General features: G+C 50.8%; 39 protein-coding genes and 1 tRNA gene (2 of these 40 running past the window's edge). 14 read left to right on the forward strand and 26 right to left on the reverse strand.

Annotated elements, in window-relative coordinates:
* The 6 genes from AC6I7T_RS12040 to AC6I7T_RS12065 all read right to left on the reverse strand — a co-directional run.
* A protein-coding gene (locus AC6I7T_RS12040) for a sulfatase (RefSeq protein ID WP_497793689.1) crosses the window boundary here: on the reverse strand, positions 1-647 show its 5' end (the start). 916 nt of this gene lie to the left of the window's left edge; the window shows 647 of its 1,563 coding nt (coding positions 1-647); the start codon lies at positions 645-647; its stop codon lies beyond the left edge, outside the window.
* A gap of 157 nt (positions 648-804) precedes the next feature.
* Positions 805-2,295 (reverse strand): sulfatase family protein, encoded by a 1,491-nt coding sequence (locus AC6I7T_RS12045; RefSeq protein ID WP_497793690.1) that lies wholly within the window; start codon positions 2,293-2,295, stop codon positions 805-807.
* 241 nt (positions 2,296-2,536) lie between these two features.
* Positions 2,537-5,932: an outer membrane beta-barrel protein gene (locus AC6I7T_RS12050; protein WP_497793691.1), complete on the reverse strand. Its 3,396-nt coding sequence runs from the start codon at positions 5,930-5,932 to the stop codon at positions 2,537-2,539.
* A 404-nt stretch (positions 5,933-6,336) separates the two neighbouring features.
* On the reverse strand, positions 6,337-7,578 hold the full coding sequence (locus AC6I7T_RS12055; RefSeq protein WP_497793692.1) for a hypothetical protein: 1,242 nt from the start codon (positions 7,576-7,578) through the stop codon (positions 6,337-6,339).
* 341 nt (positions 7,579-7,919) lie between these two features.
* Positions 7,920-9,230 (reverse strand): anaerobic sulfatase-maturation protein, encoded by a 1,311-nt coding sequence (locus tag AC6I7T_RS12060; protein ID WP_497793693.1) that lies wholly within the window; start codon positions 9,228-9,230, stop codon positions 7,920-7,922.
* A gap of 90 nt (positions 9,231-9,320) precedes the next feature.
* The gene (locus AC6I7T_RS12065; RefSeq protein WP_497793694.1) at positions 9,321-11,033 is read right to left on the reverse strand and encodes a HAMP domain-containing methyl-accepting chemotaxis protein; all 1,713 of its coding nucleotides are present in this window, start codon (positions 11,031-11,033) and stop codon (positions 9,321-9,323) included.
* Between the two features lie 447 nt (positions 11,034-11,480).
* On the opposite strand from AC6I7T_RS12065, the gene AC6I7T_RS12070 reads away from it, so the two are divergent.
* Positions 11,481-11,750, forward strand: a complete 270-nt coding sequence (locus AC6I7T_RS12070; RefSeq protein WP_497794597.1) for an NAD(P)-dependent oxidoreductase — start codon at positions 11,481-11,483, stop codon at positions 11,748-11,750.
* A gap of 104 nt (positions 11,751-11,854) precedes the next feature.
* Here AC6I7T_RS12070 and AC6I7T_RS12075 read toward each other — a convergent pair whose 3' ends face one another.
* The 3 genes from AC6I7T_RS12075 to AC6I7T_RS12085 are packed head-to-tail and all read right to left on the reverse strand — an operon-like array spanning position 11,855 to position 14,155.
* The gene (locus AC6I7T_RS12075) at positions 11,855-12,100 is read right to left on the reverse strand and encodes a non-oxidative hydroxyarylic acid decarboxylases subunit D (RefSeq protein ID WP_497793695.1); all 246 of its coding nucleotides are present in this window, start codon (positions 12,098-12,100) and stop codon (positions 11,855-11,857) included.
* Entirely contained in the window at positions 12,090-13,520 is a 1,431-nt protein-coding gene (locus tag AC6I7T_RS12080) for a non-oxidative hydroxyarylic acid decarboxylases subunit C (RefSeq protein WP_497793696.1), read from the reverse strand. The genes AC6I7T_RS12075 and AC6I7T_RS12080 overlap by 11 nt, the downstream gene beginning before the upstream one ends.
* A gap of 20 nt (positions 13,521-13,540) precedes the next feature.
* Entirely contained in the window at positions 13,541-14,155 is a 615-nt protein-coding gene (locus tag AC6I7T_RS12085; protein WP_497793697.1) for a UbiX family flavin prenyltransferase, read from the reverse strand.
* Positions 14,156-14,216: 61 nt separating this feature from the next.
* Here AC6I7T_RS12085 and AC6I7T_RS12090 point away from each other — a divergent pair, with 61 nt between their 5' ends.
* A complete protein-coding gene (locus tag AC6I7T_RS12090) occupies positions 14,217-15,104 on the forward strand; it encodes a LysR family transcriptional regulator (RefSeq protein ID WP_497793698.1) in 888 nt (295 codons plus the stop codon).
* A gap of 105 nt (positions 15,105-15,209) precedes the next feature.
* Here AC6I7T_RS12090 and AC6I7T_RS12095 read toward each other — a convergent pair.
* The 6 genes from AC6I7T_RS12095 to AC6I7T_RS12120 all read right to left on the reverse strand — a co-directional run bounded on the left by AC6I7T_RS12095 (position 15,210) and on the right by AC6I7T_RS12120 (position 21,870).
* Positions 15,210-15,287, reverse strand: a tRNA-Glu gene (locus AC6I7T_RS12095).
* Positions 15,288-15,368: 81 nt separating this feature from the next.
* Positions 15,369-16,301, reverse strand: coding sequence for a DUF72 domain-containing protein (locus AC6I7T_RS12100; protein ID WP_497793699.1), 933 nt, complete (start codon positions 16,299-16,301; stop codon positions 15,369-15,371).
* A gap of 213 nt (positions 16,302-16,514) precedes the next feature.
* On the reverse strand, positions 16,515-17,939 hold the full coding sequence (locus tag AC6I7T_RS12105; protein WP_497793700.1) for a NapC/NirT family cytochrome c: 1,425 nt from the start codon (positions 17,937-17,939) through the stop codon (positions 16,515-16,517).
* A gap of 105 nt (positions 17,940-18,044) precedes the next feature.
* Positions 18,045-18,371, reverse strand: a complete 327-nt coding sequence (locus tag AC6I7T_RS12110; RefSeq protein WP_497793701.1) for a c-type cytochrome — start codon at positions 18,369-18,371, stop codon at positions 18,045-18,047.
* A gap of 167 nt (positions 18,372-18,538) precedes the next feature.
* Positions 18,539-20,857 (reverse strand): hypothetical protein, encoded by a 2,319-nt coding sequence (locus tag AC6I7T_RS12115; RefSeq protein WP_497793703.1) that lies wholly within the window; start codon positions 20,855-20,857, stop codon positions 18,539-18,541.
* A gap of 17 nt (positions 20,858-20,874) precedes the next feature.
* Positions 20,875-21,870, reverse strand: a complete 996-nt coding sequence (locus AC6I7T_RS12120) for a DmsE family decaheme c-type cytochrome (protein ID WP_497793704.1) — start codon at positions 21,868-21,870, stop codon at positions 20,875-20,877.
* 522 nt (positions 21,871-22,392) lie between these two features.
* Here AC6I7T_RS12120 and AC6I7T_RS12125 point away from each other — a divergent pair.
* Positions 22,393-23,016 (forward strand): Crp/Fnr family transcriptional regulator, encoded by a 624-nt coding sequence (locus AC6I7T_RS12125; RefSeq protein WP_497794598.1) that lies wholly within the window; start codon positions 22,393-22,395, stop codon positions 23,014-23,016.
* A 226-nt stretch (positions 23,017-23,242) separates the two neighbouring features.
* Here the strand turns inward: AC6I7T_RS12125 and AC6I7T_RS12130 are convergent, their stop codons facing one another.
* The 3 genes from AC6I7T_RS12130 to AC6I7T_RS12140 form a co-directional block, all read right to left on the reverse strand.
* Entirely contained in the window at positions 23,243-24,196 is a 954-nt protein-coding gene (locus AC6I7T_RS12130; protein WP_497793705.1) for a universal stress protein, read from the reverse strand.
* Positions 24,197-24,500: 304 nt separating this feature from the next.
* A complete protein-coding gene (gene cydB, locus AC6I7T_RS12135) occupies positions 24,501-25,547 on the reverse strand; it encodes a cytochrome d ubiquinol oxidase subunit II (RefSeq protein WP_497793706.1) in 1,047 nt (348 codons plus the stop codon).
* A gap of 17 nt (positions 25,548-25,564) precedes the next feature.
* Entirely contained in the window at positions 25,565-26,920 is a 1,356-nt protein-coding gene (locus AC6I7T_RS12140) for a cytochrome ubiquinol oxidase subunit I (protein ID WP_497793707.1), read from the reverse strand.
* Positions 26,921-27,212: 292 nt separating this feature from the next.
* Here AC6I7T_RS12140 and AC6I7T_RS12145 point away from each other — a divergent pair, with 292 nt between their 5' ends.
* The 8 genes from AC6I7T_RS12145 (at position 27,213) to AC6I7T_RS12180 (ending at position 40,410) form a co-directional block, all read left to right on the forward strand.
* Entirely contained in the window at positions 27,213-27,983 is a 771-nt protein-coding gene (locus tag AC6I7T_RS12145; protein ID WP_497793708.1) for a glucose 1-dehydrogenase, read from the forward strand.
* Between the two features lie 74 nt (positions 27,984-28,057).
* Complete coding sequence (gene treZ, locus AC6I7T_RS12150; protein ID WP_497793709.1) at positions 28,058-29,803, forward strand: malto-oligosyltrehalose trehalohydrolase; 1,746 nt, start codon at positions 28,058-28,060, stop codon at positions 29,801-29,803.
* Between the two features lie 200 nt (positions 29,804-30,003).
* Positions 30,004-30,603, forward strand: a complete 600-nt coding sequence (locus AC6I7T_RS12155; RefSeq protein ID WP_497793710.1) for an RNA polymerase sigma factor — start codon at positions 30,004-30,006, stop codon at positions 30,601-30,603.
* Entirely contained in the window at positions 30,600-33,017 is a 2,418-nt protein-coding gene (locus tag AC6I7T_RS12160; RefSeq protein ID WP_497793711.1) for a serine/threonine-protein kinase, read from the forward strand. The genes AC6I7T_RS12155 and AC6I7T_RS12160 overlap by 4 nt, the downstream gene beginning before the upstream one ends.
* Before the next feature lie 152 nt (positions 33,018-33,169).
* Positions 33,170-33,721, forward strand: a complete 552-nt coding sequence (locus tag AC6I7T_RS12165) for a hypothetical protein (RefSeq protein ID WP_497793713.1) — start codon at positions 33,170-33,172, stop codon at positions 33,719-33,721.
* 351 nt (positions 33,722-34,072) lie between these two features.
* Positions 34,073-35,200, forward strand: coding sequence for a TIGR04053 family radical SAM/SPASM domain-containing protein (locus AC6I7T_RS12170; protein WP_497793714.1), 1,128 nt, complete (start codon positions 34,073-34,075; stop codon positions 35,198-35,200).
* Between the two features lie 23 nt (positions 35,201-35,223).
* The gene (gene hemG / locus AC6I7T_RS12175) at positions 35,224-36,684 is read left to right on the forward strand and encodes a protoporphyrinogen oxidase (protein WP_497793715.1); all 1,461 of its coding nucleotides are present in this window, start codon (positions 35,224-35,226) and stop codon (positions 36,682-36,684) included.
* A 147-nt stretch (positions 36,685-36,831) separates the two neighbouring features.
* Complete coding sequence (locus AC6I7T_RS12180; RefSeq protein WP_497793716.1) at positions 36,832-40,410, forward strand: TonB-dependent receptor; 3,579 nt, start codon at positions 36,832-36,834, stop codon at positions 40,408-40,410.
* 152 nt (positions 40,411-40,562) lie between these two features.
* Here the strand turns inward: AC6I7T_RS12180 and AC6I7T_RS12185 are convergent, their stop codons facing one another.
* Entirely contained in the window at positions 40,563-41,864 is a 1,302-nt protein-coding gene (locus AC6I7T_RS12185) for a sugar MFS transporter (RefSeq protein WP_497793717.1), read from the reverse strand.
* A 377-nt stretch (positions 41,865-42,241) separates the two neighbouring features.
* Between AC6I7T_RS12185 and AC6I7T_RS12190 the strand changes: the two genes are divergently transcribed.
* A complete protein-coding gene (locus tag AC6I7T_RS12190; RefSeq protein WP_497793718.1) occupies positions 42,242-45,376 on the forward strand; it encodes a putative bifunctional diguanylate cyclase/phosphodiesterase in 3,135 nt (1,044 codons plus the stop codon).
* Positions 45,377-45,486: 110 nt separating this feature from the next.
* Complete coding sequence (locus AC6I7T_RS12195) at positions 45,487-47,343, forward strand: carbon starvation CstA family protein (RefSeq protein ID WP_497793719.1); 1,857 nt, start codon at positions 45,487-45,489, stop codon at positions 47,341-47,343.
* 227 nt (positions 47,344-47,570) lie between these two features.
* Here AC6I7T_RS12195 and AC6I7T_RS12200 read toward each other — a convergent pair whose 3' ends face one another.
* From AC6I7T_RS12200 to AC6I7T_RS12220, 5 genes are all read right to left on the reverse strand, one after another.
* Positions 47,571-48,551 (reverse strand): flagellar motor protein MotB, encoded by a 981-nt coding sequence (locus AC6I7T_RS12200; RefSeq protein ID WP_497793720.1) that lies wholly within the window; start codon positions 48,549-48,551, stop codon positions 47,571-47,573.
* Between the two features lie 40 nt (positions 48,552-48,591).
* Complete coding sequence (motA, locus tag AC6I7T_RS12205) at positions 48,592-49,497, reverse strand: flagellar motor stator protein MotA (protein WP_497793721.1); 906 nt, start codon at positions 49,495-49,497, stop codon at positions 48,592-48,594.
* The gene (locus AC6I7T_RS12210) at positions 49,473-50,390 is read right to left on the reverse strand and encodes a sensor domain-containing diguanylate cyclase (RefSeq protein ID WP_497793722.1); all 918 of its coding nucleotides are present in this window, start codon (positions 50,388-50,390) and stop codon (positions 49,473-49,475) included. Before AC6I7T_RS12210 ends, motA begins: the two co-directional genes overlap by 25 nt.
* Positions 50,391-51,211: 821 nt before the next feature.
* Positions 51,212-52,651: an ATP-binding protein gene (locus AC6I7T_RS12215; protein WP_497793723.1), complete on the reverse strand. Its 1,440-nt coding sequence runs from the start codon at positions 52,649-52,651 to the stop codon at positions 51,212-51,214.
* 154 nt (positions 52,652-52,805) lie between these two features.
* Entirely contained in the window at positions 52,806-54,458 is a 1,653-nt protein-coding gene (locus AC6I7T_RS12220) for an NAD(P)/FAD-dependent oxidoreductase (RefSeq protein ID WP_497793724.1), read from the reverse strand.
* A 336-nt stretch (positions 54,459-54,794) separates the two neighbouring features.
* On the opposite strand from AC6I7T_RS12220, the gene AC6I7T_RS12225 reads away from it, so the two are divergent.
* Positions 54,795-55,451 (forward strand): response regulator transcription factor, encoded by a 657-nt coding sequence (locus tag AC6I7T_RS12225; RefSeq protein ID WP_497793725.1) that lies wholly within the window; start codon positions 54,795-54,797, stop codon positions 55,449-55,451.
* A gap of 164 nt (positions 55,452-55,615) precedes the next feature.
* Here AC6I7T_RS12225 and AC6I7T_RS12230 read toward each other — a convergent pair whose 3' ends face one another.
* Positions 55,616-56,017 (reverse strand): response regulator, encoded by a 402-nt coding sequence (locus tag AC6I7T_RS12230; RefSeq protein ID WP_497793726.1) that lies wholly within the window; start codon positions 56,015-56,017, stop codon positions 55,616-55,618.
* Positions 56,018-56,176: 159 nt separating this feature from the next.
* On the reverse strand, positions 56,177-57,671 hold the 3' portion of the coding sequence (gene pruA / locus AC6I7T_RS12235) for an L-glutamate gamma-semialdehyde dehydrogenase (RefSeq protein ID WP_497793727.1). Its footprint extends 95 nt past the window's final position; the window shows 1,495 of its 1,590 coding nt (coding positions 96-1,590); its start codon lies beyond the right edge, outside the window; its stop codon occupies positions 56,177-56,179.

Raw genomic sequence — 57,671 nt, forward strand, 5'->3', positions numbered from 1 at the left:
CTATCGGTCATAGCGGAATCGGGGGATTCCGATTCATAATAACTGATGGTACTTCCCAAAAGGACTTTCCCCGACTTGGAGTGGCGGGTCATCTGGGGAGTGAAATTTGTGACAAATGGTTCTTCATCTGGATGATCAACACCTCGTGGATTGAACTTGTAATCCCAATTCCCGGGATCATCCAGTCCATCCAATCCAATTTCGCCTGGAACATCCGTGTGATATACCTTGCCCACTCGCGCCGTATAGTAGCCATTCTTGTGAAATAGTTGGGGAATGCTTACAACATCCGGCAATGTGGTTCGAAAATGGGTAGTAATGTCATAGATCTTTGTCGTATCTGGAGCCATCCCGGTCATAAGCGATGTTCGAGATGGGCTACACAATGGATATTGGCAATAAGCTGCGTTGAAGAGAGTCCCACGTGCAGCGAGAGCATCCAAATGGGGCGATTGAACCGTTTGATTTCCATAGCACCCAAGCGAAGTATTCTGATCATCGACCGCAATAAAGAGTACATTCCTGGGAACCCGATGCTTTGGCCCTCTAGTTACTTGAGAAGAAAGTGCGTCGGCCACCGGCACTGTGGATAATGCCGCAGCCGCAGCCCCTGCCTTCAGGAAATCTCGTCTAGATAGTACGGACATATTTTCCTTTCATATTCCGGTTCGGATCTTTGAGTGAATCTTTGCTATCAGGATTCGCCTTTACTTCGAAAAACGTTGCCAACATTGCTATCTTTTCCGATGTTGTCCGATTCAGAATTGGAGAATATAGATGCCATTTTGCAACCAACATCGTTATCTACCTTCCCGCCGCCGGTATTGCTGTTGTATGCAAAGGCAGTCCACTAGCCTTATACTCGAATGTGTCATTCGTCTCTTTGCGCAGTGCTTCTATGCGATCTTTGAGTTGTGCCGTCAACTTCTCGTAACCGGCCTTTCCATAGAGATTATTCTTTTCATCCGGATCCTGTTCGAGGTCATACAGTTCAAACTCCTGCGGATCCGTGAAAAAATGTATGAGCTTGTACCGATTGGTACGAACCCCTCTGCAAGGGCGAACATTTTCGTAGCCGGGATACTCGTAGTACTCGTAAAGCCAATCTTTCCGCCAGGGTATGGTCGATTTTCCTTCGGAAAGAGGAAGCAGGCTCTTTCCTTGCATCCAGGAAGCAGCGGGTAATCCGGCAATTTCCAAAAGAGTAGGAGCAACATCAAGGTTCAGCACCATTTCTTTTGACTTACTTCCAGCACGCACCTTGCGCGGATATCGTAACATCATCGGAACGCGAATCGACGGTTCATACATTAGTCTCTTGTCATACATGTGGTGCTCACCGAGAAGGAATCCATGATCCGAGCTCAGCAGTATTGCCGTGTCATCCAAGATCTTTTGCCGTTCGAGCTCCGATAAAATCGTACCGACATTACGATCGTTATCCTGGACTCCAACATAGTGATCTTTCACCATCTCCTCGATGGAACGAGGATCGTCTGTAAACACTTCTGAGTATCCGATCTTGTTATCTGCATCGGCAACAGCACGTGGTTTGCCTGCATAGTTATCTTTATCTTCGTCAAACGTTGCAGGAACCTGAATCTTCGCTCCCATGAAATCTTTCGCCATATCCTTTGGGCGATAGAAAGGCGCATGAGGAGCGTAGAACCACAGAAAGAGACAGAACGGCTTATCACGTTTTTGCTGCAACCAATCTAGAGCTTTACGTGTCAGAAGCGTGTCGACATACTCGCCCTCATACAGTTTCTCTGGCCCGTATTTTCCACGCACGCCCTCGGTAATGATTGGTCTGTAATAATCTGCTTGACCGACAAAACCGAAATAGTAATCCCAGTAATGATCCATTAACGCTCCGGTGACATGTGACTTACCTATAAATGCCGTCTCATATCCAGCCTTCTGGAGCATATCCGAGATAAGTGGAAACTGCGGTGCAATAGAACCTTGTTCATTGGTAGCAGCTCCGGTTGAATGAGAATACATCCCAGTGAGCACTGTTGCGCGTGCTGGCAAACATAGTGCATTGACCACAAAGGAATTACGGAAAGTACATCCCTCTTCCGCAATTCTGTCCATGTTTGGAGTATGAAGTAATGGATTTCCAGCAGACGAGAACTCGTCCCAACGTACACCTTCTCCCAATATACAAACAATGTTTGGCTTCTTCGCTGCACCTTGAACTTGTGTTGCAAATGTTTTCAAGCCACTCAGAGTGCAAGCAGATGCGCCGACTGCACCTGCTATGTATTTCAATACTGTTCTACGTGTATGCATATTTCCTCATCAGATGCGTAGCGAATATCCAGCATCTGCGCTGTCAGGTGCTTCCCTAATCTCTCTAGTCCGCATTTGCGCGATAGCCAGCATTACTCCTGCTGTTCAGAGACTGAAGAGACATAAAAACCAACTTCTGGAATTCCCCATAACTCGTGGAAGCAATCGGAGTTGCTCCAATAAACCTCTCGGTGGTTGTTTGTGTGCCGAATTGCACACAAACAACCACAGGAATAGAGGCCTAGAATTCCAACTTGAGAACGAACTGAACTTCCCTTGGCGTATAACTCGCCGACGGAGTTGTTAGTTGTCCAAATTGGTTGGATGTATTTACGATCGAGTAATTGCCCGAGGTATCTTTATCCATTAACAGAGAATGATTTGGGGGAGCAAAATTCGCTGTGTTCGTCAGGTTAAATACCTCAGCCCGGAATAGGAGATTGGAGTTCCACAATTCTGGAAGAGGAAACGACTTTTGTGCCGACAGATCGAGCTTACGGTTGTGCGGCCCATGCAAATAGTTCTTGGGTTCGGAATAGGGACCAATGCTTCCGACAGGTGCTCCGGAGCCCATTAACTCGCCAATGGTTCCGGGCTGCTGATAGGCGAAGGCTTTGACATTGAAAAATGCACTCGGACCAGGATTGTCGAGAATTGCTTTGCCGACAACATTGGGACGCTGACTGTTCTGGGTCCCTGGAAGTGTTCCACTAATATTCAAGGCATTGGCAATGGTATAAGGAATACCTGTCGCCCACGAAAATACCGTGTTTACTCTCCAGTCTTTTACAATACCGCCGACCATACCGTGTTTGGTTTGACCAAAGGGTATCTCCCATGTGGCGGTCGCCGCCATGCGATGGCGAACATCCATGTCGCTGTTGCCATAGTCATAGCGATGACCTTGAACAACCTTTCCAATCTGCAGCGGCAATTCTCCGTAACCGGTGTTATTGTTAGTGGGATTTGTAACACCAGTGCTATCGTCCAGACCGTGCGCGTAAGTATAGTTAAAGTTATAACTCAGGTGATTTTGCATCCGGCGATTGATTACAGCTTGGAATGCATTGTAGGAAGATACTCCTTCAGATTTAAAGAAGGAAATGCTTGTTAGGTTCGGAACGGTCGAAGCATAGGGACGAACGTAGACCCCGGTATTTGGCAGAGGCGTGTTGATATCCGGCAACATCTGCCCTAGATGCCGCCCTTGAGACCCTACATAACCGACTGTGACATTGTTTTTGGCGATTACACGCTGTACCGAAAGGTTGTAGAAGGCAACCGAGCTCGCGCTCCAATTAGGATCAACTGCCCCGGTGACCGTGCCTGATGGATTTGCGATGCTGGGAGTGGTGATTTTCGGCAATCCGCCCGCAAAAGTTGTGTAGCCCGCAGGACAGAGGTTCGTTGTTCCAGTTCCATTACAGGGTCCGTATCCATACGTGAAAGGGGTATTGCTGAGACCCGCTTTAGCCTTCATATTACTCATGAAATAGCCGACACCGAACCCGCCTTTGATAACTGTTTGATTCCAGGATTGTAGAGCAAAACTAACCCGTGGCCCAAAATTGTTATAGTCCGTCTTGATCCCTGCGCTACGACTCACGCCATTCACACCTGCAACCTGCATCAGTCCCGTTTCGGCATTGAACGTGGAGATCTGATTTCTTGGATCGGTATACGGAGTGAAAATCTCGTAGCGGACGCCGACATCAACCGTTAACTTACTGTTTACCTTCCAGTTATCCGTGATATATCCTGCTGGTTCCCATGTTTGTAGATGGGGATTTGACAGAGCATATGTCCTGGTTACAGACTTAAAAGTTCCCTTGAGTAGGCTGTAATAGTTTGTAAAGACCCAGTTACCATCTCCGGTATTATTGGAGACGCTGCGGGTTTGGCGACGGATCAGCAGACCGCCAAATTTAACCGTGTGTGGTCCTTTCGTCCACATAGCTGAGCCGACATATTGAAAGTTATTCTGGTGGTTGTAATTGGGCAGTTGATATCCCCCGACGCCGATGCCCGTGCCGTTGCTCACCGTGATAGGCGCAAGTCCGGAGGTCGCGTCGCTGATATTGACTCCTGGCTGTCCCCAACTGGCATTGGGTGTCGTGCCATATCCTAGCGGGTACTTCATGACATCATTCGTTGTGAAGGAGAGTGCCAACATCATTGACCAGTGGTTATTAAACATATGGCTGTAATTAACTTGATAACTATAGCCATGAATCGCCTGCTCACCTGCAAGTGCCTGCAAGTTTCCGCCCGGGCTGACTCGAATGCCATCCACCTGCTCTTCGGGCAACACGCCTGGTGCGAAAGAACTCACTTTATTGTAGGTAAAGCGAACAAACATCGTTCTGCCCGGCCGGAAGCGGTGATCAACACGCGCATCAACGGTGTGCGAAAAGTTACTGCTATTTCCGCCACTTCCTGTCCAAACATTGTTCAGTTTTACGCTCTGCCCTGAACACGTGGTCGTCGAAGTTCCATTTGGCTTTGGATAAAGTTGAAAGTACTTCAACCCAATGGGATCAAATGAACTTGAAGCGAAGTTTTTGCCTGGATTGCAGCTTCCAGGTAGATCGTCGAACTTGCCAGGATTCTGCTCTTCATAGAGAGTCGGAGTCGTGATTTGACGTGGGGCTACGCCTTGGACCAGACGAAATCCTTCATAGTCCCCAAAGAAGAAGGTCCGCTTCTTTCGAATTGGCCCACCCAAGCTGCCGCCAAACTGGTTCTGGCGGAGCTCAAGTTTCTTCAGTCCTGACGTTACGCCGAATTCGTAGGGGAAGGAGTCAAAGATATCGTTGCGGAAAAACTCGAAAATACCACCATGGAATTTGTTCGTGCCGGATTTACTGCTGATAATTAAGGCACCACCACTAGTTCTTCCGATATCCGCTGTCACCGCCGAAGTTTTGACCTGAACCGACGAGATACTCTCCACCGAAGGATGAACCAGAGCTGTCCCATTGCTCCGGTCATTATTGTCCATTCCATCCAACAGGTGCTGATTGAGGGTGTCAGGCTGGCCATTTACCGAGATGGTTGCACTCTGGTGCTCCGCACCTGGACGGGACGAGTCTCCGGAAGCAACGCCTGCATTTGAGCCTTGATTAGCACCCGGCTGGATCAGCGCCAAATTGACATAATTTCTCTCGTTTTGCGGGATGTCCTCAACCGCTCGGCCAGAGATCCCTCCTTGAGAAGCAGTGGTGACGATCGCAGAACCAGACACAGTTTCTGAAGCCTCTCCTTGGGGCAAGATCGCCTGAATTGCAGCTTGCTCACCAGCATGTACGGTAAACTGCGCCACCTTATAGGTCTTGTACCCTGAAGCGGCGATATCGAGCGTATATTGCCCAGGATTCACCAGGAGAAATACAAAGCTTCCTGATTTATCAGAGACAGCAGTCCTTGTTTCGTGTGTGTCTGTGTTTGTGGCGTTAACACGGCTGCCTGCAAGAATCTTGCCCGTCGGATTCTTTACCGATCCAGAAATCTGCGCACTGGTAACCTGCCCATCGCAAGTCGGGGGAAAGATCAATGGTAAGAGACAGCTCAAACCTACTAGTAGTAGCCAGAATGTCCTTGTCCATCCAAGGACTTCATAATGTCGTGTTGCGTTCATGTGGTCTCCCTTCAAAATCACCCCACTCCTGCATCTTGGGGAGGCGGGAATAGTCCTCATCCTGTAAAGTTGTGCAGTTTTGGAGAACGCTCAGAACCGTACTTTCTGTAATTCAAGGCAATCAAGGTTCCTAACAGCAATTTGCCTGCAAAGATCGCAGCCTTGGTATATATCGTTATTATTTTCAGTTATTTATCCAGATTCGATAAATTGTAAGGCGTGAGTAAGATACCCTCCAAAACTCCTCGAACAGCTAGATCGAGCAAAAGAACGAGGAAAGTGGGAACGAGGCAGACGAGATGAGGCTCTCATTCCGCTGAATTGAATTTCAAAGGTGGCAGAAGGAGACACAACGAATTTTTAGAAAGAGGAAGAACGTATATTCGGTGAGATCCGAGAAGGCCTCACCGAATGACAAAACTAAGTAGATGCGGTGCCCCAGAACGACCATCTACGACATCTGTGTAAATTACGATTTGTAGATCGCGATTCGCCCAACCGCGAGGAGCCTTCCTCAAGAATTCTTGAAAATAGACAGGATCAGTGACAAATTCAGTTGCGGCAACAGTCCCGTAAGGCCCAAGCCCTGCTAGAACAAGTTCTTCCTGCCCAGTTGACGGGCTGACAAACCTTGAGATCAAAGCAAAATCACGGTCCAGGCTTTTTACCGAGGCCTTAGCCGAAATTGCCCAACTCGAGTGCGTCGGACTTCCGCTATCGAAGATCTTGCGAACTCCAGTATTTTCATCGTTTACGAGTTGAAATCTCTGCTCCGCAAGTAGCTTTGGCGTCCACGGATTATCAAAGGCACCAATTAAGACAGCTGGCGCAACATGCAGATCTGTGAGAGTGGCGTTGTCCGCCAGAATAACCGTAAACTTGCGTTTTTTGCTTCCTAAAACCCCAGCAACCCGGGCCAACGCTCCCGCGTCATTAGGTCCTATATGGTTCCGAAGCTTCTGGGCAGAAACCAAGTCTTCATCTTCTTTTGGCTGAACCCTATCCATGACCGAATTGAGATCGCCCACGCACAAGACAGTCGACGTCCCATTTTCCACGATAGGTGACCAGAGATCGTCAAGATGGTTCCCGGATGGGAGATGAAACCACCACCAACTTGTACCGGCCACTATAAAAACCGCTGCTAATACCGACGCCAATACGGTCCATCTTTGAGGGTGAGCAGAAGACGACCCCGGCTGTATACCGACTGCAATTTCATCCACTGAATTTGGTATTGGCTCGGGTTCTGGTGTCTGTTCAACCTCTGGAATCTCTGGCGCCACTGCTTGACGCGGCCAATGGAAATAAGGGACATAGGAACCAGGAGGCAGTTCGATTCTGAGTTCGAGCTCATGCCCTTCCTGCACATAGTACTGAGCTAAACGCTTACGGATCTCGCCTGCGGCTACTCGCACAATCGGGTCACTTGTCACATCGTAGTCAAAGGGACGCTCAAAGACATCCGCCCCAATCAGGCGCTCTTTTATGTCCACCGACTCCCCGGAAAGTGATTTTTCAACGATATATTGAAGAAACCGTGGATAACGCCTGCTGGTCCGAAAAGAGTTGCTGGCAATGATGCGCCCCACTTGCTCACGGATTACGCTGGGAGCAACCTTTTCATGATTCATCTGGGCAGTCACTGAGTTCAGGTCCTTCCCTCTCAAGTCCTCACTAATGGCAAACACCACGGTGCACGGTCTGATGCCGAGTCTTCTTTCGCCACTGCATGAAAGATTTCACTTCAATATTGGCGAGTTGCCAACTAGAAATGCACTGACGTTTCACTTTAGCAAAATGGACAGATGAGCTGCTACCGGTTTTGGAGTCCGGCTTCGAGAGGAGGTCTCTCGATGGGAAAGAGGAGTCGTGCTCATTACAAGACGGGAATAGCTTAGACTAGATTTTCAAGAATTACCTATATTTTGGTTTGGTTGAGACTGGTGTTGCCATGCATATAGTATGTCTGCTCGTTATAAAACAGTTAATGACTACAGCATCGCTTTTTCTTCTTCCCACTGCCGCAAGGACATAAGCTGTTTGGTCCTACCGCTTGCTTTTTGTTCGCTTCCGTATTTTGACTCTCACGCAGTCTGGCAAATTGCATCACGTTGGCAGGTGCGCGACCTGCCTTCAATTCGGCGGCCATAAACTGCATATAAGGATCAATATGGTGGAAGAAATATTTGTATCCTGCGCAAAGATAGTTAAGCCCCACCTCTCCCTCTGGCGTGCGCAGAAATCGATGCTTGGGACACTCGCCATTGCAAGCAAACCGGACAGCACAATCGAGACACATCTTCGGAAGAGTCGTTAATTTGTCCGTCCCAAACTGCTGTTGCTTTTCTGAGGTGACCATCTCCTGCAGACTGCATTCTTCGACATTTCCTAACAGGTTTTCGGGATATACAAAATGGTCGCAGGAATACACATCGCCATTGTGCTCCATCGCCATGGCATTTCCACATGTTGTATGAAAGATGCAGAGACTTGGATCAAGTCCCATCCAGCTCTCCAATGCCACATCGAAGTGCTGTACGAAGTAGCGTCCCACATCGCGCCTGACCCATTCATCGAAGATGCGAGCAAGGAATTCTCCGTATTTCCGAGGTTCGACGGACCAATCTGTCACTTGAGCAGAATCTTCAAACTTGGGCTGAATCAAAACTAGCCCATGTTCGTCGGGTACCGCTGCTCTTCGTTCTACGATTGGAATAAACTGCATATAACCGCTTCCAACTTCTTTCAAGAACCGGTATATCTCAAGAGGATATTGTGAGTTGTGGCGGTTGACCACTGTCAAAGTATTGAAATCGACCTGAAGTTTCTTCAGCAATTCCAATCCGCGCATCACCTTGTCAAATGTAGGCGCGCCACCTTTGTCTACCCGATAATGATCATGGAGCTTACGCGGACCGTCAATAGACAGCCCCACAAGGAACTTGTGTTCCGAGAGGAATCGACACCATTCCTCAGTCAGCAAAGTTCCATTGGTCTGGAGAGCGTTCCGAATCGTCTTCCCATCTGCATATTTGTTCTGCAGTTCCACCACCATGCGAAAGAAATCTAGCCCCAGCAAAGTGGGCTCTCCGCCCTGCCAGGCAAACTGAACTTCCTCTGATGGCTGTAGCGCAATATATTGACGGACATAGCTCTCCAAAACAGAGCGATCCATAGCCCAACGATGCGTCTTCGGAAACAGCTTCTCTTTCTCGAGATAGAAGCAGTATTTGCAATCCAAATTGCAGATTGGCCCGATGGGCTTGGTCATGACATGAAACGGATGTTCAAGCATTTACTTCTTCCCTACTAGAGTAGCTTTCCTTATTGACTCCTGCTTTCGAAGCCATACTTAACCACAATTACAACCCAACTCGATTTCGAATCAGATGCGAACCGGCCGTAAGCCTGGCTGATAGACAGAGAGACCTGCATTCGAAATAGTCGTATTAGGATACTTTGTGGCTTCAAGGTGGAACTGACGGATCAGTGTATCTAGATCGTTGGCAAGTTCAGCTAAATTTTTCAAAGCGTCGACAGCTTCCTGAGCTCCCTGCGAATTTTCGATGGCCAGCTGAGATATTTGCTCTGCGGATTCTGAGACTTCTTTCGAGGCCGAGATTTGCTCATGAGCAGCCGTAGCAATCATTTGAATCTGTTGCTCAACCTGCTTGGAGGACCCAATTATGTCTTCAAGACTCTTACGGGCATTCGAGGTCTCTTCCATCCCGGATTCCACGACCACGCGACTTTCTTGCATGACCAGGAGTGTGGTTTGTGTCTCTTCTTGAATACCGCTGATGGTATGGCCGATTTCCAGAGTCGCCTGCTTTGTGCGTTCGGCCAAACGACGAACTTCGCCGGCAACAACCGCAAAACCTCGACCATGTTCACCAGCACGAGCGGCCTCGATAGCAGCATTCAATGCCAATAAATTCGTCTGCTCACTAATTTCCTGGATCACGTTTACGACTTTGCCGATCTCTTCGGAACGCCGAGTCAAAGAATTCATCTTCTCTGATACGGAGGCATTCGTCTCGACAATCTTCTCCATTGTTTTGGCTGCTGCCCGCATTACCGTACCGCCTTGCTGTGCGGTCTCAGCAGAATGGCAACTGGCCTGTGCGGCACTAGCTGCGTTTTGGCTGATTTCGCCTATGGTGGCAGTCATCTCCTGTGCCGCAGCCGCAATCTGGTTGGTTTTGCTGGATTGACTATTTGCATTCTCGGCAGTCTGTACCGAACGAGCACTGATTTCTGTAGTAGCAGAAGAGAGTGTCTCCGCCCCCTGAGCAACGGATTGAAGTACGCCCCTCATTACGGATACGCTGGTATTCAGGGCGGTGGCGAGCCGACCTATTTCATCGGCTCTTTCTAGTGATACTTTAGCGGTTAAGTCTTTACGCGCAACTTTTTCAAGAGCAGAAGTAGCTGCCTCCAGAGGTGGAGCAATAAGTCGAGTAAGGAGTAATCCTATCCCAAGACAGAAAACAACGATTACCGAGGTAACCCCGAGATTGATCCATACAGCCTGAGAACTGTCGTGCGTAGCGCTCTGCGTACTCTCGATAGAAGATTTGGCAATTAAGTCAGTATTGGTCTTCGCCGCATTGAGAGCCTGTCTGATCATCTCAAGGCTGGAACTTGCTGAAATGAGCTGCACAGCATCTTCCCTGTTACCAGCCATGTTCAGCTCGTTGCCGCGATTGCTGACGTCAAGATATTTTACGAACTCAGATTTGGCTTTCTGGTACGCTTCGCGTTCCTCCTCAGAATGGATGAGCAGCTCATATTCTTTTGCGCTTGTCCAATAAGCATCAATGGAGGCTTTACGCATCTTGGCTGCGTCTTTCGTACATGCCTGTGTCTGGCACAGCGCCAGAACAAGGTCCCACCTGCCGACCCGATCGACTGCCAAATTCATCTTCGACAAGAGAACAAGAGCGGGAATTTTGTCATTGCTCACAACAGCGGAAGTTTGAGCCATCTTGCGACAGGTCAGAAAAGTATAGGAGCCAAGCCCTATGCAAAAGATGCATACCAGGCCGAATGCTAATGCAAATTTGTGGGAAACGCGAAGATCCCTAAGCCACGCCATTGAGTCCAGTCCTTCTTAACCAGCAACCGACGTATTTCTCTCCCTCTGTCAATTGTCAGATTGCCAAAGATTTGAAGACTGTATGAATTCATCTAGCTGGCTGACAAGGTTCCTTACTGCAATTTGCATCGATCAAATCTTGTTGAGCACGGTAGTCGACTGATTCTGAAATGTTTGTGCGACCGCCATAAAGTTCTCAAAGTCGAGGTAAATTACCTGCCGAAGCTGGCTAGAAGAGAAGAGTGACGAAGAATCTGGGACTCAGCGATTGACGGCATTCCTCCTGCTCGTCCCTATTCTGTCGATGTTCGATTGAAAACCCCTATATGCCCCTTCTCCGGTTAGAGCCCTCTCATCTTGCTGCTGGCTCATTTCCCGCAACAGTGTAGCTTGATGTCATAAAGGACTGGGCAGTTTCCCGCCAAAGAAAGTTGCACTAAATTGACGGTGGAAAGTTCTCAGCGGAAGAAGGGGAGAAGACGTTCGGTCGCAGACATCCTTATTTTGTGCATGCGCTACTCCGACGATATACAAGGAATGATCGTAGCCCAGAAGTTGATGGCTCTGAAACGGGGCGCCTACGTCATCAATGTGACGAGAGGAAGCGCAATCAACGGAAATGATAGGCCGATAAATATAGGCCTCACCAACAGCGACTTCCGCCTTCATCGTCTTCCAGAAGCAGGCCTGACGACAAATTTCTTCGAATCGAAATAGCGTCTATCGATCTGCGATGATATTTCTGGAAACCTGGGATCAACTGACTCGGCCTATGAGTCTTCGCGTTTTCCGAAAACTCACACAGGGGAGCCCGCCGACTCTCACCATTTTGCGGCCCGCAGTGGTGGAATTGGGGGGACTTCCGCTATTTTTTCGATCTCTTCTGGTTTGATCTTGAAATGTGGATTATAAAACTCTGGCTTGGTAGCATAATCGGGCTCACAAGATCTCCAGCTATAGAAACACACGGAACAACTGTAGATCACCCATGCCCCTTCAACCGGAGAACTGCTAACAATTTCAGTCTTTTGCGAGTCGCAACGGGGACAACCTGGACTATTTAACATTAAGCATCTCCTTCAGTTTCTTTTCCCAAACATCTGTCCGCAACGGAGTATCAATGGGTTGAGCGTGATGTCCTCGCTGCTCCGGAGCAACTGGAGTCGTGGCATCAATAATGACCTTGTGCATAATGCCAGCTGGGTCTGCGACTGGATCCAGCGGCATGATAGAAAGATTCGGCAATATTACTAAGTCGTGCGCAGGATGCATCTTAGTAGATATCGCCCACATGACCTGATTCAGATCAAAAGGATTCACCGTCTCATCTACGACAATCGCCATCTTTGCATAGCCAAGGCCATGTGGAAGAGTCACTGACCTCAGGCCAACTGCTTTAGCAAATCCGCCATAACGCAGCTTGGTCGAAATGATAACAATCAGCCCATGCGTATAGAGAGCATTGACAGCAACAATTTCGGGGAATGCCTCTTTGAGTTGTACATAGAGAGGAGCACTTGTGTTTATACCTACAAAATAGTCCACCTCGGTCCATGGCATTCCTAAATAGAGATGCTCGTATATCGGATTCTTACGGTGGGATATGCGGGTGACCTCAATGACCGGCATGCGCCGCGCCCCCGAGTAATGGCCAGTGAACTCGCCAAAGGGACCTTCCATCTCACGGACTCTCCCCTTGATCACTCCTTCCAGAATTACCTCTGAGCCCCAGGGGAGATCTAGGCCGGTGAATTCCGAATGAACAATAGGATATGACTCTCCTTGTAACGCACCAGCCATTTCGTATTCGGATTGGTCGTACAAAATGGGCATGCCCCCCACAACATTCAGAATAGGATCATTGCCAATTGCGATAGCGATCGGCAGATCCTCTCCGCGTTCCTCCGCATGGCGAAGATGAACCGCAATATCGTGGACCGGCACTGGCTGAATGCCGATGCGATTACGACCCTTCACCTGCAATCGATAGATCCCGAGATTCTGCTTGCCGAAATTTTCTGGATCGTCAGGATCTTTTGTGACAATGCAGGCCTTATCAATATAGAATCCGGCGTCATTGCGGTTCAGCCGGAATAGCGGCAACACATCAAAGAGGTTGATCTTGCTTGGATCTTCAATAACAACTTCCTGCCAGGGTGCCGTGCTGCGATGCTCTACCTTTCCGGGATAATTCTGATAGCGGCGCACGAACTCAAAAAACTGTTCTTTCAGGGGTGCATCCTTGGGCATATCCAGCATGAGCGCATGATTGCTCCAGGACCCGTGTACATTCATTACGATACGAGCATCTTTGTATCCGTGAAGATTCTCAAACACCAATGCCGGAGCGGTGTCTCTACCTACGTTATTGGCAGCGCGAGCCGCTGCGCCGAGATCGGGTTCAAGCATCACCTCCTCCTGAATACGAAGGAGCTGCCCTTCTTTCTCCAGCGCAGTAAGGAAATTCCGTAATGTAGTAAATGCCATCTATCCCTCTCCTTAACTAATTATGCTGAGGTCTCGGCAAATTCCTGGGAGGACAACCCAGACCAGCGTTTTGCATTCGGATGTTCAATTCCAAACTGACCAAGAATACGGATAAGTATGTGATCGATCATCTCTTCCAGATTTCTAGGGCGAGTGTAGAAAGCCGGTACCGGCGGCACCATTACCACGCCCATCCGGCTTAGGGCCAGCATATTTTCCAGATGAATATTATTGAGTGGGCTCTCTCTCGGTAGCAGCAACAACTTGCGACGCTCTTTCAGCACTACGTCAGCGGCGCGGCTTAACAGCTCATCCGCATAGCCAGATCGAATGGCCGCGAGCGTTTTCATGCTGCAGGGAGCAATGATCATTCCATCCGTTTTGAATGAGCCGCTGGAAACTGTAGCTGCAAGATTTTTATTCGAATAAGAGACGCTGGCAAGCGCCTCCACCTCGGGAACACTCCACTCTGTCTCGTGCTGGATGGTAACTTTTGCCCATTGGCTCAAAATCAAATCGGTGAAAACACCTGATTCACGCAGCAACTGCAGTAGACGAATCCCGAAGATCGCGCCGGTAGCCCCTGAAATTCCAACGACTAGTCGCATATGATCCTTTTCATAATTAAAAGGCAAGAATGTCCATTCAATAATCGTTTCTATCGCTGGATTGATCGTTTATGCTTATGAATCAATAATGATGATTGAGCACCGACATTTAAGAAGTTTTGTCGCCGTAGCAGAGCGGCTCCACTTCACACACGCCGCTCAAGAATTGCATGTGGCTCAACCCGCATTAAGTCAGACCATACGGCAACTCGAAGATCTGTTAGGGATACAACTCATTCGGAGAACAAGCCGCCGCGTGGAATTAACAGAAGCAGGTAAGGTCTTTTACGATACTGCACGCAGAACGCTGCAAACACTCGAACAGGGCACAGCTCTGACCATTAAAACAGCACGCAGTTCGAACAAAAGGCTGGTCATCGGATTCACCAGTGCAGGACTTTACGGATGTCTTCCGGATTTGATCCGACGCTTCTACACAATATCGAACGATATACAACTCGACTTTCAGGAGCTTTCAGCAGATGCGTTACTTTCTGCACTGAATACCGGGGCGATCGATATCGCGGCATTTCATGGTTACTGCTCTAACCAAATGTTCAATGCAGTGACCGTCGACAGAGAGGTCTGCGTTCTCGCCATTCCCTCCACTCATCGCTTGGCCAAAACAAAAGGAGGAGTTTCCCTCAAGCAACTCGAGGGCGAAAAGCTTCTTATTCCGTCGCAGGGGAGCTTCTATGGGCTCTATGAACTAATCACTTCTGCTTGCATTCGTGCAGGAGTCTCCCCCGAAATCAGCCCGCAATGTCCAACAGCTCAAGCGTTAACAGGATTAGTGGCAGCCCAGGTAGGCATGGCTATCATTCCTGCCTCGATTGCCATTCGTCGTCGAAATGTTGTCTATCGAAAGATTTTGGGTGATCCAATTGACGTGCATCTGCGGTTGTATTGGCACAAACACAATTCATCGCTAGTGAAAAGGTCTCTCAAGGTCATGTTAGGTGAAAAAATTTCGTAGCAGTCAATGACCGCTTTCCATATGACGCTCCAAATGAATCATCGGAATAGCCTTGGAAATGCCATCCCTATATTCTCGGCCCGCACACAGGTCATTGATATGATTTGGCGTCCCCGACGGGATTCGAACCCGTGTTATCGCCGTGAAAGGGCGGTGTCCTAGGCCGGGCTAGACGACGGGGACGCACTTCTGACGGCAGAGGATGCCGTCCAGGGCGCAACTGCGCCTTTATCAATCTACCAATCTAGAGCCGGTGTGTCAAAGTCAGGCTGGGCGCTTAAGCTTTTGATTTTCCTGTTTTTGAATTCCCAGGAGCTGATTTACGGCTTTTTCCAGCTCCTGCGCGTCGGCTGGAGCTCGAACCTTCGCGTCATTATCGAAATACACGTATACGTCCCGTACCGCCCGTTTTGAAGCCGGTTTCAAGCTGGCATGGCGACCGGTGGAGTCTTCATGACCTTGAGCCCACCCGGCCACCCTTTTCGCCCATTCCTGGATCGCCTTCTCGTCGTAGCCGCTGGCATAGAGAACCTCTGAACCGTGCAGACGGCAGTAGATGAAATCTGCTGTCACGTCCATCAGTAGTGGCCATTCCACAGTGTCTGCGCAAACCAGCGAAACATTGTACCGACGTAGCAGGTTGACAAATTCCTCTACAGCGAAGCTCTCATGGCGGATCTCCAGGGCATAGCGCAGGTTGGCTGAGTGCTTCGGCGTGGTAAAGGCCCGGCCTTTCATTCGCGCATCGTGGTGCACCGCCAGAGAGGCTGCCTGTTCGGTCGTCTTTGGAAGCAACTCAAGGAAGTCTTCGATTACTGCTGCCTGCTTTTCATTGAACTGAAAGCTGGGAGGCAGCTGCCAGAGGATCGGACCTAGTTTGTCCCCTAGAGTCAGGAGTCCGGAGGAGAAGAAGTTTGCCAGAGCCACTCCGGCATTACGGAGCTTCAGCATGTGGGTAACGAAGCGACTGCCTTTTATCGCAAAGAGGAAATCGGGTGGAGTCTGTTGATACCAAAGCTCGAACACCTTGGGACTCTTCAACGAGTAGAAGGTCCCGTTGATCTCAATACTGCGGAAGATGTTTGCCGCGTAGCTGAGCTCGTCCTTCTGCCGCAGTTTTTGGGGATAGAAGACACCGCGCCAGGGCTTGTAATTCCAGCCCGAGATGCCTATACGCACATCGCCTGCAGTCTTCATTCTCTTCAAGAGAGGAAGAATAGCGGCTTGTGGTTGGCTGTAGGCTTAGGTGTATTTCAAGAAGCCAGGGGGAAATAGAAACACAAAGGGGACCGTTGCCTTCCCTCTCCATAGCATGATCGTTCGAGCCACTTACGAAAGAAGCCCCACACGACTCGTCCAAAGACGCGAATCGTGTGGGGCTCACAGGAGACAACTAAAATGCAATTAATACTATTGGATGCCAAGATCGCTCAAAATCTTCGGGTTAGCCTCGTCGACGGCCAAGAGATTATGGCAGACCGCGCAATCCTGAGTAATAGACTTCCCTTCCTTTGCATTATGGTTTCCGTCATGGCAACGGAAGCAGCCAGGATAGGAGTTGTGTCCGATATTGTTGGGATGCGTTCCCCAGGTAGTCTTCATGAAGGGGAATACATTCTGGTTATAGATAGTGACTAGCCCCTGACCTGCTTGTTTTACGAGAGAGGCATTGGTTGACATCATCTGCGGATATTGAGAACGATAGAAGGACTCAAGCTCGGCAGGAATCTTCGCTGCCGCTTCGGCCTCAGTTGAGTAGTTCGCCTTGATTAGCTCCAGCCCCTTCTTGTGAACAAAAGGTAGAGAGGCACTGATTGCTCCATCGACCATCGCATGGTTAAGTGCGTCTTCGGGAGTCTGAAAAGGATGAGCTGCGCGATTGTGGCAGTCAATGCAGTCCATGGTGCGATGTTCACCCTTCATCGGATCCTTAGCATCGGCACTTACATATTCCGTCGTGCTTCCGTCCTTGTTCCACTTCTTCACCCACGGAATCGTCTGCCGAGAATTATCGGAGGCAACGTATTCGATGTGGCCCAGGTGTGCGCCATGGATGCCGGAGAGATTCGATAAGGAATCGCGGCCACCCAAGTGCAGAAGAACGATGGTGCGCGTCAGAGAGTTCTTTTCGTCATCACCGTAGCTGGTCTTAACCAGCAACTTCTCACCATCGAAGCGTGTCGGCGTGTGGCAGCCTTCACAGATGTCTCGTGCCGGGCGCAAGCTACGCACCGGAGAAGGGATCGGTGTCGGATACTTATTGAAAGCAACCTCGATCAGTTGCTTGGTGCCGTTTACCTTGGCTTCGACATAGGAAGAAGGTCCCGAGCCAATGTGGCACTCGGTACAGGCCACATGCGAGTGCGCAGCAATCGTGTACTCCGTAAATTCGGGTTTCATGACGTGGCAAGCCTGTCCGCAGAACTGTGGAGAGTCCATATACTCGGCTCCACGATAGCTTGCTGTACCAACAATAACTATGTTTAATACCGTGGCAATCAACACCATATTGAAGCCGTGGCGGAACAGAGGATCGGCAAGATTAATCTTGGGATACTCTGCCGGCATTTGCCCACTGGCGCGCAGAGAACGACGACGCAACCAGGTCCCTAGCGGCATCAGAATCAAACCCAAGATAAAGACGATGGGCAGAATCAGGAAGAAGATGATGCCCAGATAAGGATTCAGAGAACCACGATGCGTCAAATCGACAATCCAAAAGCCGATCAACGTGATTGCAGAGGCAGTGGTGAGACCCGTTCCGATTAAACTAATCGGATTCTTGCCCAAATAGAAAAATGGTTCAAGCCAGTTCTTTTTAATGGAGTCGAGCATGGCTGTTAGTAACTCCTATCAGTAGAAAGGGCCTACCCCTTTACGTTAAGAAGCAGGCCCGTAACTTTACGACAACTACAATGTTTTGCCTTTTCCGCTTATCCCCTACTTCTTCTCGAGGGTACGGATGTAAGCGACAACTTCCTTGATCTGCGGATCGGAGAGCTTGTCCTTATAAGCGGGCATCTTGCCTTGGCCGTTCTTGGTGATATTGATCATGGCCGCGTCAGTCACCTTCGCTACTTCAGGATCTTTAAAACTCTTAACCTTCATTGACTTGCCAGCGGGAGTATCACCCGCGCCGGTTGCGCCATGACACATCTGACATTTTGCCTTATAGGTCGCTTCCCCGCCGCTCTGGGCAAAGCTCATGGTTCCGGTTGCGAGAAGCGCAATGCCGAGAACCGCCGTTTTTTGGATCAACTTCCTCATCGATTGACTCCTGTATAGGAGAAGAACACTTCCAGAATTCCTTCTTCTCCCGGGTCTTGCGCAAAGCCAGAACAGCTGAATGGAGTCACTTGCCTAAGCCGGAGCCCCCATCCTTCCTGTTCCTAAGTTTTAGGATGGCTAGGGGAAGACCCCGGCCGATCCTTCACTCAAAACTCGTAATGCATCCCGAGTGTGTAGACATTACCACGGAAACTACGCGGTGCGGTGGGTCCAATCGGAGATCCTTCACCGTAACTGTAGTAGTTCCAGTCACCCTTTAGCCCCCAGCCCTTGGCAACAAGCCAAGTGATGTTGGCATAGGGAGATTGATATTCAGACTGCAGCGATCCCGGTACAGCACGAGGATTCAGCAGTTCCGTCCTGCCGTCGAGCGCAGTCATGCGATAACCGAAGCTGGTACGGAAGGGCTTAATTGGAGCAAGCATGATGCCGATGGAGCCGTATTGCGTCGGAGCATCATAGTAGCCGCTACCAATATAGGCCGGAGGTGTGCTAGTTGCCGTGATGTTTCCGCAGACAAACCCGGCAGGCGCACGTACCGCTCCCAAAGGAGCAAAGGTGTCGCCATAGCAGGTGGTTGTCCGTGTGAAAATATCCAGGTAACCGTAGCTCAGATCCAATCCATACTTTTCGTTTGGAGTAATCGAAGTGCTTACGCTTACGCTGCGATTATGATCCAGGTGTCCGACATTGAATACATTGTCGCGCCGCTCCAGATCATTAAAGCTTCCCGAGACCGTTGCCCAGTTCTTCGGCTTCCACGCAGCGCGAATCTTATACTGCTGCCACTGCCGTGGAGAGATCTGAACGAAGGCATTGTCCGAGTAGCCGATATCGAGATTGCCATTCAACTTCAGCTGACTGGTCGGCCTTACTGAGATACCGAGCAATCCGCTCTGCTGATTTTCACGATAATCTTCAGCACCGGCTGCAAAGCTGATGATGCGGTTCCGATAACGATGTCCGACAGAGATGCTTGCCCAGGTCGTGGGCATGAACTCTATCATCGCAGTGTTCGTCTGTGTTTTCTGTCCCAGGTATGTGTCGTCGGCAATCGGTGTTCCGGTAAGCGTAACCGTCGGAGCTACCAGCATGGATGCCCCATACTGATCGGTTTCCGTGAGGTTATTGAATGCCGGCATCCGGAAACTTTGGAAGTCGTACTGGTCAGAGAGGCTGATCTTCTCCGAAACCTTCCATACGATTCCGTAATCACCGGAGACATTGATTCGCTGGCCCTTTGCGTTACCGCGGATGTTAAAGACCTGTTCGCAAAGCATCCGACGCCCCCCTGAAGTGCTGCACCAGGCAGTCGCTCCAGTCGGAGCCGGAGTCGTAATTCTGCTTACGATTCCAGTGAAGTTCTCGTAGTAGTTCGGCAGAGTCATGCTCGCCCCGGTATAGAGAAGGCGACCATTAATCTGGAAGTTCTTGAGCGCCGTACTTTGGAAGCGGAACTCTTCTGTCGGGAAGAGTGTCCGGGTCGGAGAATAGCGGACGTACGAGGTGTATCCGTTCACGCAAGGGTTAGCCGTGGGCGGATTCGTCGTAGCACTCAGGACTGCCGGACGTCCTGCTGCAGCAGTACAACCCGTGGTAGCGGAAACGGCGGCAGGATTTGCAACAATCGTGATTCCCTGCGTTACCGGAGTTCCATTGGAAAGCTGCATGTTGAGCCCGGTAAGGCTCCAAACAGTATCAGCTTTGTAGTGCGTTATGTGCTGCTCATAGGTGAGGGTAGTACGCGGGAAGGGCTTCCAATCGACGGCTCCCACCCAGGTATCCGTACTATTGCGCCATCCCTGATACAGCATCACGTCCGCACCTTCATGGATGGAGCTATAGCTTGGCCCCTGATTGATATTGTGCGAATAGCTCACACGGAAGCTGAGCTTCGACAGCGGCAGAAGCGTCAGGTTCAGATCCGTCATGCGCCGCACAGTATTAAACAGGTGCGGAGAACTTTGGATCTGAGGATAGGTGTAGCCGTTCGACACGACTCCGGCCGGAACCAGTGGATTGGCTAACAGGTCGTAATCGAAATACTGACGATCACGGCGGAAGCTGCCATTGAAGTCATACAGCTTCCCCTTAGACATACGCAGAAGGCTGTAATTATTCGGGTCGCCACCATATCCACTGCTAGCAGTAAATAACGTGTCGAAGAACGGGTATCTTTGCTTCTTCCCATCAACGGCATGCATTTCCAACATCTGGTTAAGAATACGAGGACCGGACTGCGTGTTGATCATGGTGTTGTACACCGCGTTGCTGCCCGAATGGTCGGCGATGTGGCCTCCAAGATCCCACGACTGATGAATGGCGTAGCCGTCCTTTACCATCTCCTTTGGAGGATCGGCCTTCTGCGCATCGGCATAGGCTCCCCCCAAGCTTGCAAGAAGGACCATGACGGAAACACGAGGCACGACATCAACAAGTGTTTTGGCTAGGCGGAGATTTTTCATTTCTCTCTCTCTTTCCGTCATTTGAAGTAAACGCTGCTGGAATTGGAGCCGTGAACCTGCGTATGGCAGACAGTGCAGGCCTGATACTGTGCAGCCTGACTATGCACTGGCCCAGTCGGAGCAACAGCCCGCGGGAAAGCAGACGTATTGGTCACCGAGTGGCACTGCAGGCAAAGAGTATTCACATTGCTCACATTCAGGAGACGCGGATTCGGCGATCCATGTGGGGAGTGGCAGCTACTGCAGCCCTCGGTCTTGACCACAGGATGTTCATAAACAAATGGCCCGGCGGTTTCCGTATGGCACTTGGTGCAGATTGCATTCTGATCTGCGGTCGCCTTCAATTGTTTATGCTGGAATGTGCCGTGCGGATCGTGGCAGTCGCTGCAATTCATCAGGCCTTCCTCTACCCGGTGATGGAAGGGCATGGAGAATTGCGGCTTTACATCGGTATGGCAGCTGTAACACAGCTTCGGCTGCGAGGTCTTCAGCAATTGGGGTTTGCCCATCTCGCTGGAGTGAATGCTATGGCAGCTCGTGCAACTTACGTTCGCCTCACCATGGGCCGAACGCTCAAAGTTGGCATGCTTGCCCTGATGGCAACCTAAGCAGTTCTCGTCAATTTGTTTTGCGGAAGCTTTCGTAAAACGAAAGATTTTGGTGACATCGCCGCCGCCATCAACGTGAGCCTTCCCTGGTCCATGGCAACCTTCGCAGGTAACGCCGCTCTGCTTATGCTCTAAAGCAATTTTGTTATGCGGATTGCCTGCGAATTTCTTAACGACGTCTTCATGACAGGTCATACAGGTATCCGAACCAACAAAATCGGCTGGATTCGGTGCGGCTGCTTTTGTATTAGTTAGGTTCTCCTGTTTTGGTTTCCCCGAAGCATAGAGCAGAGAACTACTCATTACACAAAGCAGCGGCAACAGGAAAAAGACTTTGCGCAGCCCATAAGTTTTACATTGGACCGCAGTAAATACGTTGTGGATTCTATTAATAAACTGATGCATCACTCGGCTCCGGCCACTACTCTCTGATGCTACTAAACAGTTGGTGCCCCGATATTATGGAGCATTATTGCCCGAAACGGTGATATTCATCACATATCTGCAAAATTCAGGAACAAAGTCAGGAACTAGAGCACCAATTTGACAACAAATCAAAGACTTTCGTCCTAACAGTCCCGATTTGGCAATTCCAATTCCGCCTCAGCTGGGGGTCACTCGACCACTACCCCGGTTGAGGAAAACGCCAGCCTACTCCCCCCCCTGTCTTGACCTGTTTCGGAAAATGGAAAAACTACAGCCCTGTTATGTGAGAATCATCACATACTTCTACTGGTCTTCCTTCCGACACTATCTACAAAGTCCCAGCGCAGATTGAGGTATGCCGTGCCCGCTAATCAAACACCATTACAGGAATTCAACGAGCCACGTCGCCCGCGCAGAGGACGGCAATCTGAAACCTTTCTAGCTGGTTGCGTTGCCTGTCCCAACAGAAAGCCCGGGTGGTTTTGCAGTCTAGGTGATGCGGTGCTGGCTGATTTGGATGTCGTTACAACACCAAGATTATTAGCACCTGGTGAACGACTTTTTAACCAGGGTGAAAATGCAGATCGACTGTATGTAATTTGCGGTGGGTATCTTAAGCTTACCGCCGATTCTTCTCATGGGAAGACAATGATCTTACGCGTAGCTGGTCCAGGCGCCATTCTGGGTATCCATGCCGCTATGTCGGAACGTCCCTATGAAGTAACAGCAGAAACATTGCAGGCGGCACATGTTAGATCTGTTCATAAATCCGACTTTTTGGGATTTCTTCGCCGTCATAAAGAAGCCCAGATTCGCGTAGTCCAATGTATTTGCCAGGAGTATCGTTTCGCATTACAAGACGCATGCCGTATTGCCCTGACAGATACGGTCGCCGCACGGCTTGCCCGTCTGCTCGCCGAATTGGCCCAGCAGATAGGGGAGTGGCATGATGGTGAATATCGTATTCCTTTGCTGCTGACTCACGAAGAACTGGCCTCCATGACTTGCACCACACGGGAAACAGTCACACGTACATTAGGACAATTCAAAAAAGAAGGCATTTTGTCCATCAGGGACTCGGCTGTAACGGTGCACCAGCCAGAGAAGCTGCAGGCGATGTTCTAGAAGCAGCTAAGGTCCGGTTGGCAGAAACCCAGCTAAGAACCGGATAGCTAAAAAGCGGGTAGCAGATTAGCTGAATTTGGCACTGCTTTCCCCCGCAAAGTAAAAACCTTCCAGCATTGCAAAGCGGCCAGCAGAAAATATCTCTACTGGCCGCTTTTTGCTGCTTTTAGCTATCTGTCGCGAAGCGACGCTACCCGGCTTTTAGCTATCCGGTTCTCAGCTGCTCTTAAATTACCCCTGCCATAAAGACATCGGCAACCGCAGGTGCTTTGCGGGGCCCACGCTCAAGAGCTGTAGGCGGCAGTATCAATACTGGGCAAGGCGCTTGGCCAAGGAGACGATACGCCACTCCCTGACGGGTGAGTGTTGATAGGATCGAAGCCTCTTGGGCTCCTACCACCAGAAGATCTGCTTGCTGCATTCGTGTCTGATGAAGGATCTCTTCTGTCGGATCACCAGGAACCACAATTGCCTCGACAGGCAGCGAGGTATGGTGCTCTTCGGGAATCAACTCCAAGAGATTTCTCTCCAACTCTCCAAGAGAATGTGCTTTTGCTGTTGCTCCGCGCTCTTCTTGCTTGATGACATGCTCCAAGCACAAACGGGCTCCGGCTTTGGCTGCAATATCAGCGGCTAATCCTACAACCGCTCCTGCATTTTCATGCAAACCAGTCGCGCAAAGGACGGAACGAATCCGATACCCTTGGTACGCCTGATCCACTGTTTGAGGTCCGACAATGTAGACAGGGACATGGGCCGAACGAAGTACAGCTTCGGCAACAGAGCCAACCAGAATCTTACTGATAGGTCCAGGGGCCCGAGTTCCCATCACAATACGATCGGCACTTTTTTCATGGGCGCAATCAAGAATTTGCTCAGCAGCCAACCCAGGATGCACCACGACTTCGCACGGTACTCCCGCTGCACGTGCCCTTTCCGCCCATGGCTCCAGGTTGCGCATCTCCGCCTTGGCTGCGCCAGCGTAGTCGTAATAACGAACGCCGCTGGTTTCCGAGGCAGAAACAACCAGAGTGTCATAAGCATGGAACAGGATCAGCCGTGCTGATGAGAGTTTGCATTGAGCTAATGCAAAGGAAAAGACCTTCTCATCGGCGGGAATTTCTGTAGCGAGGAGAATCGCGGATGGAACACTCCAACGATCTTTCTTGAGAGGGATCATAGAAACCTCCTGCTGCGATCACAGTGTCATTGGCAGGCAGTGTAACGCAGTGAGCATAGGCACAGCGTATGGTGACGAAAAAAATTCCTACTAGTCGTTCTATTTCGAAATTGTTCTTGAGACTTACCTTGCCGCATCTTGATACGTTGAGAGAGTCCCCCTCAAGCGGTGGTGAAGAGCACCGCAACGTGGCACCCTTCCGAAGAAGCTGCACGTGCCTGAACCCAGGACTCTACCTGAAAATTGACTCTCTAAGGGCACAGATGCGGCCATCTCTTTTTAGGATGGCCGCATCGCGCTCGAATTAATGTCCGTAGCCAGTGGATTCGAGATCGACCTTTCCACGAAACATCCTGTAAACCAGAAAGAAATACCCAAATGCCAGAAGCATCCCGAAGGCCCACCACACTAAACCGACAGCTAAGGTATGAGGACCGGACAAAGCCTTCGCAATCGTGATGTCTCTCGAACTATCACTGATAGAAGGTAGCAATGCCGGATACTGTCCATACGCAGCTCCAGCCAGCATAAAGAAGAGATAGAGGCAGGAGCAGAAGAAAGCTGAGAGATCATTTCCCTTTCGAACGAAGAAAAAGATCCCCAACAACATCAGAATCACGCCGACCGGAATGATGAAGGCTACTGGAAAGGCATAGTAGTTCGTCAGAGATTGAGGACGAATCTTCAATGTCGCAACCAGACTGACGAGAGTGACCGCAATCAGGAGGGGCCACAGGACCACGACGGTTTTCCGTGCACGCCGCTGCAGCATGCCTTCCGTTTTCGTGGCCAGCCACAAGCCCCCGTGCAAGGACAAGGCTACCAACGCGACGACTCCGCCGATTACCGTATACCAGTCCAGAATTCCCGGATTCGGTCCCACCTTCCAATTCGTCCACAAGGGCAGGAAGAAGTAGGAATCGGCTCCTATCGGTACACCGCGAATCACGTTCGCGAGAGCGGCACCATAGAAGATGATCAGCAGCGCACTGGAGAAGGTAAAGAGTCCATCGAAAAAGGCCTTCCAGGTCATGATCTCGATGTGATTTCTCAACTCGACGCTTATGCCGCGCAGAATCAACAACCAGAGGACAATCATCAGCGGTAGATAAAAACCGCTGAAGGCCGATGCATAGAGCAACGGAAAGGCGAAGTACAGAGTTCCGCCGCCGGCAAGCAGCCAAACCTCATTGCCGTCCCAGACCGGCCCGATACTACGCAGGCTGATCCGCCGCTCTTCCTCGGTACGTGCCAGAAAAAGATGTAACGCCCCGACCCCAAGATCGAAGCCGTCGAGCACCACATACCCGACAATCATGACTGCAGTAAGCCAAAACCAGATAAAACCCATCGCAGCATCCTTTGCCTTTAAGCGGCGGTCAGAGTATCAGGACTCGTAGCCGGAGCATGTGCTTCCGGCCCATGGCTAATCTCCCGGTAAATGAGCACGATAAAGAGAACCGACAGAACCGTATACAGTCCCATGAATCCCAAGAGGGTGAAGAGTCCGTTGCCAGCCGACACATATTTCGAATAGCCCTCGCTGGTTCGCATCAAGCCATAAACGAGCCAAGGCTGACGGCCAATCTCCGCAGTCATCCACCCCGCGGTATTCGCGATATAAGGAAGCGGGAAGCTCAACAGCAGAGGCCAGAGAACCCAGCGAGTGGTCGTTAGCTTGCCTCGCCACAGCAGGAAGCCGGCAATCAGCATAAGCCCTACGAAGTAGGTCCCGAGCCCTGCCATGATGTGGTAGCTGTAGTAGAGCAGCGGCAGAGTGGTCGGCCACTGGTCTTTAGGAATCTGGTCGAGTCCTTTCACCTCAGCACTGGTGGTGCCATAGATCAGGAAGCTAAGGACGTTGTTCACTCGAATCGGATTGTCAATCTGACCAGTTTCTTCATTGGGCTGTCCCATGAGAACGATGCCCGCACCCTTTTCCGTCTTAAAGAGCCCCTCCATCCCGGCCATAGCTGCAGGCTGATGTTTAGCAACATATTTGCCGTGGAGGTCTCCAGTCGGAAAGATCATCGCTATACAGGAAATAAGCCCGGCAACAACTCCGACCTTCAGGAAGATTCTGCCGAAGACCTCGTGCCGCTTTTCCAACATGTAGAAGGCACCCACGGCAGACATCACGAACGATCCCGTAACCACTGCCCCGCACATGTTGTGCATATATTGCAGCAAGCCCCAGGGATTGAATAAGAGATGCCAAAAGCTGGTTACCTCATAGGCTCCATTGGGCAGAACGCGATAGGCAACAGGGTGCTGCATCCACGCGTCGGTCACGATGATGAAGAAGCCAGAGATCCATGAACCGAAGAAGACAGCAAAGGAAGAGAACCAATGCATCCGTTTCGAGAGCTTTTTCTCACCGAAGAGAAAGAGCCCGAGAAAAGCTGACTCCAGAAAGAACGAGAAGACCCCCTCCATCGCCAACGGCTGACCAATAACGCCTCCAGTCAACCGTGAAAAATGCGACCAGTTGGTGCCGAATTCAAACTCCATCGGGATACCGGTAACGACACCCATCACAAAGTTGACGGCGAAGATCTTGCCCCAGAAACGCGCGGCCTGATGATAGGTCTCATCGTCCCGCCTCACGGCAATGGTCTTTAACACAACGATCAGCAGAGACAACCCCATCGTCAGCTGGGGAAATAGGTAGTGGAAGGTTACGGTATACGCAAAGTGAATGCGATGAAGGACCTGCGCGTCCATTCAGAAACCTCGATCGGGGAATGGGTAAACACTTCTACTCTCACCTAAATAGAGTCCGCAGGGAACAAGTGGGGCGCATCATTCTCGAATCTCAGCTGATTTTCCCACCTTGCGATACGATGAAAGCAAAAGAGTTTCCCTTCTCTTCCCTCCAGAACTCTAGTACTACTTCCCGATACTCGATGTGATCCATATCACCCGTTCGCCCAGAGCCATTCTCAATTACGGCTTCCCAAATTCTTCTGCATCCAAGCTTGAGAACCCCTATATCGCTCTTCAAGGAAAAGACATTATGCAACGTCTAGAGAACCGCACTGCAATTGTGACCGGCTCCAGCTCGGGGATTGGACAAGCCATTGCGCTGCGCCTGGCAAAAGAGGGGGCAAACGTGGTCATCGATTATGTCGGCCATCGCGAAGGGGCAGATGAGACGTTACGGCTGATCGAAGCCGGGGGAGCCTCGGCCATAATCGTGCAGGCTGACATCTCCAGAGAAGAAGACATCGAAAAGCTGATAACCCAGGCATGGGAGCGCTTTGGAAACGCTGACATCCTGGTCAATAACGCAGGCATGGAGAAAAAGGCAGGGTTCCTCGATGTCACTTGGGCAGATTACGAGCGAGTTCTGGGGGTGAATCTTCGTGGGCCATTTTTCCTCACCCAGGCCTTTGTCCGGCGTCTGCAGAATGCGGAGAAGTCCGGAAAGATTATCAACATCAGCTCGGTTCATGAGGACATGGCCTTCCCTGGATTCTCCACTTATTGTTTGAGTAAGGGAGGAATGCGCATGTTCACGCGCGATTTGTCTGTAGAGCTGGCCCCGTTCGGCATCACGATCAATAATGTTGCTCCCGGAGCAATTGCAACTCCGATCAACAAGACTCTTTTGAATGACAAGCCAAAACTTGAGTCCCTTCTGTCAAAAATCCCCCTTCGCCGCATGGGAACTCCCGAAGAAGTTGCAAACGTGGTCGCATTCCTTGCATCCGGGGAGGCAGATTACATCACGGGAGCCACACTGACTATCGACGGCGGGCTCACCCGCGAGTATCACGAGCAGTGACGATTATCTGAAGATCCGGCACCACTCCACCAATGGAATAAACCTACACACAAAAGGGAAAGACTACAGCGCACATGCATCTCTTTCGAGTTTGGGCACCCAAAGCACAGAAGATTGAAGTAGAAACCAGCGGGAAATTCTTTCCTCTTGAACACCAGGAAAATGGCTGGTGGACTCTTGCTCTCGAAACAGCTGGTCCGGGATCGGACTATGCCTTTCGTCTAAATAGAGAAGGACCCTCCGTACCCGACCCACGCTCATTGTGGCAACCCAAGGGTGTCCATGGGCTCTCTCGCGTTCTCGATCATTCGGCATTCTCTTGGTCGGATCAGGGCTTTCAGGCTCCACCGTTATCGAGCGCCATCATTTATGAACTGCATATTGGAACCTTCACCCCCGAGGGAACCTTCGATGCCGCAATCTCCAGGCTGGATTATTTGCTCGACCTCGGAATCACACATATCGAATTGTTGCCAGTCGCGTCTTTTCCTGGAAAGAGAGGATGGGGTTATGACGGTGTCGATCTCTTTGCCCCGCAGGAAGCATATGGAGGACCGGAAGGACTGAAGCGCTTCGTAGATGCCTGCCATAGGAAGGGACTCGCTGTTCTCCTGGACGTTGTCTACAACCACCTTGGCCCGGATGGGAATTATCTGGGTATGTTCGGACCGTACTTCACCTCTCAGCACAATACTCCGTGGGGCGAAGCGGTGAATCTGGAGGATGCGGAGAGCTACGAAGTCCGGCGCTTCTTCTGCGACAACGCCATCATGTGGCTGAAGGACTATCACTTCGATGGGCTTCGCCTGGACGCGATCCATGCTTACATTGATCGCTCTGCAACACACTTCCTTGAAGAACTATCGACCGAGATAGACGATCTTGAAGCCCATCTTGGCCGCAATCTCGTCTTGATTGCCGAAAGCGACCTGAACGATCCACGCGTCATCCTTCCTCGCGAAGCGCACGGTTATGGAATGGATGCGCAGTGGAGCGACGATTTCCATCATGCGCTGGTTACTCTGCTGACGGGAGAAAAGGAGGGCTATTACGAAGATTTCGGAGAAATTGCTGATTTGGTCGAGGCATTACAGTCCGCATTCATCTTCGATGGAAGATATTCCCCCTTTCGCAAACGCAGGCACGGGCACATGGCTGAATCGTCGGTGCCCGGCTGGCGTTTCCTGGGCTACTCGCAGAATCACGACCAGATTGGCAATCGAGCCAAGGGAGAACGCCTTGCCCACCTCGTTACATCAGGAAAGGCGAAGATAGCCGCAGCCTTGGTTCTCACGGCGCCGTTTGTACCGATGCTCTTTCAGGGCGAAGAATTCGCAGCCTCTACCCCGTTTCTTTATTTCACCGATCACGAAAACAAAGAGCTCGGCAAACTTGTCTCTGAAGGACGGAGCAAGGAATTCGCAACCTTTGGATGGAAGCCGGAGGATGTTCCCGATCCTCAAGAAAAAGATACTTTTCTCCAGTCGAAGCTGATCTGGGAAGAAGCGGCACAAGATACACACGCAGAGATGTTGGCCTGGTATAAGGCTTTGATTCGACTCCGCCGTAGCGAACCGGATCTTACCTGCGGCCGACTCCATTACGGCAATGTGATGTACGACGAGGACGACCGCTGGATTATCGAAAAACGAGGAAAGGTCTGGATCGCCTGCAATTTGGGGGATGAAGATCTTGTGCTGGAATTACCTTCCGGAGTACAACTACTACTTGGATCGGAAGTATCGGTAACACTTACAGATGATGAGCTAACGGTGCCATCCGATACTGTCGGAATTATCAAACTGGCAGACTCCGATTAAGCGCTGCGATACAAAACAAATTTATGGCATTTATGAGCAGCTCTCTTCCAACAGAGAGTTGCTCAACTCTTCGCGATTCTGTTTTATAGCGATGCAGACAGTGTTCTAAATTCGCGCCCCATCCGGATTGTTGCTGTTGGAACAATCCGATAGCCTGCGAATGCCTCTGGGGTATACTCAGGCAGACAAAAGGCTCGTCGATGAAACTGTCATCTTTCACCTCAACTTTCAATCTGCTCGAAAGATTTCGGGAGGGAGACGAGACTGCCTTTAATCAGCTCTTCACGAAATACAAGCCCAGATTAGCGGTGCTGATCCGCTACAAACTTGGTACACCATTACGTGAACGCGTTGAGGTAGATGACATCCTGCAAGAGGTGTTTTTAACGGCTTCAAGAGATATTCAGAAGTTTAGTTACCGCTCTTCCGGAAGTTTCATGAGATGGATTTCCAGTATCGTCGATCACGTCATCATCGACGAAGTCCGCTCCCAGACTAGTCAAAAACGATACGCAAAAGAAATAGTCGGTTTTCGATCCGCGAGCAATCCGGGAGGGCCCGAACCACGGGACTTGCAGACACCTAGTCAGATTCTGATACAGCAGGAATCGGTCGACAGGCTATTGGCACGCCTGGATTCCTTGCCTGCCGATTATCGCGATGTAATCCTGATGGCCAAGCTCGAAGGCCTTTCTTCTTCAGAAATTGCTGAGCGGTTAGGAAGAACTCGCGAGGCCGTAGCTGTTTTGCTACATCGAGCTCTCCAGCGCCTGCGCGCTCTAGGGGAGGAAGAACGATGAACACGCCGGAACAAAGCGCAAGTTCGTCCGTTCCCGATGAGTCGCACAAAGAACAACGCATAGCCCAGGCTCTCGCAGACTATGTTGATCTCCTCGCAAAAGAGGAGACGCCGGATCTCGAAGAGTTCTGCAAAATCCATCCGGGCATTGAATTCGAGCTGCACCGGGAACTCGAAGTATTTCAGCAAATCGATGTTGCCCTGGATCCTCCTGCAACCGATACACCAGAGAACTCGAAGCAGCCAAGCCCGGAAAAACTCTCGGGCCACCGCATCGTAAGCGAAATCGGATCTGGAGGAATGGGATGCGTTTATCTTGCCATCGATGAACGCCTGGGACGCAAGGTCGCAATCAAGACTTTGAAGGAGCAGTACTCCAATATATCTCTCTTGCGCGCACGGTTCATGCACGAAGCGCAGGCAATGGCCAAGCTCAGTCATCCGAATATCGCCCGCATCTATAACCTCGGCGAGCCACAAGAGCCTCCCCATTTTGTCATGGAGTATCTGGAGGGGCGCCCTCTTACCGAAGCAGCTGCTCCTTTGTCATTGAAGCAAAAGATCGAACTTGTACAGAAGACGATTCTAGCTGTCGATTTTCTGCATCAGCATCAGATCCTCCACCGGGATTTGAAACCCGCCAATATTCTCGTGGGACAGGATCTAGAGCCTAAACTGCTTGATTTCGGCTTGGCGCTCCACGCAGACGATCTGAAAAGCCGCGTCACCACAACAGGAGATTTGCTGGGGACTCCGGAGTACTTTTCGCCGGAACAAACTCGTAGTGATGCAACTCTGGATGTTCGTAGCGATGTCTTTTCGCTGGGAATCATCCTCTACGAAGTACTCACGGGATCGCTGCCCTTTCATGGAGAAAACGTCACAGAACTGCTCACCAGTATCCGTGCACAAGAACCGATTCTTCCTCGCAGGCTCAACTCTCTTCTTCCGCGAGGGCTCCAAAATATTTGTCTGAAGGCACTCGAGAAGGAGCCTGAAGATCGATACGCTTCTGCCCGTGAAATGGCGACAGACATAGAACGATTCCTGGCAGGAGAAGAAGTACTCGCAGTGCCGACCTCCTATTCCCGACTCATCACAGGTCGAATTGAGAACCACCTAAAAGAATTAAACGGATGGAAGCAGGATCAGGTAATCTCCGACTCGGAATACGACGCATTGCACAAGGCATATGGCAGACTTATCGAGCCAGAAGATGCATGGATTATGGAGACGCGTCGTCTATCGCTTCCTCAGGTCTGTCTTTATCTAGGCGCGTGGACCATGGTAGTCGGTGCAGCCCTGGTCTTTCTCTTCCATATCCCGATACTCAAAGGAAGTCTGGCCATATTCGTTGCAGGTTCTGCTGCCGCTTCTACGTCGTACTTCGGTATTCGCAACTGGAAAGCGGAACAGTACCGGTTCGCAATCGCCTATCTGCTTGCCTTCTGTCTCTTACTGCCGGTAGCTCTACTTGTCACTATGGGCGAAATCGGAGTGTTCTCAGGATTCACAAAGGGACGTAGTGACCTGGAACTGTTCTACAAATTCAGTACCTTCAAGAAGACTACAAATGCGCAACTGTGGTGGACACTCTTGTGTTCTCTGCCTGTCTATATCTGGCTGCGGCGATTCACAGAGAGTTCTGTATTCTCACTGGTCTTCGCAACGATGGCATCTCTCTTCAGTCTGACAACCATACTCCGCTTGGGGATGCTGGAGTGGCTGGACAACGATCCAGGCCGGATCTATTTCTACTTCATTCCAATCGCATTCTGCTTCTTTGTGGCAGGAACGGTGCTGGAGCACTTCGGACGGAAGAATGATTCTCGCTATTTCTATCCGTTCGCTGTTGTCTTTACCTTCGCAGCATTCAGCGGATTGGCTGTCTTCCATGATCCTTATGCAAAATGGCTGCAGTCCGTTGCTCCCTGGACACGAGGCCAAATCGAATACCTGTTCATGATCAATGCAGGGATCTACCTGCTTCTCCAGAGTATCTTCGAACGATTCCATTCGGCTCAGCTACGTGCTGTGGCCAAAGCGTTTCGTTTCGTCCTTCCCGGGCATGTGATGACATCTCTACTCTTGCTGGGATTGACGGCATCGGATCGATGGAAAGATTCTCCTACCGCAATTGCAATGCGAACCGAAGCTCGTACCTTCGAGGTCTTGCTACCTGTCGTTGCCTGCGCGTTTATTTTTGGCAGCATTCCAAAGCAGATGAAAAACTTCTTTGCTACTGGATTGCTCTTTCTTGCGATTGGCATCGTCCGCTTGCAGCAGGATCTCTTCCGCGATCATGCCATATGGTCTATTACGTTGCTGCTGATCGGGGCCGCCTTAATGTTGGGTGCCAGCCGGTACACTTCTATCCGTTCCGCGATTCTCCATAAGCTAGATCGAGTCCGATAAAAATCTTCATAATTCTTTTCTAAAGACTGTAATACTCCGTCTCCTATTACGCTTACCCGTTACATGAGCCCGAGAAGAGTGATCGAAACCTCGAGCCAATGCGTTTCACTCTTCAAAACACTGAAGAGGAGCAAACGCTGGAAGGAGACCCCATGAAAATACTCGCATTACCATTTCTTGTTCTCTTCTGCCTCATCCTTGCTGGATGTCCAGCATCATCCGTGTCCCCTCTGTACTCAGAACATGATGCGGTGGTTGAGCCAGCACTGGAAGGGAGATGGGCTGACGCCAACGACAAGAATGCACAATTCCTTTTCGAAAGATCTGGCGAACATGGCTACAATCTGATGATTTCGCATTCAGACTCAAATCTTACGGAGCACTATGAAGTAAACCTCGTTCGTCTGAACGAGCAATTATTCATGGATCTCTTATTTAAGAAACAAACGGTTAACGAGAAGGAAACTGAGAAGCCATTTGGCAACATATCTGCACATATGATCGCGAAACTGGACATTTCCGGGAACGACCTCTCTTACGCACCCCTAGAAGACGATCCGATTCAGAAAGAAAATGCTTTGAACTTTATCAATACAAACGATGGCGCATTAATAACCTCGCCGACGGAAAGCTTACGCAAGTATGTAGCCGTACACTCCAGTGACGGATTTTCTAATTTCGAGCACCTTACCCGCAGAAAGTAGGTGCGCGTATTTGAGCAGATCGCAGTGGCGGTAAGCGGACAGCGTTGATCTTCAAAGTATCAATCGTTCCCGATATGAAAGTCTCAGAGGACCAACTTTAGCTCGCGCTGCTTCACTTCACCGCAAGCCGGGACCCCTCAGGACAGGTGTTTTTCGTGTTCTGGGGTGGGGATGACGAAGTAATCCTGATGCGTCCGTGTTGCCAGTAGGCATTAAAGCTCCTTTGCGGACCGTGTACTGTCTCTCCAATGAATGCTTGAGCTGGCGTGTTTCACCCCAGTTGACCGGCTCAACGCATTCAGGTGATTTAAATCACAGTCAAAAGGAGCAAGATGTTGCTCTTCTTAATACATGATTCCGATGCATGGTGGCCTCGACTATAACCAATGCCCTTTCCTGGTGATCTGGGAAGTAACTCAGGCCTGCGATCTGGCCTGTAAACATTGCAGGGCTGCCGCTCAGCCTCTGGCTCATCCCGATCAGCTGACAACCGAACAGGGACACAAGCTGATCGACCAAATCGCCGAGATGCAGGTGCCGATCTTCGTCATTACTGGCGGCGATCCCATTAAGCGTCATGACATCTTCGATCTGGTAAAGTATGCGACCGGCAAAGGCGTCCACACGGCATTGACTCCAAGTGCCACTCCATTGCTCACGCGAGAAGTAATCTTCAAGCTCAAAGAGGCCGGGTTGGTCCGGCTGGGTGTCAGCCTGGATGGATCGACACCGGAGATTCACGACAACTTCCGCGGTCTGGAAGGGGCCTATGCACGCACCATCGAAACCGTCCGCTGGGCCAATGAAGCAGGAATTCCAATCCAGGTGCACACAACGGTAAGCCGTCATAATGCTCACGATCTGGACCGGCTATCTGCACTTCTCCACGAACTTGAGATTGTGATGTGGAATGTCTTTTTCCTGGTCCCGGTCGGACGTGGCAAGACAGAAGATCTTCTGGATGGCGCCGAATTTGAAAAGGTCTTTTCCAAGCTGTTCGAGCTTTCGAAGCAGGTTCCCTTCCAGATCAAAACGACAGAAGCAATGCACTACAGGCGCTATCTTCTGCAGCAAAATATTGCCGAACAGAGACGGGAGCAGGCAGTGCATCCGGAAGACAAGATTCATGCCAAGACAATTGGCTGGGCAACACGCCGTGTCAATGACGGTAAAGGATTCGTTTTTGTCTCCCACACGGGGAATGTCTATCCCAGCGGATTTCTCCCGATTTATGCCGGAAATGTTAAAAATCAACCATTAGCAGATATTTACCGGGAAGCAGCCGTCTTCCAAGCGCTCCGTGACAGCTCACAGCTCAAAGGAAAGTGCGGGGCATGTGAATACAAGGAGATCTGCGGAGGCTCCAGAGCCAGGGCTTACGCATTGACTGGAGACTTTTTAGCCGAAGAGAGTTGTTGCATATACCAGCCGAAGGGTTACCATCCTGAAGAACACGTTAAGCTTGTAATGGAGAAGTAAACAGGGAAAGGTACAGGCGTGCCATGCGGGTGGCGGTAATCGGTGGGGGCATCTCCGGTCTGAGCGCAGCGTTGGAACTGGAAAAGGCACGCGCAGCCGGACGGTCAGTTGATTATGTTCTTTTCGAAAAGAGAGATCGCCTGGGAGGGTGCATCTACTCGGAATCGGTCAACGGTTGCGTCGTTGAAGGTGGTCCTGATTCTTTTCTGACAGAAAAGCCTGCAGCCATCAAACTATGCCGTGAACTTGGCATCGGTGACGATCTTGCGGGTTCAGATGACGGTTCCAGAAAAACATACATCCTTCTGCGGAAAAGGCTTGTTCCTCTTCCCGACGGGCTGATGTTCATGGTACCGACAAAGCTGATTCCAACCGCATTTTCCCGCCTCTTCTCGTTAAAGACAAAAGTTCGAATGGCATTCGAGCTGTTGCTTCCGCCACGCCCAAGTGGAAAAGACGAATCCGTGGCGGAACTGGTCACGCGCCATTTCGGAGCGGAGGTTGTCGATAACCTGGCATCCCCCTTGCTCTCAGGCATCTATGGCGGCGAAGCTACGGAACTGAGCGCTCGAACGGTACTGCCCCGCATGGTGGAAATGGAGACCAAGTACGGCAGTTTGACCCGCGGAATGCTAGCAGCTCACGCCAAAATGAAGAAACAGCTGCCAGCTTCTTCCAATGGGCAAAAACCTCGCTCGCTATTCACCTCTCTCAAAAGCGGTATGCGGCAGATGGTTGAAGCGGTGGAGAAAAGACTGCCTAAGGAGAAGATCCGCTGCGAAGTCTCGGTCTCCAACCTGGAAAAGAGTGGCTCCGGATGGGTGCTGACTACTTCAACAGGGAAAGAATCTTTTGACGCAGTTCTTCTTGCCCTACCCGCCTGGGCCTCGGGATCTTTGCTGAAAGGCATCGACGGGGAGCTCAGCCAGAATCTGAGCAACATTCCCTATTCCTCATCGATCACGGTGACCTTTCTCTATCGCAAGGATGAAGTGGAGCCTCTACCACCGGGTTTTGGCTTCCTCGTTCCATCGACAGAGGGAATGAAGATGATGGCCTGTACTTTCACCCATCGCAAAATCCCTCGTCCAGGCATGGAAGGCAAAGCTGTTCTTCGCTGCTTCCTGGGAGGTATGAAGAACGAAGGCCTTTTAGGCAAGAGCGATGAGGAACTGGAAAACATCATCCGTGAAGAACTGAAGCAGGTTCTTGGAATCACAGCGGAGCCGGAAGACGTCCGCATCTATCGGTGGAATAGAGCCATGGCACAATACACGGTAGGCCACCAGCAACGAGTAGAACGTATTACCGAACGAGTGAAGCTGCATCATGGTTTGGCCTTGGCAGGAAACGCCTTTGACGGAATCGGCGTGCCGGACTGCATCCGTTCCGGCCAACATGCGGTAGAGGAGCTGTTGTCAGAGCAAGCCCAGGATGCAAAGACAGCTGACACAGCCATCCATTCAATGGCCGATTCCCAGTAATGAAGTGAAGAGTATTCCTGGAACCGGAATAGGACAGGCTATTCCAGTGAATCCAATCTGTAATTGGAATCTCCGCAACTCCAAGAAGAAGATTGCCTTACGTACTGAATCAGCACCTGCCCCCGCAGGAAGGCAGACCGAACTTTGATGAGTTTTTGCACACGGAGTTACCAGAAGAAGATTCACCGGTATTTGCTTATCGTTGCCGGGCTGCTCGCTTTGACAGCTCGTGTCCCGCAAGCTATCGGACAAGGAATTACGACTGGCTCAATTCGCGGGCGCCTGCTTTCAGTCGACGGTGCTCCTGAAGCAGACGCAGCCGTCATGGTGCAGAACGTCGGAACCCAAGTTCAATTCAAAAGGACCACCTCAGCGGATGGAGACTTCGTCTTTCCTAACCTGCCCATCGGAAAATATTTGCTTCATATAGAAATTTCCGGCTTTCAGACACTGGAAAAGCAGCTGCAAGTCCAAACCGGGGAAACAACAGCTACAGGCGACCTGCAACTCGAACTGGAAGCCTCTCAGGTTGTAGAGGTAGAAGATAAACCTTCAAAGGCTCCTCGCAGTGAGGCACAAACCTCTCTTACCTTCACAGCTTCCATGCTTGAAGATCTTCCTCTTCTCAATCAGTTCTCTAAACTTGCGGAATTGATTCCCGGCACAGTAGCAACGGAGACGCAGAGCTTCTCTATACCCGCATATATCGCACGTCTTCAAAGTGGCAACTTTTCCGTCAACGGACGCAGCTTGCGCTCAAACAATTTTCAGATCGACGGCCAATTGAATAACGACAACACCGTTGGCGGAGTGCAACTGGATATCTCAAACGAAGATGCCCTTGAAGAGGTCCAGGTCGTTACAAATAATTTCCGGGCTCAATACGGACGAGGGACTGGAGCGATCATCAATATGGTCACTCGTTCAGGAACCAATGGCATTCACGGCAGTGCCTTCGAATACTACACCGGTTCCTGGCTCAGTTCGCTTCAGAACACGCAAAAGAATCCTGTATTCGGCTATTGCACTCCTAATCAAACACCGGCAAAAGATAAATGCATCAAGCCAACGGTTCCACGCTCTGTAACCAATGAGTGGGGAGGAACGCTGGGTGGACCTCTTCTCCGCAAGAAGATGTGGGCCTTTGGAGCAACGGAATGGCTCAATATCCGAAATGGCAATACCCTCTATACCTCACAGCCCTACGTCACACCGACGCTCACGGGATTACAAACGTTAAAGCAATACGCCGGAGATACTCCGGCCATCGCATCTCTGGTTCAGTACGGTCCGTATGCAACGGCAATCGGAGACCCGCATTCGGTTGGCAAACCACTCAACGCCTCGATCAGCATTGGGGGAACAAGACGTAACGTAGAGTTTGCTCCAGTTGCACGCTCCATGCAGCAACGGACCGATGACCAACAGCATGTTGGACGACTTGACTGGCAGATCAACGACGAAAACCATCTCTTTCTTCGATATCTCTATCAAGGGGAATTACAGAGCCCCGGTGGCGGATCCGTAGCTACAGCCAGTTTCGTAAACACCAGTCGCACAGGCCACTCCATTACCTCGGACTGGACACATTCCTTCAGTCCTAACTGGGTCAACCAACTGCGCTACAGCTTCCAGCAAGCCAAACTCAATCTCGAAGGCGGCGCAGTTCAAGATTGTCTGGTTACCAATCCCTCAGACTGCCCGGCGCAGATCATCATCAATGGGTCGATTCAGGGACTAAAGGTGGCTGGATATGGCTTTCCAAACTACTATCCACAGGGCCGGACCATGAAGACCAACCAGGTTCAAAACAATGCGACCTGGACAAGCGGCAAGCATACTATGGCCTATGGGATTGAGTATGACTATCAGAACTCTCCCCATACGACTCTGCCGTATTACGACGGCAGCTTTAGCTTCAGCAATTTCACTAATTTTCTGAATGACATTGGAACTCTGCGTATTGCCGACGGAAATCTCGTGAAGCACTTCACGGAACAGGATGCAGCAATCTATGTCTCCGATGACTATCGCATTCTGCCGTCGCTTACGCTCAGCCTCGGATTGCGTTGGGAGTTCTACGAGAATCCGATAAATATTCTTCACGATCTGACGATGAAGCGTGAATCTGGTGCTTCCCATCTTTGGTCAACAGGTATTCCTCTTGCTCAACGCACCTTCCCGTCAATCGGGAATTACTACAAAAACTTCGAGCCCAGAATTGGTTTCGCCTGGAGCCCAGCTGCCCTTGAAAACAGAATGGTCGTTCGAGGTGGCTACTCAATCGGCGTAGATCCTGCTCTCTATGCCATATACCTTGACGCTGCAACCTCTGCACCGGTAGTTAACCTGGGCAGCATCGCCTGCACAGGAGCAGGCGGAAACATAGGAAGCGATAAGTCGTGCCTTCCTGCTACCGGAACGGGCGGAGCTGCTGTACGCGCGCAAAATCTTGAATTCCTGCCTACCAGAACAGCAAACCCCAACAGCCGAGATCAGACAACGGTTTCCTCCAACCTCAGACAGCCCTATGCACAGTTCTTCGCCCTGGGACTTGAGTACCAGATACATCCGGCAATCACCTTCTCTGCCGGATACGTGGGGGACCATAGTGTAGGCGATTTGCAAAGTTTGAACGGGAATCCGAGGTTGGACTCGGTCGTGAGCAGCTTTCCTAACTTCAACTCACCAACTCTGTGTACAACAAGTCCGGAAAACAAGAATCCCGTCGGCATCGGAAGGCCTAACTGCTCTCGAAACCTGGTAAGGACAAGAGCTAACACTGCCTTCTCTATCTATCATTCGGCAGTTGCCGGACTCAAGTTTGAATCCTTCCATGGCGTCTCTGCTATTGCCGCTTATACATTCGGCAAAGCTATCGATAATGCCAGCGAGATCTTCAGTGCAGGACAAGGTGCCAATACCGACACCTTTGCCGAGAATCCACTCGACACCAACATCAAGGAGCGAGGAGTAAGCAGCTACTCGTTTCCGCATATCGTGAGTCTGGGACTCGACTGGGACATTCCTTTACTCCAGGATCAAAGCACGAACATGGCCAAGATGTTCGGAGGATGGTCCTTCAACGCTATTTATGCCTACCATTCGGGCCAAGCTTTTACACCATTCCAGCAGGTAACCTCTGCCATTCTTGACAGTAGCTTCTGCGATGCTTCTTTCGATAATGCCTTCAACATCGTTTCTACCTCGACTGGAGCTGTCTCCGATTGCAGGCCCGTGCTTAGCAATCCTCGCGCGCCGCTGAATAAGGTTGGGATTTTGCTCAATGGCACACAAGCTGCCAACTCGGCAACACAAGGAGCTGGCTACTATCTCTACAACGCAACAGATACGGATAAGACCTCGAAGACCTATGGACGACTGAATCAACCCGTAGATCCAAGCAATGTGCACTGGCTCTGGAATAACAAGAATCTTGCAGAAGCTTTAGGAAATCCCTTCCCGGGGGTCTCGCGGAATACCCTTCGAGGTAGGGCCTATAACAATCTGGATGCCAGCTTATATAAAGAATTCCCGATAACAGAGCATGCAACTTTGGAGCTTCGAGCAATCGTAGAGAACCTCTTGAACTATCAGTACATCCAGGTCCCGGATAACAACCTTGAGGATGTGAACCCGCTCTCCTCGGTAAATCCCTTCATGAATGCTGCCTTCCAGACCTCGAATAATCGGACAGTGCAACTGGGAGTGAGGGTGAGCTTCTAGAAGCGAAGCAGTAAGAGCCAAGCGCCTCAAGGCACTTGATGGTCAGCTATATTCGGTAAAGCTGTGCTGAAGTAAGGGTGTGAAGTGCTCTAAAACTTGAATGGCCCTCCGACATGTCGGAGAGCCATTCAAACTACTTATCCGGATGAAGCTTATGCATTCACATGCTTTTGCTTGTGTCCCACAAAGCCGTAGAAGGTGATGTACAGATAACAAATCACCGGAAGAACGGCAGCATAGTAGAAGCCAAACTTATCGGTCAGCCAACCGAGGAAAACCGGAAGGATAGCTCCACCAACAACGGCTGTCATAATAAGTCCCGATCCTTTGCTGGTCATCGGTCCAAGTCCGGTAATTCCCAGCGCAAAGATATTGGGGAACATAATGGAGTTAAAGAAGCCGCACAAAATCAGGCTCCAGACGGCAAGCGGCCCGGTCGTCGACATCGAGACCGCAACACAAACTACTGCGCACAAGCCAAAGACTCCAAGCAACTTACCGGCGTTAAATTTGGTCATCAGACCGGAGCCTAGCAACCTGCCAATCAGCGCTCCACCCCAGTAATAGCTGGTCAGCTTTGCGGCATCGGCAAACGAGAGACCTGCTACCTGCTTCAATCCAAAATAACCGACCATGAACTGGGCCAGGCCAACCTCTACACCGACGTAGAAGAAGATACCGATTGTAGCCAGAACCGTATGGCGATAGCTCCAGATGCTACGGCCAAGAATGGGATCTCCCTCTTTGGCCGGACGAAACTCCTTTGTGGCCTGCAGCGTGGGAAGATGAGCAAGAGAAACAGCCAATGCCAACAGCACAAGTGCCGCGGCGATGATCTCGTAAGGTGTACGAACCGTACTGGCGATACCAATCTTATAGTTAATCTGTTCCTGTGCAGACTTGGTCGCAAGCTGTGCGGCTGTAAGTACCTCATTGTGCTTCAAGATAAAGGCCCCAGCAATCAGTGGAGCGATCATTCCGCCTGTAGAGTTGAAGGCCTGCGCCAGATTCTGACGAATCGGAGCTGTCGATTCCTGACCAAGAGCAGAGACATAAGGATTTGCTGAAGTCTGCAAAGCTGCTACGCCAGCCCCGACAACAAAGACGGCGGTAAGGAATAGCCAGAAGCTTGGGATACTCGCAGCGGGAAGGAACAAAAGGGCTCCAACCATCTGGACGAGCAGCGAAACCACCATCGTCTTTTTGTACCCGATCACCTCAATCAGCTTCGATGTCGGCGAAGAGACTACGAAATATGCGGTAAAGAAAGCTCCATTGGCCAATGCTGCTTGTAGCCAGGGGAGGTCGAATACCGATCGCAAGTGAGGTACCAACTGCATATTCAGGTTGGTAATAAACCCGAAGATGAAATAAAGAACTGTAACGGTAATAAACGGGCCGATGTAGCTCGGCTCTTGAGTGGTGGCATTTGTCGTAGTAGCTTTTGTGCTCATCCGAAAAGAATCCCCGCTTTGTTTTCAAATTTGCCCGGTTAGGCAAGATATCAACCCGCATTGACGGCCGGATACTTCTTCCAGCTGTCAACAATCGAGTGTCTGGTTTCACACAACACTATACGTGAAGACACCATTCAGGGTAGGATGCCGAACACCGAGTATTCTTTTCCCAGATGAGAAGTGCAGATTAGCAACTATTTCTCTCTCGAAACGCATAAGTACCGCTCGCATCATCTCCCGAGAGTGCTCCCGAATGCCCTCTATTCATACCTTGCACCCGCCTTCCGGGAATGAAACCAGCTCATTCGGGATTTTCCCTTTCCCAGCATGAAGCTCACCTGATTCCTAACCGATGACTCAGGAGAGAAGGGCCATTGAAGCAATCTTTTCCCATTCTTAGGCACATCCTTCTGTTTTCTTCGTTGGCGGGCTGCTTTTATGCTTCCATGCCCGCACTTGGACAGCAGCCACCTAATCGCGACATAGCGAAGGTGCACGCTCTTCCCTTCGAGCAGGGGGCAAAGAAGCTTCCAGTACGCATCACGGGCATTGTTACCAGCCACGATCCAGCCTTTCGATACCTGTTTCTACAGGACAAGACTGATGCCATCTTTGTGTGGAATTTGCCGGAAGAGAAGCTACACCCCGGAGACCTACTGGAAATCACGGGGAATACAGAGGGGAGCTTCCGAACCAGGATCAAAGCCACTGCCATCCGCAAACTGGGAACTGGCACTTTACCGATTCCGACACCTAGCAACTTCAGAAGAATCATCTCCGGAGAAGACGATTGCCGTTATGTCCGAATCGAAGGAAAGGTCCAAGCCACCTCCGTTCAAACATGGGCAGAGCAATCCGTGCTCGTACTTGAGCTGCGGATACCGGGAGGACATGCAGTCGCTCAAATCAGGCACTTTGCACCCGAAGATGCAGCCCGTTTGATTGGTGCCGACATTTCGCTGCAAGCTGTGGCGGGTGGCATCTTCGACGGAATGATGCAGATCATGGCCGCACGTCTGATTGTCGAGAACATCGATCAGGTCAAGGTCTTGCGCCAACGGACAGAACAAATTGGCAATCTGCCATTTACGCCTCTAGACGAGGTCATGAGCGGTTTCTCGGAAGAAAATTTCAGCAAGAGAATACGTGTTCGCGGAATCTTGACCTTTTATCAGCCCGGCGTGCAGATGGTCCTGGAGGAAAATGGGCGTTCTCTACAGATCAGCATGAAGGATCAACGACCGGTGCCTATCGGAAGCCTCGTCGAAGCAACCGGATTCCCCGACGATCAGATGTACTCTCCTAGTCTGCGTTGGGGTCAGATTCTTGCCGTAAAAGAAGTTCACTCCACGGAAGCAATACCTATCACATCCGCCGATGCACGGGCAGGCCTCTACAATTTCCGGCTGGTAAAAATGACGGGCACGGCAGTCGCCCAAGTATCGAGCGACAAATTAGACCTCCTCGACCTAGAATCGGATGGCCGACTGGTACGAGTGATTTTCCACAAAAGGGATCATCAACGCCTTCCCCTAATTGCCCAGGGCTCCAAGATTGAAGCTGTTGGAGTCTCCTTTGTTGAAAAAGAAGGAACCTGGAACAGCCCGGGATCCTTTTCGCTGCAATTGCGTACCCCCGGAGACATCACGATCTTGCATAAACCATCCTGGTGGACCGTCCGGCACATGCTTGTCCTGGTGCAGTGGCTCTCGGGAGTAGTCTTTCTCTCACTGGCGTTCTTATGGATTCTGCAGAGAAAGGTGGTCCGCCAGGCTCGCATTTATCGCAAGACCGTGGAAGAAGCGGCATCGGAAGCGATGCGCCGCGGCAGAATCGAAGCGCAAAGAAGCCGAGTACTGGAAGCAATCAACAGCCGGATGCCGCTTAACGAGGTTCTCGCACTTATTAAGGGATTCCTGGAAGAACAATTACCAGGTTGTACTTGCACAATCCGTCTCACTGTCTCCAGCCAGGGAACTATCGAGATCGCCAATAGAGAGGGCTCTCATCCCGAGGTGGAGCATCTGATTCTGGGAGGTAATGGTGAGATATTAGGCGTTCTTTCTCTGGTATCTGAGAACGAAGCTTTAACGCCAGAAGAAACAAAAGAAAGCCTGGATATCAGCTGTAACCTGATCGCACTTGCCATCGAAAATCGTCAGGTGTTTGGAGATCTGCTCTACCGCTCCCAATATGACCAACTAACCGGCATTCCCAATCGATATCTACTCGAAAAGCGCCTACAGGAGGCTATCGAAGACGCGCGGCGGTCGCAAAAGCATGTCGGCCTGATTTACATTGATCTCGACTTCTTCAAGCTTGTCAACGACGAACATGGGCATCGTACCGGCGATGCCTACTTGCAAATCGTCGCGCAAAAGCTACTGAAACAGTTACGTAGCGGAGACACCATAGCACGGGTAGGTGGCGACGAATTCATCGTTGTCCTGCCTTCTATCGATCATCTTTCACAAATCGGACAGATGGCTTACAGGCTTCACTCTGTCTTCGATGAACCGGTGCATATTGATTCCGTCTCCATCCCCGGTGCAGCCAGCTTTGGAACTTCATCCTTCCCTGAAGATGGCGAAACCATGGACGCACTGAAACGCAAGGCTGACGAAGCCATGTATCAGATAAAAAAGAGCCATCACACTGTTGAGCTAGAGGACGAGCAAACGAAATTCGGGCCCGCCGATTTGGAATTGGCGCTCAGGCAGAACCGATTCCTTCTGCACTATCAACCTCAGTGCACCAAGGATGGTCGAATCTGTAGCGTAGAGGCTCTTTTACGGATGAGGAATACCTCCGGCCAGATTATCTTCCCGAGTGAGTTTATTCCGATTGCGGAAAGATCAGGGCTGATACTCGCGATCGGAGAATGGGCGCTCCGGACTGCATGCATTCAACTTGCGGAATGGCACAAGACCGTGGAGCCAAGCCTGATTATGGTTGTCAATGTCTCAGGACTGCAGCTTCAATCACCGAATTATGCTTCACAGGTTATTCATATCCTGAAGGAGACAGGCATTCCGCCACAGTCACTGGAACTGGAACTCACGGAAACGATCCTGCTCGAAAACATCGACTTATGTCTCGCACATATGCAGAAGTTGCGTGGCCTCGGTGTGCGCTTCTCTATCGACGATTTCGGTACAGGCTATTCCAGCCTGAGCATGGTGCACAAGCTTCCTGTCGACACCATTAAGATAGACAGGGCATTCATTCAGGGACTACATCATCAGCCCAGCACTCAACCGGTGATTCGTTGGATACTGGCCCTGGCCGAAGTGGTTCGGGTCCGTGTCATAGCAGAAGGTGTAGAAGAAAAAGAGGAGTTGGACAAACTCATTGCCGAAGGCTGCAATTACTTCCAAGGGTTCTACTTCTTTCGCCCCACGGCAACCACCGATGTTAAGCAGTTGTTGAATCAGCAAAAATCCTTGCCCGCCGGCACAGCAGATTCAACTGATTTGCAACTATCAGAGATCGAGAATGCATCGCTTTGAAGCGGAAACCCTTTGAAATCACAACTTCGAATGCATAGCGGAAAACGAATGCATTCTCTCGCCAATCTCCGATTGCTATACTTTTCCCACACTGCAATTGAGGTGATTCGTTGAGCACACTCCCGATTCTGCTTGGGGCATTGTGTATTTACGCCCTTGCCTATCGTCTTTACAGCGCCTTTCTGGCCGCCAAGGTACTCTCTTTGGACGATAGCCGCCTGACACCCGCACATCGATTTGCAGACGGTCATAACTTTGTACCGTCACCACGATGGGTGGTATTTGGACACCATTTCGCCGCAATTGCCGGAGCAGGACCGTTGGTCGGACCTACACTTGCTGCCCAATTCGGATTTGCACCTGGACTTCTTTGGCTGCTAGCGGGAGCGGTCCTGGCAGGATGCGTTCAAGACTTCATCGTACTGGTTGCTTCTATTCGCCACCAGGGCCGTTCGTTGCCTCACATCGTCTTGCGTGAAGTCGATCCCTTTGCGGGCTTGGTAGCAATGATTGCAGTTCTCTTTATTCTGATCGTCACAATGGCAGGACTCGGCGTAGTAGTAGTAAACGCTCTGGCCAATAGCCCCTGGGGAGTCTTCACGATCGGAATGACAATTCCGATCGCATTGGTAATGGGCTGGTGGATGTTCCGGACAACACCAGGCACCGTCAGAGTAAAAGGACCAAGCATTTTTGGTGTTGTGATGCTAATCGCAGCCCTCTTCGCGGGCCGCTGGTTTGCCAACTCTGTCTTTGCCTCGGCATTACTCTTTTCCGGTCACCAGATCACCGCACTGCTGATGATCTATGGTTTTCTTGCATCGGTCTTGCCCGTGTGGCTCTTGCTGGAGCCTCGCGACTATCTTTCGACCTATGTCAAACTCGGCACAGTCGCAGCACTGGTCTTGGGTGTCCTCTTTGCGCATCCTCACCTGCAATTTCCTGCTTTCACACAATTCGTCCATGGTGGCGGACCAATCATTCACGGACATCTCTTTCCGTTTCTCTTTGTAACTATCGCTTGCGGAGCAATTTCAGGTTTTCATTCCCTGGTCTCCTCCGGAACAACGCCAAAGCTTATCGACAAGGAAACCGACGCGCGCTTTATTGGCTATGGAGCAATGGTCGCAGAATCGCTGGTTGGCGTTCTCGCATTAATCGCAGCCTGCTCTTTGAGTCCCGGCGATTACTTCGCTATCAATGTGCCTCCGGCTATCTTTGCAAAGATGGGCCTGCACCCGCAGAATCTGGAGTTCTTCTCAAAGGCGGTAGGTGAAAATCTCGCAGGCAGGACTGGCGGCGCTGTCTCTTTGGCAATTGGTATGGCACAGATCTTTCGAGCCCTGCCAGGCATGAATCACCTGATCGGGTATTGGTTCCACTACGCCATTCTGTTTGAGGCCCTCTTTATCCTGACGACTATCGATGCAGGAACTCGCGTAGCCCGCTACATTCTTCAAGAGTTGATGGGCAAGATACATAAGCCATTGGGACGTACCGACTGGCTCCCAGGAAACCTACTCGCTACCGGGCTCATTGTGGCCGGATGGGGTTATCTCATCTGGGGCGGCACGATCTCAACGATATGGCCTCTATTTGGAACCGGCAATCAGTTGCTAGCCACGATTGCGCTAGCTTCCATGTCGACATACTTGATGAACCATGGCAAAGCGAAATATGCCTGGGTAACCATTGTGCCGATGATTGCGGTAGGAATTACTACCGTGGCCGCCGGAATTCTCTCCATTCGCGATATCTTCTTGCCTCTTGCACATAAACCAGAAACGGCCTTGCAGGGCTATCTGGATGCCTCTCTGATGGCTCTCTTTATTCTCGGAGTCATCCTGGTTGCTATTGCCTGTGCAAGACGTTGCTTGCTCACTTTGCAAGGAGTTCCGGCTCCGTGGCAGAAGGACGGCGCAGAGGACGAACTGGTAGAAGCCAGTCATACGATGCGCTGCTGTTAATAGAAAAGCTCAAACCCCTCTCTCGACACAAGCGGAAGGATGTAATGGTCCCGGCTGAAGCATAGCGAAAGCCGGGATATCCATCTCACGAGATTGTCCACACGGTAAGAACGGAATGAAGGCGGAACCCCGGACTCTTTTCCAGAACCTCCCTTTCGGGAGACTTCGGGAGTCCGGGGTTTCGTGTAGAGAACCACACTTCACGGCTCTTTGACGAGCACGTAAGTCTATAGTGTCTTCTTTGAAGGAGCTGGCGGAGTTCCAGCTGCAGGCTTGTTATTGCCCTGCGGCGCTGCAGGAGCAGAAGCCGGTGCTTGCGATGTTTGAGGCGTTTGAGGTGCTGACGCAGGCTTCGCCGCATTTTCCGGAGCCTTTACTGGAGCAGTGGGAGCAGCAGGAGTATTAGGAGCCTTCTCTTCCTTCTTCTCGCTCTTGTTTGCTTCAGGACTAAACTTTCCCTCGGAAGAATTCGTCGTCGGTGTTTCCGCCATCTCAAGGTACCGAACAATCAAAGAAATTCTTCGATTGGAAGCATCCAGTGGATTCGACGGAACACGAAGCTTCTGATCCGCGTAGCCACGAACTTCAGTGATCTGATCAGGGCGCAATCCCGTTTCCTGCATGAGCCTGCGCGCAACATTAGCACGATCGGTCGAGAGCTCCCAGTTCGTATAGTTCGTCTTGCCGGAGTATGGACGGGCATCGGTATGCCCTTCCATCGAAATGCGATTTGGGATTTCCTTGAGCTGTCCGGACAACAGAGTCAGGATCTCTTGACCTTCAGGACTGAGCTTTGTACTGCCACTCTCGAAGAATGTACCTTTGTCTGACTCTAGTAGCTCGATCCGCAATCCTTCTGGAGTGATCTTAATTTCGATCTGCTTCGACAGCTTTTTGAGGTCCTCTTGCTGGAAGATCGTCTTTTCCAACTGCTCCTTAAGCTTATCGATGTTGTCCTTATTGATTGCGATGTTGTCTTTTACACCTTCACGATCCGTTCCATCCTTACTGGAGGTCCCCATCGGATCGTTAAAATATCCCGCTACGGCCTTACGGACAGAGGGGTTAGTATTCATCAGCCAGAGCACGATAAAGAGTGACATTAATGCCGTGACAAAGTCGGCATAGGCGACCTTCCACGCTCCACCATGGTGGTCATCGTGGTTCCCTTTTTTCTTAATGACGATGATTGGTCGCGGCTTTGCCATTATTCTCTAACCCCAAAGTTACCGATTCTTACTTCACCCTCTAGTTTGCAGCGACAGCTTCTGCCGGCTGCTCAGCCCCGGCTGTTGCCCCTGCAGGCTTACCTTTACATGCCGCTTCCATTTCATTAAAGGAAGGCCGCACGTGAGAGGGAATGGAACGGCGTGCTATTTCAATTGCCAGTATCGGTGCATTGCCCTTAATGAATGAGAGCATCAGTATCCGAAGAACACCTAAATAAGAGCGCTCATCATCAACAGCCTTGGCCATATTGGAGCTTAACGGTCCAACGACGCCATAGCACAAAAGGATACCGAGGAAGGTTCCTACCAAGGCAGCGGCAACCTTGTGTCCGATCTCTTCCGGAGGACCACCGAGGGCACCCATGGTAATAACAACACCAAGTACAGCTGCGACAATTCCCAAACCAGGCAGTGCATCGGCAACCGTCTGCAGAGCCTTCACAGGCTGGATCTCATCATGGTGCTGAACATCCATGTCAGCTTCCATCATCTGATCCATGTCGAAGGGCTCAACGCCGCCAGTAATCGCCATACGCATCGTGTCGCAGACGAAGTCCACAACGTGATGATCCTTCAGGAAATTGGGATACTGTTGAAAGAGCTTGCTCTCAGCAGGCTTCTCCACATCCATTTCAACCGCCAGCAGACCCTCTCTGCGAATCTTGTTCAGAAACTCGAACATCATCCGCAAGGTCTCAAGATAGCGATCCTTGCCGAACTTCGATCCGCCAAGGATGCCTGTTAGACCGCTAGCAATCCCTTTGAGAATGTGGATAGGGTTCGCTGCAAGCAGCGTACCGGTGGCAGCCCCGCCAATAATCAATAGTTCAGCAGGTTGAAGGAGCACAACAATATGCCCCTTCTCCATCAAAAAGCCCCCGACTACAGAAATCAAAACAATCAGGATGCCGATGATTGCGAACATGACTTCTCCTTTGCCTCTATCATCGTCACGCGGTTTCCACCGTCTTTTTTGCTCTTCTCTAGAGCCGCATCAACCCGCGCCATAACTTCTTCCATAGATTCACCTGGAACAACCATCGTGCCGCCGATAGAAAGCGACACCTTGACCTTGTCGCCCCACCATCGGAAATCGGAGCTTCCCGCTAAATCGCGAAGCATCTTTCCATGACGGTCCAAGGCTGAAATCGTCCTAACATGCGTGATTACCAAAAATCCGTCTTCACTCCAGCGACCGCTGATGTCTGAAGGATGTAAGCCCCCATGTAAGGTCTCTTCCGCGACATCGAGCATTGCCCTGCAGGCTTCCCGTCCATGAGACTTCCGTAAGGACTCCGCATGGTCTACCGTTAGGCACAAAACGCCAAAAGAAACCCCGCTCCCGGCCGAGACCATCAACACTCTTCGGAATCGCAATTCAAGCGCTTCTCTCGTCAGGTAGGATTCCGCAACAGACTGAGCACGCCGCTGATCGGCACCTTCCGAAGGCCAGAAGTACTCAATCCGGCCAGCAACATTGCCATTGTCGTCGCGTAACGAAACCGTCTTTACATAAACCGGAATTCTGTGCCCATGACGATGGCATAAGAATAAGGCGACAATCACAGGTTCGCCCTTTTCCGATATTGTTTGCGGAAGACAGCCGTTTGCACACTGCGGCTCTCCATCCTTACCGCAATACATCAATAGGTTGTCTCTGCAGCTGCGACCTAGGACCTCTGCACGCGGATATCCACTAATCTTCTCGGCTGCACTATTCCAATAAAGGATCCGCTGTTCATTGTCGGTCGCATAAACACCAATATCCAGACCCTCCAGCGCTGACCGGAGTATATCCAGTTCCTCTACCTGCTGCATTGGTCGACCTCTACGTTTGTCTCTAATCTGCTCATCGGCTCAAAACGCATGAACTTCATGCAGGAAGTCCCACTCTTTGAAAAGAAGGCCACCAAATTGCATCGTGCGCGCGGTAACGGTAAGAATATGCACGCGTTTGCACATTCTCTCCGAAGAAGTACAAATCGGAACAGAAAAGAAATTTTCGATACTGGTCCAACGTATCTCCTTCGGCAGTTCTGAAAATCAAATAAGGAATCGACGCAGATGTGATCTGCGAGACCCTTTGTTAATAATGGCTTCTGCTGCGCGGCTTGTACCGTACAACCAGAGTCATCTCAAAACATGTGAAGAGCTGTTGTCCCCTTTTATAACACTCCACAGCACATATGCGTAGAAGTGCCGAAAAGAAAATGGATCGCTATTTCAATTATCTAGACGGAGAAACGCCACAAAAGATTACGCCAGGAGAAAATCGTCTGCGTTCACCACTACACCCTTATCTAACAGGCAATATATGTAACTAAAACAAGAACGCATTAAGAAAAATTTGGTTAAACGATAACTTAGCTATGCAATGCAACATAGGTAATCCATGCCATTGTTACCATTATTGGATTTCTTATGACACAAAAGCAGTATGTAACTTATTCCTTAGTCTGTCTTCCAGTCGAACATATGTAGAGCCAAGAGCCCTCGATCCTGCAAAGCTCCCATATTCAGCGAGTTCTTCGGCATCAAGGAGGACCATCAATATAAGGGGGAGATCCTTATCGGCGACAAGAGAAGAAGGTATCTGGCAGCGGAGAGCTGCTGAAGAGGATACGATTTAGAACATTTTTCTAGGCCTTATCGAACAGCGGAATCTTTATCAGGAATTCTGTTCGCCCCGGCTGGGAAGTAAAGTCGACTGCACCCTTAAAGTTCTCAACTACGATGCGATGGACGATTCCAAGTCCTAATCCAGTGCCTTCGCCAGCTTCCTTAGTTGTAAAAAATGGCTCAAAGATGCGGGCTTGATGTTCAAGCGGAATGCCACCACCCTGATCGGCAATCCCCACAATCAAAAATCCGCCTTCCTGCCAGGTACGCACACTCACGGTAGAACCTTCAGGGGCAGCATCAATGGCATTGTCCAGCAAATTAGTCCAGACCTGACTCAGACCCGTTCCCCTGGTCTGAATACGAGCAGAAGGCGCCTCAAAGCTCTTATGTACGGACAAACTCTTCTGGCGGAATTTGTGGCCCAGAATCATCAGAGTGCTTTCAATACTGTCGTGTACGTCAACTTCACGGCAGACACTCTTGTCATCGTGAGCATATTTCTTTACTGCCATGACCAGCTCAGAGACTCTGGTAATGCTTTCCTCCACGGTGCCAACTAATTGAATACTCGAGACCAAAGCATCCAGCCAGCCCAGGGTGTCTGCCATCATCTCGCCACCAAAGCTTTGGGCTGCACAACTCAACTCCCGGGGAGTAAGGCCAATCGCACTAAGGGATGGAGCCATCTTCCAGGCATCGGGAATGCCCGCTCCTGACAGCCAATCGGCCAGAGCCTCTTCTGCATCTGCCTGATCCAGAGTGCTCATCGCCTGTGGACGATGAAAGCGTAGGGCATGCTCCTGGAGGCCACGCATGCATTCGATCTGCTCTTTCGACATCTCCTGATCGCAGAATTTCAGGCTCAGTTTCTGCAATCGAATGAGGTTTTCTCTCATTTGCGAGGCTGCACGCTTTGCTGCTGCTCCGGGGTTGTTCAGTTCGTGCATGAGTCCTGCAGCAAGCGTGCCTAGAGAAATCAACTTTTCGCGGTGCAGTGCCTGAGCCTGGAAGCTTTGCAGCCGCTGCGCCATGTTGACAAGAATCCCTTTGCGGACCAGTGGGCACTGTGCCATCAGGGCCCAGAACTCTGTCTCCTCCACACGTATAAGCTTGCTATGCGTAACAGCCTTGCAGGTCAGGGGTACTCTTTTACCTGTCAGCAGAGGCACTTCACCGAAGGTCTCGCCGGCACGAAGTGTTGCGAGGTAGATGTGGTGACCATCCCGTTCAGCCTTCTCTACCTTCACCTCACCCTGTAACAGGATCCAAAAGCAGCTCTGGTGAACGCAGGTTTGAACCAGTTCTTCGCCTGGCTCTGCAGATAAAACATCCACTTCGCCCAAACACGCCAGATCCTCACGATTTGTATGAGCAAACAAGGGAATCTGTAAGAATTCCGGGTAAAGATCAAGGGCGTTCGTTTTCTCAATCTGGATATTCGGCTGTTTCTCTGCCATTCGCATTCACGCTTTAAACAATTCCGGCGTTCCCGTGTCCTGTCCAACTGTGGTTGTTTACAGGTTTTCTTTCTTCCAGCACTCAAAATACGAGTACCTGGAGAGAAAAGCTGCGCGTACTCTTGCGGTCCCGGATACTTCTACGCCGGAATCGTCAGAACTTCGCCAGGTACTGGTGCACAAACTGAACTGCGATGGAACCTTCACCGACCGCTGAAGCTACCCGCTTGATGGCTCCATGCCGCACATCGCCAGCAACAAAGATGCCCGGTACGCTGGTTTCCAGCAGAAATGGTTCCCGGTCCTCTTTCCACTGCCGAGGGAGCTTGCCTTCTATCTTGAGATCGGGACCCGAAAGGATGAATCCATTCGGATCACGCATGATGGTCTCCGGCAGCCAGTCTGTTAATGGCGCAGCTCCAATAAAAATAAATAACGAAGAAGCGGGACAAGTCCGCTTTCCGTGTGAATTTTCGATAGTTATGCTCGTGAGGTGATCCTCTCCGATCACTTCGACCACCTGGGATTCAACCTCAACCGAAATATTCGATGTTTCAGAAATCTGGTCGATTAAATATTTCGACATGCTTTTTTCAAGCGAGTCGGCACGCACCACCATGGTCACCCGGCTAGCGTACTTGGCAAAGTGCATAGCTGCCTGTCCGGCAGAATTTGCACCTCCAACGATATAAACGGCTTCGCCTTCACAGGAACGGGCTTCCGTGAGCGCTGCTCCGTAATAAACCCCCCTTCCCGTAAGCTGTTCTACCCCTGCCATCGACAGCCGCCGGTAGTGGACTCCCACGGCCAGCAGACAGACATGGCTCGAAACCTCGCGGCCATCCTCCAACTGCACAATGTGATAAGGCCCTTCGGTCCGAATCGAGGCCGCTCTCTGGGTCAAAAACTCCGCTCCGAAACGTGAAGCCTGGACGTAGGCACGCCGAGCCAGATCAGCTCCCGATAGACCGGAGGGAAACCCAAGATAGTTTTCGATCTTGGAGCTGCTTCCCGCCTGTCCTCCCGGTGCTTCCGGCTCGATAACAAGCGTTTTGAGCCCTTCAGACGCCCCATAAACAGCCGCAGCCAATCCAGCCGGTCCAGCCCCGACCACGATCATGTCGTAAAACTCTTTTTTGGCCTGAACTCTTAAGCCAATCTTTCCGGCCAGCTCCGTCTGGGTAGGCTGAACAAGAACGGCACCATCCGGAAGCAACACTACCGGTAAATGATGGCCATCGACGTTATACCGTTTCAGCAGTGCCACAGCTTCGCCGCTCTTATCCGGATCAAGCCAAAGATAAGGAATCTGGTTCCTGGACAGGAAGTCCCTAACCTGGTGATCTTTCAGCGACCAACGTTGTCCAACGACTCGCAACCCGTCAAAGGGCGGCTTGTACACTTCCGACCAGGCTTCCAGGAGATCATCGAGAAGCGGATACAACCTCTCCTCCGGAGGATCCCAGGGCTTTGTAAGGTAGTAATGGATCTTCGCCGCATTGATTGCCCGGATGGCAGCTTCCGTATCTGCATAAGCGGTCAGAAGGGCACGTTTAGCTTCCGGGTAGAAATCGATGGTCCGCTCCAGGAATTCTACCCCGCTTAAACCCGGCATTCTCTGATCCGAAAGAAAGAGAGCAACCGTCTCCCCACGATCTTTCAGCTGACCGCACAAATCTAGCGCTGCTAGACCGGAGCCAGCGCGCAGCACCCGGTAATTGGCCCCGTACTGGCGACGCAGATCCTGAACCACCGCCTCCAGCACACTCACATCATCATCGATCGCCAGTAAAACAGGCTTGCTCATGAGTCCTCAGCTTGTTGCTTCAGATTCTTTTCTTCCCTCATAGCGGAACGATTTGGGAAAAAATTTTCGTTTTGAACCGCTTTTTCCTGTACTACTTAGGTTGCTCAACAGCTACCACATCTATGGCAAGTATACGAATTTGGCACCTGTCTTTGTCTCAAAACGATACAAAGAGTGCAAATCGTACTTAATTGTCGATATTACTAACGAGTAGGATCAGATCAAACGAGTAACAACAGAACTCCATGGTCACAAAACACTCTGCAGTCATATTGGGATTTTAAAGTGTCGGGGAAATTCCACTTGGACACGCTTGAGGCTAGAGGCGCGGATTCGATGAACAAGATCATTCTTTCCGATACACAGGCTATCTTTCGGGCTGGAACGGCAAAAGTGCTGGCTATGGAAGACGATTTCAGGATTATTGCTCAGTGCTCGGATTTTGAGCGCATGATCCATGCGATCGATACCTTCCCAGGAGCCATTCTGCTGGTAGCCGCAACGCTGAAGCCAGACTATTCGTTACTCCGTCTGCATCTGGAAATGGCCAACAGCCGGGCAATCACAATAGCCGAATCGGGCGATCAGGCAACGACCTACATCGAACGAGGGATGAATGGCGTCGTTTTCCGGAATACTACGGGTCCCGGCTTGATCGAGTGCGTTCGCAAGGTTGCGGCGGGGGAAACTTATCTTCCCGCTGTTGTACTGCCTGCGGAGACGAGCGAAGAAGACATGGTAGGCTCACGCGTCCGCGACAGGCTCACTCCGAAAGAGATGAAGATCGTCGCCCTGATCGTACAAGGATGCAAGAATCGCGAAATCGCCTCCCGGCTTAAAACAACCGAACAGGTGATCAAGAATTATCTGCGTAGCATCTACGACAAAACCGGCGTATCAGACAGGCTCGAATTAGCACTCTTCACGATTCATCATCGGGTCCTGGCACAAGCTGCGGCAGAAATAGGAAACAGCCTGGAATCGGAAATCTAGAGAAGCAAAAGGAATCTCAAGCTTCGCAGACATTAAGCAACACACCAGGGCACAGTATTGGTTTAGCGAGATTCATCAGGAACAGAACCTGAAATGCCTTAACTGTGTCCTGTCACCTATTCCGTATCTTCACAAAGCTGGGTAACCCAACATCAGCGCCACATCTACGAACTGAAGCTGCCTTCTGATGTTTCGTTCGAACCTTCCCCGGCTTTGGCAGTACGCAACAGCGCTGCCACGATCTGAACCAACTCCCCGGGATTAACGGGCTTTTCCAAATAGAGATCGGCCAGAGGTTCTGAGGCCTGAAAGGCCTCCTCGACAAAGCCGGAGACAACGACAACCGGACCGCTATCGTAATTCTTGGCAGCTTCCAGGATGCTGTGAGCATCCTGGGCACCGATGCGCCAATCGGTAACCACCGCATCGAATGTGAGGTGTTGGAGCTTCTCGACTGCGTCGCTGGCTGATTGGCTTGTGGTCACAGTATGCCCCGCTCGCTCCAAAATGCCGGACTTGAGCAGGACAGCCTCAGGATCATCGTCGACACAAAGTATTCTCGCCACGCCCATACTCCCAACCGGCGCTCTTTCGCACTACATGCCAACATCCCACATCTACATCTTTATCTTCGGTTCGAGATGGGCTCCTCAATAGAGGAGCCCATCTCATAGAACCGAAAAGATAATCAAATTCAGCACAATCACTCTTGGCTGTTCTCACAATCAACGCAGTTTTTCAGCAACGGACTTCGCTTGTGTGAACAGGAAAAGGTAATCCGGCCCGCCCGCTTTCGAGTCTGTGCCAGACATGTTGAAGCCACCAAAGGGATGTGCTCCCACCATGGCTCCAGTACATTTCCGATTGAAGTAGAGATTTCCGACGTGGAATTCAAGCCGGGCCCGATCCAACTTTTCTCGGGAATCGGAGTAGAGAGCCCCGGTCAATCCATATTCCGTGTTGTTGGCGATGGTCAGAGCGTGCTCAAAATCGCGTGCTTTGATAACGGCAAGGACAGGACCAAAGATCTCTTCCTGCGCTAAACGGGCGTCCGGTGCAATATCAGCAAACACCGTCGGCTCGATGTAATACCCACCCGCCTCGGTCTTCACCGCATTTCCTCCTGAGATCAAACGTCCTTCCGTTTTACCCGCTTCAATGTAACTCAGAATCGATTGCATAGCCACGTGATTTATTACCGGCCCCATCGGCACATTTGCCACCGGGTCTCCGACACGAAGCTGTGCAACGCGCTCCCGCAGCTTCTCCAGGAACACGTCATAAATCGGCTCTTCAACAATGGCCCGGGAACAGGCTGAACATTTCTGCCCGTTGAATCCAAAGGCGGAGGCCACTACACCATCCACAGCAGCGGTTAAATCAGCATCGGAGGAAACGATGATCGAGTCCTTCCCACCCATCTCCAGAATCGTCCTCTTGATCCAGATCTGTCCCGGACGATTCTTCGAAGCTCGCTCATTAATCTCCAGACCAACCTCACGAGAACCGGTAAAGGCAATAAACCGTGTCTTGGGGTGCTCGACAACAGCGTTGCCGAAGGTCGCTCCAGAGCCGGGGCAGAAATTCACAACTCCATCCGGCATGCCTGCTTCCTCCAGAACGTCCAGGAACCTGGCTGCAATGGTTGGAGAATCGCTGGAGGGCTTTAGAATCACGGTGTTTCCGCAGACAATCGCAGCAGCAGTCATTCCCGCCATGATGGCCATCGGAAAATTCCAAGGTGGAATTACGGCACCTACACCCAAAGGGATATAAAGTAGCTCATTCTTTTCCCCAGGGTATTGAATCGGCGTCTTCGCCGCTGCAAGACGTAGTGCCTCACGAGCGTAGAACTCGAGAAAGTCGATCGTCTCTCCGACATCCGCATCCGCTTCCGCCCAATTTTTGCCGACCTCGTAGGTTAACCAGGCGCAGAACTCAAATTTGCGTTCACGAATAATCTCTGCCGCACGAAGCAACAGGGATGCACGCTGCGAAACCGGCTCCCGACTCCACGAAGAAAATGCTGTCAAAGCAGCCTTCATGGCCAATTCGACATGCTCTGCCCCGGCTTTCTGATGAAGACCAACCAGCTGTTTAGGGTTTGCGGGATTGTGTGACTGAATTTTGGTGGGGGTCTTCAGGCGCTCTCCGCCAATTACAAGCTCATACTCATGACCCAGAAGATCACCTACTCTCTCCAGGGCCTGCCGCATAGCG

It is taken from the genome of Humiphilus diazotrophicus (assembly GCF_059726315.1).

Coding starts and splice junctions, on each gene's coding strand:
- cydB (WP_497793706.1), bottom strand. CDS start 25,547: ATGGGTTTTATCTGGTTTTGGCTTACTGCAGTCATGATTGTCGGGTAT.
- AC6I7T_RS12155 (WP_497793710.1), top strand. CDS start 30,004: ATGAAACTGTCATCTTTCACCTCAACTTTCAATCTGCTCGAAAGATTT.
- AC6I7T_RS12130 (WP_497793705.1), bottom strand. CDS start 24,196: ATGATCCCTCTCAAGAAAGATCGTTGGAGTGTTCCATCCGCGATTCTC.
- AC6I7T_RS12105 (WP_497793700.1), bottom strand. CDS start 17,939: ATGCTCGACTCCATTAAAAAGAACTGGCTTGAACCATTTTTCTATTTG.
- AC6I7T_RS12100 (WP_497793699.1), bottom strand. CDS start 16,301: ATGAAGACTGCAGGCGATGTGCGTATAGGCATCTCGGGCTGGAATTAC.
- AC6I7T_RS12170 (WP_497793714.1), top strand. CDS start 34,073: ATGATTCCGATGCATGGTGGCCTCGACTATAACCAATGCCCTTTCCTG.
- AC6I7T_RS12115 (WP_497793703.1), bottom strand. CDS start 20,857: ATGAAAAATCTCCGCCTAGCCAAAACACTTGTTGATGTCGTGCCTCGT.
- AC6I7T_RS12210 (WP_497793722.1), bottom strand. CDS start 50,390: ATGCAGCAGGTAGAGGAACTGGATATACTCCGGTCAGCGCTGGAGGGT.
- AC6I7T_RS12045 (WP_497793690.1), bottom strand. CDS start 2,295: ATGCATACACGTAGAACAGTATTGAAATACATAGCAGGTGCAGTCGGC.
- AC6I7T_RS12090 (WP_497793698.1), top strand. CDS start 14,217: ATGATGATTGAGCACCGACATTTAAGAAGTTTTGTCGCCGTAGCAGAG.
- AC6I7T_RS12110 (WP_497793701.1), bottom strand. CDS start 18,371: ATGAGGAAGTTGATCCAAAAAACGGCGGTTCTCGGCATTGCGCTTCTC.
- AC6I7T_RS12225 (WP_497793725.1), top strand. CDS start 54,795: ATGAACAAGATCATTCTTTCCGATACACAGGCTATCTTTCGGGCTGGA.
- AC6I7T_RS12120 (WP_497793704.1), bottom strand. CDS start 21,870: ATGCATCAGTTTATTAATAGAATCCACAACGTATTTACTGCGGTCCAA.
- AC6I7T_RS12160 (WP_497793711.1), top strand. CDS start 30,600: ATGAACACGCCGGAACAAAGCGCAAGTTCGTCCGTTCCCGATGAGTCG.
- AC6I7T_RS12180 (WP_497793716.1), top strand. CDS start 36,832: ATGAGTTTTTGCACACGGAGTTACCAGAAGAAGATTCACCGGTATTTG.
- AC6I7T_RS12185 (WP_497793717.1), bottom strand. CDS start 41,864: ATGAGCACAAAAGCTACTACGACAAATGCCACCACTCAAGAGCCGAGC.
- AC6I7T_RS12065 (WP_497793694.1), bottom strand. CDS start 11,033: ATGGCGTGGCTTAGGGATCTTCGCGTTTCCCACAAATTTGCATTAGCA.
- AC6I7T_RS12140 (WP_497793707.1), bottom strand. CDS start 26,920: ATGGACGCGCAGGTCCTTCATCGCATTCACTTTGCGTATACCGTAACC.
- AC6I7T_RS12080 (WP_497793696.1), bottom strand. CDS start 13,520: ATGGCATTTACTACATTACGGAATTTCCTTACTGCGCTGGAGAAAGAA.
- AC6I7T_RS12145 (WP_497793708.1), top strand. CDS start 27,213: ATGCAACGTCTAGAGAACCGCACTGCAATTGTGACCGGCTCCAGCTCG.
- AC6I7T_RS12050 (WP_497793691.1), bottom strand. CDS start 5,932: ATGAACGCAACACGACATTATGAAGTCCTTGGATGGACAAGGACATTC.
- AC6I7T_RS12200 (WP_497793720.1), bottom strand. CDS start 48,551: ATGGCAAAGCCGCGACCAATCATCGTCATTAAGAAAAAAGGGAACCAC.
- AC6I7T_RS12060 (WP_497793693.1), bottom strand. CDS start 9,230: ATGCTTGAACATCCGTTTCATGTCATGACCAAGCCCATCGGGCCAATC.
- hemG (WP_497793715.1), top strand. CDS start 35,224: ATGCGGGTGGCGGTAATCGGTGGGGGCATCTCCGGTCTGAGCGCAGCG.
- treZ (WP_497793709.1), top strand. CDS start 28,058: ATGCATCTCTTTCGAGTTTGGGCACCCAAAGCACAGAAGATTGAAGTA.
- AC6I7T_RS12220 (WP_497793724.1), bottom strand. CDS start 54,458: ATGAGCAAGCCTGTTTTACTGGCGATCGATGATGATGTGAGTGTGCTG.
- AC6I7T_RS12075 (WP_497793695.1), bottom strand. CDS start 12,100: ATGTTAAATAGTCCAGGTTGTCCCCGTTGCGACTCGCAAAAGACTGAA.
- AC6I7T_RS12215 (WP_497793723.1), bottom strand. CDS start 52,651: ATGGCAGAGAAACAGCCGAATATCCAGATTGAGAAAACGAACGCCCTT.
- motA (WP_497793721.1), bottom strand. CDS start 49,497: ATGTTCGCAATCATCGGCATCCTGATTGTTTTGATTTCTGTAGTCGGG.
- AC6I7T_RS12165 (WP_497793713.1), top strand. CDS start 33,170: ATGAAAATACTCGCATTACCATTTCTTGTTCTCTTCTGCCTCATCCTT.